At 64.3% G+C, this 57,671-nt stretch carries 47 protein-coding genes, 1 other RNA gene and 1 pseudogene (1 of these 49 running past the window's edge); 34 read left to right on the top strand and 15 right to left on the bottom strand.

What is annotated here, in order from left to right:
• The 3 genes from asd to JQ611_RS00230 form a co-directional block, all read left to right on the top strand.
• Window positions 1-473: the 3' portion of an archaetidylserine decarboxylase gene (asd, locus tag JQ611_RS00240; RefSeq protein ID WP_212464154.1), read on the top strand. 397 nt of this gene lie to the left of the window's left edge; the window shows 473 of its 870 coding nt (coding positions 398-870); its start codon lies off the left edge, out of view; it ends in the stop codon at window positions 471-473.
• A gap of 118 nt (window positions 474-591) precedes the next feature.
• Window positions 592-762 carry a hypothetical protein gene (locus JQ611_RS00235; protein WP_212266709.1) on the top strand — a complete coding sequence of 57 codons (171 nt, stop codon included), beginning with the start codon at window positions 592-594 and terminating at the stop codon, window positions 760-762.
• Between the two features lie 247 nt (window positions 763-1,009).
• Window positions 1,010-1,546, top strand: coding sequence for an NUDIX hydrolase (locus tag JQ611_RS00230; protein ID WP_212464153.1), 537 nt, complete (start codon window positions 1,010-1,012; stop codon window positions 1,544-1,546).
• A gap of 165 nt (window positions 1,547-1,711) precedes the next feature.
• Here the strand turns inward: JQ611_RS00230 and JQ611_RS00225 are convergent, their stop codons facing one another.
• From JQ611_RS00225 to JQ611_RS00215, 3 genes are all read right to left on the bottom strand, one after another.
• Complete coding sequence (locus tag JQ611_RS00225; protein ID WP_212464152.1) at window positions 1,712-3,067, bottom strand: FecR domain-containing protein; 1,356 nt, start codon at window positions 3,065-3,067, stop codon at window positions 1,712-1,714.
• A 179-nt stretch (window positions 3,068-3,246) separates the two neighbouring features.
• Window positions 3,247-3,567 (bottom strand): hypothetical protein, encoded by a 321-nt coding sequence (locus JQ611_RS00220; protein WP_249132818.1) that lies wholly within the window; start codon window positions 3,565-3,567, stop codon window positions 3,247-3,249.
• A gap of 244 nt (window positions 3,568-3,811) precedes the next feature.
• Window positions 3,812-4,633 carry a DUF2147 domain-containing protein gene (locus JQ611_RS00215; protein ID WP_212464150.1) on the bottom strand — a complete coding sequence of 274 codons (822 nt, stop codon included), beginning with the start codon at window positions 4,631-4,633 and terminating at the stop codon, window positions 3,812-3,814.
• 168 nt (window positions 4,634-4,801) lie between these two features.
• Between JQ611_RS00215 and JQ611_RS00210 the strand changes: the two genes are divergently transcribed.
• Window positions 4,802-5,704 (top strand): DUF2147 domain-containing protein, encoded by a 903-nt coding sequence (locus JQ611_RS00210; protein WP_212464149.1) that lies wholly within the window; start codon window positions 4,802-4,804, stop codon window positions 5,702-5,704.
• Window positions 5,705-6,055: 351 nt separating this feature from the next.
• On the top strand, window positions 6,056-7,273 hold the full coding sequence (locus JQ611_RS00205) for an extensin family protein (protein ID WP_212464148.1): 1,218 nt from the start codon (window positions 6,056-6,058) through the stop codon (window positions 7,271-7,273).
• 150 nt (window positions 7,274-7,423) lie between these two features.
• On the opposite strand, the gene JQ611_RS00200 is transcribed toward JQ611_RS00205, so the two are convergent.
• From JQ611_RS00200 to JQ611_RS00175, 6 genes are all read right to left on the bottom strand, one after another.
• The gene (locus tag JQ611_RS00200) at window positions 7,424-8,332 is read right to left on the bottom strand and encodes a xanthine dehydrogenase family protein subunit M (protein ID WP_212464147.1); all 909 of its coding nucleotides are present in this window, start codon (window positions 8,330-8,332) and stop codon (window positions 7,424-7,426) included.
• Window positions 8,329-11,019 carry a molybdopterin-dependent oxidoreductase gene (locus JQ611_RS00195; RefSeq protein ID WP_212464145.1) on the bottom strand — a complete coding sequence of 897 codons (2,691 nt, stop codon included), beginning with the start codon at window positions 11,017-11,019 and terminating at the stop codon, window positions 8,329-8,331. The genes JQ611_RS00200 and JQ611_RS00195 overlap by 4 nt, the downstream gene beginning before the upstream one ends.
• Window positions 11,016-11,693 carry a TetR/AcrR family transcriptional regulator gene (locus tag JQ611_RS00190; RefSeq protein ID WP_212464144.1) on the bottom strand — a complete coding sequence of 226 codons (678 nt, stop codon included), beginning with the start codon at window positions 11,691-11,693 and terminating at the stop codon, window positions 11,016-11,018. The genes JQ611_RS00195 and JQ611_RS00190 overlap by 4 nt, the downstream gene beginning before the upstream one ends.
• A 118-nt stretch (window positions 11,694-11,811) precedes the next feature.
• On the bottom strand, window positions 11,812-12,300 hold the full coding sequence (locus JQ611_RS00185; RefSeq protein ID WP_212464142.1) for a peptidoglycan-binding domain-containing protein: 489 nt from the start codon (window positions 12,298-12,300) through the stop codon (window positions 11,812-11,814).
• 318 nt (window positions 12,301-12,618) lie between these two features.
• On the bottom strand, window positions 12,619-12,819 hold the full coding sequence (locus tag JQ611_RS00180; protein ID WP_212464140.1) for a PilZ domain-containing protein: 201 nt from the start codon (window positions 12,817-12,819) through the stop codon (window positions 12,619-12,621).
• A gap of 341 nt (window positions 12,820-13,160) precedes the next feature.
• On the bottom strand, window positions 13,161-13,796 hold the full coding sequence (locus JQ611_RS00175; RefSeq protein WP_212269922.1) for a TetR/AcrR family transcriptional regulator: 636 nt from the start codon (window positions 13,794-13,796) through the stop codon (window positions 13,161-13,163).
• A 188-nt stretch (window positions 13,797-13,984) separates the two neighbouring features.
• On the opposite strand from JQ611_RS00175, the gene JQ611_RS00170 reads away from it, so the two are divergent.
• The 4 genes from JQ611_RS00170 to JQ611_RS00155 all read left to right on the top strand — a co-directional run bounded on the left by JQ611_RS00170 (window position 13,985) and on the right by JQ611_RS00155 (window position 20,641).
• A complete protein-coding gene (locus JQ611_RS00170; RefSeq protein WP_212464137.1) occupies window positions 13,985-15,316 on the top strand; it encodes an HlyD family secretion protein in 1,332 nt (443 codons plus the stop codon).
• 44 nt (window positions 15,317-15,360) lie between these two features.
• Complete coding sequence (locus JQ611_RS00165) at window positions 15,361-16,953, top strand: DHA2 family efflux MFS transporter permease subunit (RefSeq protein WP_212269920.1); 1,593 nt, start codon at window positions 15,361-15,363, stop codon at window positions 16,951-16,953.
• Between the two features lie 339 nt (window positions 16,954-17,292).
• Window positions 17,293-19,095, top strand: coding sequence for an ABC transporter ATP-binding protein (locus JQ611_RS00160; protein ID WP_212464136.1), 1,803 nt, complete (start codon window positions 17,293-17,295; stop codon window positions 19,093-19,095).
• Between the two features lie 184 nt (window positions 19,096-19,279).
• On the top strand, window positions 19,280-20,641 hold the full coding sequence (locus JQ611_RS00155) for an MATE family efflux transporter (RefSeq protein ID WP_212464128.1): 1,362 nt from the start codon (window positions 19,280-19,282) through the stop codon (window positions 20,639-20,641).
• Here the strand turns inward: JQ611_RS00155 and JQ611_RS00150 are convergent.
• A complete protein-coding gene (locus JQ611_RS00150) occupies window positions 20,616-21,560 on the bottom strand; it encodes a DMT family transporter (protein WP_212464125.1) in 945 nt (314 codons plus the stop codon). The two genes, JQ611_RS00155 and JQ611_RS00150, sit on opposite strands and share 26 nt — an antisense overlap.
• 72 nt (window positions 21,561-21,632) lie before the next feature.
• Entirely contained in the window at window positions 21,633-22,376 is a 744-nt protein-coding gene (locus JQ611_RS00145) for a sulfite exporter TauE/SafE family protein (protein ID WP_212464123.1), read from the bottom strand.
• Window positions 22,377-22,564: 188 nt separating this feature from the next.
• On the opposite strand from JQ611_RS00145, the gene JQ611_RS00140 reads away from it, so the two are divergent.
• From JQ611_RS00140 to JQ611_RS00130, 3 genes are all read left to right on the top strand, one after another.
• Window positions 22,565-23,296 (top strand): alpha/beta fold hydrolase, encoded by a 732-nt coding sequence (locus JQ611_RS00140; protein WP_212269915.1) that lies wholly within the window; start codon window positions 22,565-22,567, stop codon window positions 23,294-23,296.
• 20 nt (window positions 23,297-23,316) lie between these two features.
• Window positions 23,317-24,282: an AraC family transcriptional regulator gene (locus tag JQ611_RS00135; protein WP_212464121.1), complete on the top strand. Its 966-nt coding sequence runs from the start codon at window positions 23,317-23,319 to the stop codon at window positions 24,280-24,282.
• A 113-nt stretch (window positions 24,283-24,395) separates the two neighbouring features.
• Entirely contained in the window at window positions 24,396-25,124 is a 729-nt protein-coding gene (locus JQ611_RS00130; protein ID WP_212389773.1) for an alpha/beta fold hydrolase, read from the top strand.
• Between the two features lie 78 nt (window positions 25,125-25,202).
• On the opposite strand, the gene rnpB is transcribed toward JQ611_RS00130, so the two are convergent.
• Window positions 25,203-25,620: RNase P RNA component class A (gene rnpB / locus JQ611_RS00125), an RNA gene on the bottom strand.
• Window positions 25,621-25,757: 137 nt separating this feature from the next.
• Here rnpB and JQ611_RS00120 point away from each other — a divergent pair.
• Window positions 25,758-26,108: a YciI family protein gene (locus tag JQ611_RS00120; RefSeq protein ID WP_212269912.1), complete on the top strand. Its 351-nt coding sequence runs from the start codon at window positions 25,758-25,760 to the stop codon at window positions 26,106-26,108.
• A 116-nt stretch (window positions 26,109-26,224) separates the two neighbouring features.
• The gene (locus tag JQ611_RS00115; RefSeq protein WP_212464119.1) at window positions 26,225-27,466 is read left to right on the top strand and encodes an RNA polymerase sigma factor; all 1,242 of its coding nucleotides are present in this window, start codon (window positions 26,225-26,227) and stop codon (window positions 27,464-27,466) included.
• A gap of 129 nt (window positions 27,467-27,595) precedes the next feature.
• Here JQ611_RS00115 and JQ611_RS00110 read toward each other — a convergent pair whose 3' ends face one another.
• Entirely contained in the window at window positions 27,596-28,465 is an 870-nt protein-coding gene (locus JQ611_RS00110) for an N-acetylmuramoyl-L-alanine amidase (RefSeq protein WP_212464117.1), read from the bottom strand.
• A gap of 548 nt (window positions 28,466-29,013) precedes the next feature.
• On the opposite strand from JQ611_RS00110, the gene rsmH reads away from it, so the two are divergent.
• The 7 genes from rsmH to murD all read left to right on the top strand — a co-directional run bounded on the left by rsmH (window position 29,014) and on the right by murD (window position 37,838).
• The gene (gene rsmH / locus JQ611_RS00105) at window positions 29,014-30,009 is read left to right on the top strand and encodes a 16S rRNA (cytosine(1402)-N(4))-methyltransferase RsmH (protein ID WP_212464115.1); all 996 of its coding nucleotides are present in this window, start codon (window positions 29,014-29,016) and stop codon (window positions 30,007-30,009) included.
• Between the two features lie 2 nt (window positions 30,010-30,011).
• Window positions 30,012-30,404, top strand: a complete 393-nt coding sequence (locus tag JQ611_RS00100) for a hypothetical protein (protein ID WP_212269908.1) — start codon at window positions 30,012-30,014, stop codon at window positions 30,402-30,404.
• Window positions 30,401-32,158, top strand: a complete 1,758-nt coding sequence (locus JQ611_RS00095; RefSeq protein WP_212464113.1) for a penicillin-binding protein 2 — start codon at window positions 30,401-30,403, stop codon at window positions 32,156-32,158. Before JQ611_RS00100 ends, JQ611_RS00095 begins: the two co-directional genes overlap by 4 nt.
• 47 nt (window positions 32,159-32,205) lie before the next feature.
• Window positions 32,206-33,660 carry a UDP-N-acetylmuramoyl-L-alanyl-D-glutamate--2,6-diaminopimelate ligase gene (locus JQ611_RS00090; RefSeq protein ID WP_212464112.1) on the top strand — a complete coding sequence of 485 codons (1,455 nt, stop codon included), beginning with the start codon at window positions 32,206-32,208 and terminating at the stop codon, window positions 33,658-33,660.
• Entirely contained in the window at window positions 33,657-35,039 is a 1,383-nt protein-coding gene (murF, locus tag JQ611_RS00085) for a UDP-N-acetylmuramoyl-tripeptide--D-alanyl-D-alanine ligase (protein WP_212464110.1), read from the top strand. The genes JQ611_RS00090 and murF overlap by 4 nt, the downstream gene beginning before the upstream one ends.
• Before the next feature lie 163 nt (window positions 35,040-35,202).
• Window positions 35,203-36,309 carry a phospho-N-acetylmuramoyl-pentapeptide-transferase gene (gene mraY / locus JQ611_RS00080; RefSeq protein WP_192738075.1) on the top strand — a complete coding sequence of 369 codons (1,107 nt, stop codon included), beginning with the start codon at window positions 35,203-35,205 and terminating at the stop codon, window positions 36,307-36,309.
• A gap of 128 nt (window positions 36,310-36,437) precedes the next feature.
• Window positions 36,438-37,838 (top strand): UDP-N-acetylmuramoyl-L-alanine--D-glutamate ligase, encoded by a 1,401-nt coding sequence (murD, locus tag JQ611_RS00075; RefSeq protein ID WP_212464108.1) that lies wholly within the window; start codon window positions 36,438-36,440, stop codon window positions 37,836-37,838.
• 129 nt (window positions 37,839-37,967) lie between these two features.
• Here the strand turns inward: murD and JQ611_RS00070 are convergent, their stop codons facing one another.
• Window positions 37,968-39,311, bottom strand: a complete 1,344-nt coding sequence (locus JQ611_RS00070; RefSeq protein ID WP_212464106.1) for a GDSL-type esterase/lipase family protein — start codon at window positions 39,309-39,311, stop codon at window positions 37,968-37,970.
• A gap of 139 nt (window positions 39,312-39,450) precedes the next feature.
• Here JQ611_RS00070 and ftsW point away from each other — a divergent pair, with 139 nt between their 5' ends.
• The 3 genes from ftsW to murC all read left to right on the top strand — a co-directional run bounded on the left by ftsW (window position 39,451) and on the right by murC (window position 43,454).
• Window positions 39,451-40,602, top strand: a complete 1,152-nt coding sequence (gene ftsW / locus JQ611_RS00065) for a putative lipid II flippase FtsW (protein WP_212269901.1) — start codon at window positions 39,451-39,453, stop codon at window positions 40,600-40,602.
• Window positions 40,603-40,775: 173 nt separating this feature from the next.
• A complete protein-coding gene (gene murG / locus JQ611_RS00060) occupies window positions 40,776-41,885 on the top strand; it encodes an undecaprenyldiphospho-muramoylpentapeptide beta-N-acetylglucosaminyltransferase (protein ID WP_212269900.1) in 1,110 nt (369 codons plus the stop codon).
• Between the two features lie 165 nt (window positions 41,886-42,050).
• Window positions 42,051-43,454, top strand: coding sequence for a UDP-N-acetylmuramate--L-alanine ligase (murC, locus tag JQ611_RS00055; RefSeq protein WP_212269899.1), 1,404 nt, complete (start codon window positions 42,051-42,053; stop codon window positions 43,452-43,454).
• A gap of 56 nt (window positions 43,455-43,510) precedes the next feature.
• On the opposite strand, the gene JQ611_RS00050 is transcribed toward murC, so the two are convergent.
• Entirely contained in the window at window positions 43,511-43,801 is a 291-nt protein-coding gene (locus tag JQ611_RS00050; RefSeq protein WP_212464104.1) for a GIY-YIG nuclease family protein, read from the bottom strand.
• A 101-nt stretch (window positions 43,802-43,902) separates the two neighbouring features.
• Here JQ611_RS00050 and murB point away from each other — a divergent pair, with 101 nt between their 5' ends.
• The 10 genes and pseudogenes from murB (at window position 43,903) to ligA (ending at window position 57,109) form a co-directional block, all read left to right on the top strand.
• Window positions 43,903-44,823 carry a UDP-N-acetylmuramate dehydrogenase gene (gene murB, locus JQ611_RS00045; protein ID WP_212464102.1) on the top strand — a complete coding sequence of 307 codons (921 nt, stop codon included), beginning with the start codon at window positions 43,903-43,905 and terminating at the stop codon, window positions 44,821-44,823.
• Between the two features lie 121 nt (window positions 44,824-44,944).
• Window positions 44,945-45,937, top strand: a complete 993-nt coding sequence (locus JQ611_RS00040; RefSeq protein ID WP_212269896.1) for a D-alanine--D-alanine ligase — start codon at window positions 44,945-44,947, stop codon at window positions 45,935-45,937.
• A 77-nt stretch (window positions 45,938-46,014) separates the two neighbouring features.
• Window positions 46,015-46,349, top strand: a pseudogene (locus JQ611_RS41505) (D-alanine--D-alanine ligase); the annotation flags it as partial.
• Window positions 46,289-47,278, top strand: coding sequence for a cell division protein FtsQ/DivIB (locus tag JQ611_RS00035; RefSeq protein ID WP_212464101.1), 990 nt, complete (start codon window positions 46,289-46,291; stop codon window positions 47,276-47,278). The pseudogene JQ611_RS41505 and the gene JQ611_RS00035, both read left to right, overlap by 61 nt.
• Window positions 47,275-48,597 (top strand): cell division protein FtsA, encoded by a 1,323-nt coding sequence (gene ftsA / locus JQ611_RS00030; protein ID WP_212269894.1) that lies wholly within the window; start codon window positions 47,275-47,277, stop codon window positions 48,595-48,597. The genes JQ611_RS00035 and ftsA overlap by 4 nt, the downstream gene beginning before the upstream one ends.
• A gap of 114 nt (window positions 48,598-48,711) precedes the next feature.
• Window positions 48,712-50,514 carry a cell division protein FtsZ gene (gene ftsZ, locus JQ611_RS00025; RefSeq protein ID WP_212269893.1) on the top strand — a complete coding sequence of 601 codons (1,803 nt, stop codon included), beginning with the start codon at window positions 48,712-48,714 and terminating at the stop codon, window positions 50,512-50,514.
• Window positions 50,515-50,867: 353 nt separating this feature from the next.
• Window positions 50,868-51,821 (top strand): UDP-3-O-acyl-N-acetylglucosamine deacetylase, encoded by a 954-nt coding sequence (lpxC, locus tag JQ611_RS00020; protein ID WP_212269892.1) that lies wholly within the window; start codon window positions 50,868-50,870, stop codon window positions 51,819-51,821.
• A gap of 334 nt (window positions 51,822-52,155) precedes the next feature.
• A complete protein-coding gene (locus JQ611_RS00015; protein WP_212269891.1) occupies window positions 52,156-53,055 on the top strand; it encodes an outer membrane protein assembly factor BamD in 900 nt (299 codons plus the stop codon).
• 13 nt (window positions 53,056-53,068) lie between these two features.
• Window positions 53,069-54,742 carry a DNA repair protein RecN gene (gene recN / locus JQ611_RS00010; protein WP_212464100.1) on the top strand — a complete coding sequence of 558 codons (1,674 nt, stop codon included), beginning with the start codon at window positions 53,069-53,071 and terminating at the stop codon, window positions 54,740-54,742.
• A gap of 210 nt (window positions 54,743-54,952) precedes the next feature.
• Complete coding sequence (ligA, locus tag JQ611_RS00005; protein WP_212464099.1) at window positions 54,953-57,109, top strand: NAD-dependent DNA ligase LigA; 2,157 nt, start codon at window positions 54,953-54,955, stop codon at window positions 57,107-57,109.
• Window positions 57,110-57,671: the final 562 nt, after the last annotated feature.

The raw sequence follows: 57,671 nt of genomic DNA, 5'->3' as shown, positions 1-57,671 counted from the left end.
AGCGTCACCGCAACGGCCGTTACCTCACGCTGCGGCTGACCTCGAGCATGTACCATCGTTTTCACGCGCCCTATGACGCCACGATCGAGCGGGTGAGGTTCATCCATGGCGACGTCTGGAACGTCAATCCCATTGCGTTGAAAAGGGTGGAGCGGCTGTTCTGCAAGAACGAGCGCGCGGTGCTGGAGACGCGGCTTGCCTCCGGCGAAGCGCTGACGCTGGTGCCGGTCGCCGCGATCCTGGTCGCCAGCATCCGCCTGCACTTCCTCGATGTGACTCTCAACGCGCAGAGCAGGGGGCCGGTGGATTTCCCGTGCGCCGCCAGCATGCGCAAGGGCGATGAGCTTGGCTGGTTCGAGCACGGCTCGACCATCATCGTGCTGGCGCCGGAGCATTTTGAGTTCGCCGACAATGTCGCTGAGGGTGCGCGCGTTCGTGCCGGTGAGGCGTTGCTGCGGAAGCCAAAGGGATGATTGTGGTGTTCCGCAAGGCACTGCCGCGACTGTGAGCTGGATCACCGAGGCACCGCTACACCTCGTGCGATTATCTTGGCTCCGCTAACACCTCCGCACCAAACAAGGGAGCAGTGCCATGACGCAGACCAGCAAGTCGATCAATGGAAACCAGCGCACATTGGACGAGCGGGTCTTGAAAGATGGTGAGCTTGAGGCCGTTTCCGGTGGCGCCATGTTCGGCAGCGCGTTTTCCGAAGCCCTGAAGTCAATCGGGGAAGGGCTTACAACAATGGCACGTAAGGGCTGACTGCGTTGTCAGCGCCGAAGCGACTCAGCGGCGGTGCTCAATAAATCAAAATCACAGAAGCCGCCGTGAGGCGGCTTTTCTTTTGCTGCGTGCCGGCCGTCAGATGCGGGCGATTCCTGTTATGGATTGCATGCGGCGTCTCGAGACCACTGGAACTGCATCGTGCGTTGACGAACCGAGACGGTAGCATCGCCGTACGAAATTCTCTATGTGTGGAGCATTCCAACGACGATCGGAGAGGATGGCGATGGCGCGAGCGCCTGTGCTGGCGGCGGGAGGCATTGTTTTGCGGCGGGCGGCGACGCCGCTGGTCGCGATCGTGCGCCTGCGCAAGCGCAACGAATGGGTCCTGCCGAAGGGCAAGCTCGATCGCGGCGAGACGCCGAGGGCTGCGGCCGAGCGCGAAGTCAATGAAGAGACCGGGCACGATGTCGCCGTGCACGAGTTTCTCGGTACGCTGGTCTACGAATCCCGCGGCGGCTCCAAGGTCGTGCACTTCTGGCGGATGGAGGCAGGCGCCGAGCCGGTCCGTAAACTGATGCGCGACGTGAAGGCGGTGGAGTGGCTGCCGCTGGCGGATGCGGTCGAGCGGCTGTCGCGCGGCTATGAGCGGGCGTTTCTGGAAAATGTCGGGCCGATCGCGATGGCTGCGGGGAGGGTCGCGCCGCCCGGGATGTCGGTTGCTCGTACCCCGGAGCCAATCCAAATTGAAGCGATCAGCGAAGTGCGGGATCGACGCAGCCTCGTGCAGAAAATGCGGGACTGGTTTCGACGCGCAGCGTGATCCTTGGACTCCCTCGCCCCACGCTTGCGGGGTCGAGACGAGCGAAGCTCGCTCTTAGAGGGTTGGGGTGAGGGGCCTCTCTCCCAGCAATGACTGTTGAGAGACCGGTACGGATTGCTTCGCAATCCGACCTCTCCCCGCAAGCGGGGCAAGGTTAGGCCTCACCTACCGCACGTCCTTCGGCGGCTTGCTTCCTCTTGGCGGCGGCGCGCGCCCCGGCACTGGCCGAGCTGGCTGACTTTGCCGCAGCACACCGGGCGCAGCCTGCAAACCGCCGGGCCGTGAGCCTTGCCGGAAGCCCGGTTGCTGAACGCCCTGTTGTTGACCGCCGGGCTGCTGGAAGCGCTGCGGCCCACCAGCTTGCGAGGGCGCGCCTTGTTGGACGCCCGGTCGTCCCGCCGTCACCGGTTGTTGCGGCTGACCGGGTCGCGGCGGCAAGCCGGTCTCCCGTGGCGTACCCGGCTGCGTCGATCCCGGCCGCTGCAACGACCGACCCTGCCGGTTAGGCGAGCCTGGTTGCTGCAGCTGTTGCGGCTGGCCCGGCCGGTTCTGCAATCGTTGTTGCCTGGGACGATTCTGTAAGCCCGGTTGCTGACCGTTGCGGTTCTGTCCCGGCAATCCGTTTTGCTGCGGTCCGCGGCGCGGTGCGTTGCCACGATTGAAGCCGGGGTTGGCGCGGCGGAAATCGCGCTGCTCGTTGAAGACGCGGCGGCCGAGATTTTGCGTCGAGTGCACCTGCCGCACAAAGCCCTGATCGCGTTGCATTTGTTGCGGCGAAATCGTCAGCGGCACCGCGGCAAAGCGCATGCCGCCCGCGCCGGGACTTATCGTAAAGCCGCTGGAACCCTGGTTGAGGAAACCCAGCCGCGCGCCGGCGCGGTCGTTGACCTCGATGCGTCCAACCCTGCCGTCGGCGTCGGGATAGAGTTTGATGGCGACGTTGTTCGGGCTGTTGGCGGCCGCACCTTCCGGCACCTCGACGAGGCCGGTGGTGCCGCGAATGCCCAGCGTCGCGGTCGGCGTGGTGATTTTCATGTCGCCGGTCTTGGCGACGGCGGCGGCGACGAAGGCAACCGTGCCCTTGGCGACGTCGAATACGCCGGCATTTTGCTTGCCGCCATCCTCATAGACATAGCTGTCGATGGTGATCTGCGAATTCGCCTTGAGGTTAAAGGTGGTGGCGTCGCTGAAGGTGATGCCGAGCGAGGACTTTGCGCCGGTCTGCACGACGTCGTTCAAATAGATGTCGTCCTTGACCTTGAGCGGTGTGGTCTCGTTGTTGCGGATAACGCTGGCGCTGCCGGTCACGGTCGCGACATTGCCGATCGGCTCTTCCGCGGCCTGTTGTGCGTCGGCCGCGGGAGCCGCCGGATCGGGCGCAGCCTGCGCCGGCGCCGCAGGCTGCGCGGGTGCGGCTTGCGCCGATCTTGCTGTGACGGAGGGGCCAGCGAAACCGTTCGTCGCGCCAAACAGCGTGCCGCAAACCAACAGCAGAAGCGCGAATCGCAACCGGCGCGGCATCAAGGGGAGTTCCGGGAACAGGGAGAGACGAGGGCGAGGAGCGGCGCCGCGATTTCAGCGCTGCCGGGCTGAATGCGGGATGAACGTTTCCGCCTTGTTGTCATGGTCAGGCAAAACGGACAAGCGCCACGTCCGGCATCCCCGGGCATGGCGCTTTCTTATCTTACATAGAGTGTTGATCAGCCGCGCTTGTGCGGGGTCAGGTTCAGCGGCTTCGACGGCTTGGCCGACGGCGCGTAGCTGACGGGTGTCGCGGCCGGGGGCTCGTAACGGAACACGGCCTTGCAACCGTCGCTCAGCGACGCGCGCTGCCGGATCATGCAGGCGGTGACGCGATCAACATCGGGAATTTCCGCTCCGCACAGCCGCATCGCGTCGCCGGCGCACATCTGCTCCTGCTCTGGCGTATGCGCCACGGAAACGGTGGTCAGCATCCCGAATGCAAGCGTGGTCGCGATCAGCAATTGGCAGTTACGGATGGTGGAGCGTGCGAAAGCCATGGAGTGTCCCTCTTGCATGTTTGGTGAGTGGTGCGCCCGAGTTGCGCGCCGGGTGGCGCCTCGTTGGGCAAGAGAACTACGCGGGCTTGGTTTCGGGATTTCTTCGTCGCGGGACCAAAACGGTTTCGTCGCGCGGAGAATTGTTTCGTCGTCTATCGCGAGTAAGGAGTCGTTAACGAATGGAAACCCGAAAAGGGCCCCGTGACGTGTCACGAGGCCCTTGCACGTCCAGCTCGAAGAAATATCAGCTCACGCGCTTCCAGGTCTGGCCGCCGCAGAACATGCCGCCGAAGGCGCAGCCCTGCACGCGGAGGGAGCCGTTGCTCTTCATCGACATCGTCGAGTCGTACTTGCGGCCGCTGTCGGGATCGTTGATCCGGCCGGCCCACTTCGAGCCCTGCGGTTTCATGTTGATCAGGATCTTTTCGCCGGTCTTGACGGCATAGCCGCAGAGATTGTCGCCGCACTGCTCGATGCGGACATTGCCCTTGTTCTCTTCGGTGGCCCAGACGCCGATCGGCGAGTTCGGATCGGACGCGGGGCCAGCGTCAACCGGAGCCGGAGCCGGAGCAGGCGCTGAGTACCTGGCTGGAGCCGGCTCGGCAGCCGGCGCGGGTGCCGGTGGTGCGACGTCGGTTTGCGGAGGCGCGGCGGCGTAGGTGGTCGGAGCCGGGGCAGGGGCAGGGGCCGCCGCCTGGTCAGGAGCCGGGGCCGGAGGGCGGTCCTGCCTTGGAGGCGCTGCCGCGTAGTCATCGTCGTTGTAGCGCTTGGGCTGGTAGCCGTTGTAACGGGGCTTCCCGGCCGCCGGCGCGTAATCATCATTGTAGCGCTTGGAGCCGCTGTATTCAGGTCGTGCCGGCGCCGGCGCGACATCGTCATCGTCGTCGTAGCGGTTGGACTTGAGGCCCTTGAAGCCGGGCGCCGTGATGTTGATGCAGGACAGCGAGGCACAACCGCGCGGCGCTTCGATGCGGACGCGCTGGCCTTCGATCTGGAACGAGATGCCTCCGGCATGGGCCGAGGTGGTGGCCAACAGCAGGGCTGCGAGGATGTAGAGCTTCTTCATGAGAGCCTCCTGGGCGGCTTGAATTGGTTGGCGATGAACTTGCGCAGACCCTATGCCCGGCCGGGTTCGCCTTCTGTGACGTAGGTCACGGGGAACCCAGGTGACTCAAATCACATCCAGGGGAACCGGCCGCGGCCTAGCTTGTGCGCTCAACCCGGGGAGGGTCCGATGAAGCGCCTTTGTTTTCTCGCCGCGCTGATGCTGCTCAGTCCGTCCGCGTATGCGGGTGACTCGATTTCATTCGTGGTCGGTGGCCATCGCATCCAGATCGACGCGTCCAGATATTGCCGTTCGACCTCCTGCGCCTCGGTTTCGATTTCGGGCACCTCGCGTAACCGAAGTCGTTATGACCGAGGTCGTTATGACGACCGAGGTCGTTATGACGACCGTGATCGTTACAACGACGATGATCGCTATCGCGATGATCGCAGGATCAGCGAGTCAACGAGGACATTACCAACCGCACCGGCGGTAGCTCCGCCCCCGGTTCAATCCGTTGCCGCTCCGCCGCCGGCCGTGTACAGGCCGGCCGCCGCCGCGACGCAAATCGTGCCTGCGCCGCAGTCGCCCGCTCCGCCGGCAACACTCGCTGTTCCGCCCGCGCCACCGCCGCAGCCACCGCCTGCACCACCGGTTGCGAAGCCGGCCGAGCCGGTGCGCCCGGCGCCGGTGGCCGTGCCGCAGATTTCGCGTGTCTCGAATGATTTCGCCGACGATGCCGACACGCCTGTTGGAGACTGGCAGACCGAAGGCAAGGGATCGGTTCGTATCGCCAAATGCGGCAACGCGCTGTGCGGCTACGTGCTCAATTCGTCCTCCAACGACAAGGGCGAGGCCGTCCTGATCAACATGAAGCCGAAGAGCGAGAAGCAGTGGACCGGCAGCGTCTACAGCCAAGCCAGCGGCGACACCTATTACGGCACCATGGATATGAAAGGCCAGAACACGCTGCGCGTCGAAGCCTGCGCGCTCGGCCGCTTCTACTGCTCGGGCAACAACTGGCGCCGGATTACGACAGGGAACGAAAGCCTGATGTCGTCGCGGCAGACTTTTGTGGAGCCGCGGTCGTAGTCATCACGCATGAAAATGCCCGGTGGAGCGACCACCGGGCGAACAGTTTTCGATTGGCTTCAAGAAGCGGAAGCCTAGAACACGCCGATCACAATGGCGCCGACGAAGGCGAATGCGAGATACGCGGTTACAACGCTCAGTCTGCTAACCATGGTCATGGGAATACTCCCTTGGTTCACGTCGTGCCCGCTCATAACGCTTCAGGCTAACAAAGCGTTCCCGGCCCAAACAAGTCAGCGTTGCTGTCCATCCCGGCCCTGTCCACAGCCGGTGGTTCCAGCAAGCATGGTAAATGATTCATGAAATCAACGTGTTGAAGACTTCTTAAATAAATTCGCCGAACGTGCGCGGATGACGCGCGGAGTTCGTTTGTATCTCGTCGGCTCCTTCGTCCTTGTCTCCTTGGCGGGTTGCGGCCGCGGACTGTTTCAGTCCGCCGAGCGTGAACCGTGGCGGGCCGAGGCCGAGGTCGCATGCCTGAAATCCGGTGCGGTCAAGGAGACCCCCGAACTGGTCCGGATTGACCCGATTTCCGGTCCCGGCGCCTGTGGCGCGCAATTTCCGCTGAAAGTCGCAGCCCTCGGCGAGGGCAGCCCGAGTTTCGGTTTTGCCGACGAGTTGCGGCCGCCCCGCGCTATCGGCAACCAGCCGCGCTGGCCGGTCCGGCCGGCGCCTGCCGCCGCACCGTCGCAGACCTATTCCGATACGGCACTGCGCCAGCCGAGCTATGGCGCGCCGTCCAACGGGCCGGTCTCGCTGACCGCGCCGGGCGTGGCCCAGCAGGACGACGAAATCGATCTGCCGGCCGAAGGCGCGCCGCAATCGCGCGACCCGCGCGGCGGCGGCTCTTATATGGCCGCGCCTTCTTATCCGCCGCGCGACCGCTACCCGTCATCCCCGAATTATTCGCCGGCACCCTATTCGCAGGCGCCAGCCGCCGCGCCGCCGCGGCTCGGGCCGACGCTGGGCGATCCCGTCAACACGGTGGGGCCGGTCGCGATCAAACCGACCGCGACGCTGGCCTGTCCGATCGTCTCGGTGCTCGACCGCTGGCTCGCCGATTCGGTGCAGCCGGCCGCTCAGCGCTGGTTCGGCGTGCGCGTGGTCGAGATCAGGCAGATCTCCGCCTATTCCTGCCGCGGCATGAACGGCAATCCGAATTCGCATATTTCCGAACACGCTTTTGGCAACGCGCTCGATATCGCCTCCTTTACGCTGGCCGATGGCCGGCGCGTGACGGTGAAGGGCGGCTGGCGCGGCATGCCGGAAGAGCAGGGCTTTCTGCGCGACGTGCAGGCGAGCGCCTGCCAGCAGTTCAACACCGTGCTGGCGCCAGGCTCCAACCGTCACCACGAGGACCACATCCATGTCGATCTGATGCGCCGCTCCAGCGGGCGGGTGATCTGCCAGCCGGCTGCGGTGTCCGGCGACCAAGTCGCGGGTAGGGCCGGAGGGCGCAGTCCCTACGCTTCATCGCGCGAGCCCTGGACGACGGGTTCGCTCGGCGGCAAGAGGGCGCACCGGCACTCCAGCAAGGTCAACGAGGAAGACGAGTTCGACGGCCATTAGGCCCACTGTCATCGCCCGCCTTGTGCGCAATTGCGCACTGGAGCGGGCGATCCAGTATTCCAGAGACGTCAGCGATAGAACCGAATGGCCGCGGCGTACTGGATACCCGCATGCGCGGGTATGACACCGTTTGTTGAAGGCTCAGCCTGCTTACGCCCCCAACTTCTCCAGCACATCGCGCACCACGCCTTCCAGCAGATCGAGCTTGTAGCCCGTCATCGGCAACGGCTTTGCGCCTGAGGTCGCAAGCTTGGCGGCCACTTCAATGTTCAACGCATTGGCCGCCTTGCCTTGCACGGCGCCTTCCGCCGCCTTTAGCCGCAGCGGCACCGGCGCGATGCCGCCGGCGGTGAGGCGGATGAACTGGAACGCGCCGTCCTTGATGACCGCGCGGGCGCAGACTTCGACCAGCGGCCATTCCGCATAGGAGCGGCTGATCGCGCGCTTGTAGAACGCGCGCTCGCCTTCCAAGGGCTTGGGCAGTTCAATTCCCCGGATCATCTCGCCCGGCTGCAGCAAATTGTCGACGGTGCCGTTGGAGCCGTCGCCCAGCACGTCCGGGATCGACAGGCCGCTTCGCGTGTAGGTGATGATGGTCGCGTCATAAGCGAGCAGTGTGGCCGCCATCGTGGAAGGATGCGGTGCGACGCAGGGGCCGAGATCGAAGGCGACATGATAGAGGTGATTGCCGTTGCGGGCGGGACAATCGGTGCCGCCCTTCTTCAGGCAGGCGATATGCGGATTTCGAAAATACCAGCAGCGTGAACGCTGCGCGATATTGCCGCCGAGCGTCGCGAGGTGACGGATCTGCGGCGTCGCGAGGCCCTGCGCCGACGCCGCAATGCCGGGATAGGCCGCGGCGATGCTTCGATCGGCGGCGATCGCAGCGATGGTTGTGTAGGCGCCGATGCGCAGCGTGCCGTCGGCGCCCCAGTTCATGCCCGAGATGTCAGACGCGGGCACGATATCCATCAGCGGGCCCTTCGAGACGCCGCTGCGGCGGCGTTCGGAAAGGTCGGTGCCGGCGGCGCGGAATTCGGTCGTCATGGCTGATGTCATGCGGCGGCCCTCCCTTTCAGGGCTGATATCAGGCGATCAGGCCGGATCGGCAACTCCATCGGCCGGATGCCGGTGGCGTTGTAGATCGCGTTGGCGACCGCAGGTGACGTCGGCACGGTGGCGACCTCGCCGATGCCGACGCTACCGCCGAGCACGTGATCGAAACCGGCTTCGTCGAAATGCACGTCGATCACGGGCGTGTCGGCTATCCCTGGAATCCGGTAATCCTCCAGCCCGCCACTCAGCGTATCGCCGGTGCGCCCGTCGATCTCGCGCGCTTCGTAAAGCGCGTAGCCGATGCCTTGAATGACCGAGCCCGCCGCCTGGCTTCGCGCCAGCGCGGGTGCCGCGATCTTGCCGACCGCAATGCCGGTGTGGACGTTGAGGACGCGGACATGCCCGAGCCAGGTATCGACTTCGACCTCGATCACCTGCACTGAACTTGGCACGCCGGCGCCGATCACCATGTTGGACATCCAGCGCATCATCTTGCCGAAGATCCAGCCCAGAATCCCCACCTGCTTCAGCGGCGACTCAACGCCCGGCGCCATCTGCCTGCTGTCCTCCGGCCGCACGCCTGATGCGGTGAGGTCGGGCGACGCCGCCAGCAATTCGCGCCACGGCGCATTCGAGCCCGGCGCCGGCTTTCGTTTTGCATTCTTCTCGATCGCGGCCTTGAGCTTTTGAATCGCGAGCAATGTCGGCGGCACCACCGAGGCCGTGGTGCGGCTGCCACCCGAGCCCGGGCCTACCGGCAGCTTGGAATCGCCGATGTGAACCTCGACCTCATGCGGTTCGAGGCCGAATTCGCGCGCCACCGTATTGGCGATCACGGTGCGGCTGCCGGTCCCGATATCCTGGATCGCCGTACTCGCGATCAGGCGGCCGCCCTTGACCGATACTTCGACCTTCGAGCCGGGCTGCCAGAGATAAAGCCAGTATCCGGCGGCGACGCCGACGCCGCGGCGATAGCGGCCGGTCTGCTCGGCCGGTGACTTCCGGTTGCGCCAGACGTCGAGCCCTTGCGCCCATTCATAAAGCCGCCGGCGGTTGGGATCGGTATCCCAACGTTTGCGCAGCTCGATTGGATCGACCTTCATCCGCAGCGCGGCTTCGTCGATCGCCTGCTCCACCGCGAACGCCATCGGCGGTCCGCCGGGGCCGCGAAACGCCGCCCCCGGCGGCAAATTGCTGATGACGTCGAAATCGGCGAGCTCCTTGCCATCAGCCGGATAGATCAGCCGTGCCAGGGTGGCGATGGTGGAATTGATCGCGGCGCCAGTGTCGGCGTAGGCCGTGAGCGACAGCGCTTTCAGGCCGCCTTGCTCGGACGGCAGCAGCGCGAGCTTGACCTCCGACGCCGGCCGATAGCCGGTCACCGAAAGCTCTTCGTGGCGATCGAAGGCGACGCGGACCGGCGCGTTGGCGGCGCGCGCCAGATCGATCGCGATCGTCGTCTCCGCGCCGAGGCTGGCCTTGGACCCAAAACCGCCGCCGACGTGATCGGCGATGACGCGGACCTTGTCGTGGTCGAGCTTGTAGCGCTTGGCGATCAGCTCCATCAGATGGAACACGCTTTGCGTCGAAGCGTGCACGGTGAGCCGGTCGCCTTCGAAATGCGCGACTGTGGCGTGCGGCTCCAGACAGGTATGCGATTGCGTGCCGGTCCGGAACACGCCTTCGACCAGCAACGGATTTTTCTCCTGCCGCGCGCGTTCGACCCAGCTTCGGACTTGCTTCGGCTTGAGCGAGAACGCAGCTGACGGTCCGCGGATGTTCGCCTTCCACGGCGCCGGCGCACCGGCGCCTTCGGAGACGTTGCCGGCTTTCTTGCGGTCGGCCTTTTCGAACACCACAGGCGCATTGGGCTTGCGGGCTTCATCGAGCCCGATCACCGAGGGCAGCTTTTCGCTGGATATTTTGATCGCGGCAATCGCTGCCAGCGCGGTCTTGCGATCCCTGGCCGCGACGGCGGCGATGGGCTGGCCGACAAAGCGGACGATACGGTCTTCAGCGAGCAGCGAGATCGCGGCGCCGACACCCGGCAGCGCCAGCGCGGGCGCGAGGTCGAGCTCTGCGATTTTGCCATGCGCGATCTCTGAGCGCAGGATGACGCCTTCGAGCTGGCCTTCATGACGGATGTCGACGGTGTATTTCGCCGCACCCGTCACCTTGTCGCGCGCCTCGACGCGCGGCGAGACGATGTCGCCGCCGTCGAACTGGCCGCTGCAGGCCGCGGCCACCGCGCTGAAGATGCCGTCATAGGCGCCGCAGCGGCACAGATGCCCCGACAGGACAGCGCCGATTTCATCGCGCGAAGGTGTTGCCGTTCCTCGTGTTGCGCGCCAGTGGTCGTGAAACGCCGCGGCCTCGACGATGAAGCCCGGCGTGCAGAAACCGCATTGCAGCGCGTCGTGCACCATGAACGCCTTCTGCACCGGGTGCAGCTTTTCGGCGCCGATGCCCTCGACCGTGGTGACTGTCTTGCCGGCGGCGGCGCGGGCCGGCATCAGGCAACTCGCCACCGGCGCGCCATCCACCAGCACGGTGCAGGCGCCGCAAACGCCGGCGCCGCAGACGAGCTTGGTGCCGGTGAGATCGAGATCACTTCTAACCACATCGATCAGCATGGCGTCGACGTCGTCGGGCAGGGGTGCGACACGGCCGTTGATCGTCATCGTACTCATCTGCGATCTCCTGATTTGCGGGCGGTTTTGCTTGCGACAGGTTTTGTTGCAGGTTTTCTTGCAGTTTCTCTTGAACGCGGCTTCGGCGACGGGCTCACGGCGCCGGCAACCAGCGTGCGCACCATGATGCCGAAATCCCGCAGGAAGGCGTCGGCCGGCTGCATCGCCGGATAGGCGGACTTGGTGCCGTTGAACGCCATTTCGACGCACCTCGCGAGGTCGGACGCGGTCATGCCCTTGATCGCAAGCCGTTGCTTGCGGCAGACGCGTTCGATCGTGGACGTCAGCTGCGCGGCATAATGCGCGGCATATTTCTGGTAGATGTCGCGGGCCTGCAGCAGGTGCTCGGAGAACAGCTCTTCGATATGGGGCGAACCCTCGAGTGGCGCGATCAACTGCCCGATCCGCGCGGTGATCTCGGCGATCAGGATGTCGGCGAGACCGCCGCCGGCCTTTTCGGTGGCCTCGCGCCCCGCGATCTCGGCGGCCAGCGCGTTCTCATGCAGCCGCTCGATCACGGCGCGGAACAGCTCTTCCTTGGACTTGAAATGATGGTAGAGCGCCTGACGTGTCAGGCCGGCGGCCTCCGCCGCCTGCTCGATCGACGAGCGCCGAAACCCCTGCCGGCGGAACACCAGCATGGCGGCATCGAGGATGCGGTCGCGGGGCTTCATTTGACGAATTTGACAAAATTAGACGAAGTGTCAAATGACGGATTTGTGTTGGGGCGCGGCTAACTGCCCCACGTCTCGCTGCCGGTCGCGGCGGCCGGGTTCAAGGACCATTTACGGATCACCGGCGTCCGAAAATTCCGCCGACCACGCCGCCCACGACGCCGCCGATCACACCAACCGGACCGCCGCCGCCCCCGCCGCGACGACGGGCGCGGCGCTCGTTGCCGGACTTGTTGTCGCGGATGCTGGCGTTCGCCGTCGAGACGGAATCGTTCAGGAGTGCCTGATGCTGCAACGTGTTGAGGAAACCGGTCTTGGGATAGTCGCGCGCGGCCTGCCAGCGCGTGATGACGGCGCGGGTCCGCGCGTCGAACTTTCCGTTCGCCCTGGTGTCGAAGCCGAGACGGGTCAGACGGCGCTGCAGGTCGCGGCGCCTGGGCTTGTCGAGGCCGATCCGATCCTCGGTTTCCTGCGTTGCTTCGTCGGTAAAGACCGCCTCATCCACGGATGCGGCCTGATCGCGCGTGGTCGTGCTTGGCCCGGCCTTGGCAGCATCCGAGCAGACAAGAATTCCCAGGATCGACAAGGCTAGGATCAAGACACGCATGGCCTATTGTTCCCCGAGTCTCTCAAATGATTTCGCTTTGAGAGCCTGCGTCGGTGCAAATACGAACCCGGCTTTTGAATCAAAGGTCGATTTTGGTTTCGTCGCTGGCAACTGCTGGCGGGAACACTTGTTCCATAGCGGGCGTCGATTGTTGCACCGCATGACACTCAATGATGGCGGTCGCCGCAGCTGTAGCCCGCATGAGCCACCGGGTTGCGCGAATGCGCGCCCGATGACAGGCTCCACGACATGCGGGATCAGGGGCCGGACACCCGGATGTCGCTTCGCTCATCCGGGCTACATTGTTGCTTTGCCCAATTAAACGAACTTGATCCCGATCAGGTCGCCCTTCTTCCAGGCGAGCTTGCAGGCCCTGCCCGGGGAGGCCCGGTCAAATTTCAGATGAAAATGCGGCTTGACGAATTGCGGGTCTTCAACCCGCAATCGCGCACCCCCTTCCGAAATGTCGATGACCGTGCATTGACGCGCGGCAAAACTGCCGTCGATGGTCACATCCATGCGGGCTGGTTGGTTCGCCGGCGAGAGGGCCGGGACTTTCGACCGAAAATTGCCATGGCGGATACCTCCCGCCGATCAAACGCGCTGAGGGGACGCTGGTTGCAGTTGCGGACAATTTGAACGAACGGGAAGGCGCGGGGGCGGAGTTATTGTGTTTGCAGTTTTCCAAAACTCAATTCGGAAGAAACTGTCGTCCCGGCCTTGAGCCGGGACCCATAACCACCGAATCCTGATGTTGCACCAAGCTGGAGCTCCAATCACTTTCGCCACTGAAACATGTGGCTATGGGTCCCGGCCTTCGCCGGGACGACGGATTGGAGCGAATGCCGGTTACCTGCGATCTACTTCGCCCGATACGCTGTCAGAAATACCCGCGTCGCGCTGTCGACGACGGTTGCGATCTGCTCTGGCGACGGCGACGGCTTGGCCTGGAAGATGAAAGCCTGAAACAGCGTCGCCTGGCACATCTGCATGAACTGCCAGGCCGCCAGTTCGTAATCGTCGATCAAGAGCTCGCCGAGCCGTCCCCGCGCCTCAAGATAGGCGGCGAAGCGATTGACGGTGCGGGCCAGCACATTGTCATAAAATCTGCGGCCGACTTCCGGCATCCGCTCCGCAATCGACATCACGGTGCGGATCGCCGAGCCGCCGCCGGGACGACAAAGCACCTGGATGTAGGCCCGGCCGAATTCCGGCAGCGTGATGTCTACGTCGCGGTCGGGATCGAAATTGAATGCGGTTTTGCCCTGTTCGATCGATTCTTCCTCGACGATGGCTTCGAACAGGCGGTGCTTGTCGGCGAAATAGACGTAGAGCGTTCCCTTGGAGACGCCGGCGGAGCGCGCGATCTCGCCCATGCTGGCGCCGTCGAAACCGAGATCCAGGAACACTTTCCGCGCGCCATCGAGGATCTGGCGGCGCTTCGAGGAATCCTCGTCGGCGATGACATCTAGCGTATGCGACGTGTCTGCAACCATTGGTTTATCTTCTCGGGAAAGATTTCAACCGGACATATGCACGGGAAGGTGCTTTCGATCTATGGTCCCTTCACGCAAATGTATCTTGACCGAACCGTTCGGTCAATGTTAATTCTGGAAATGACGATGCCTTCACGGCCGGGGTTCGGCTGCGTCTGCACCGTGCATGAGTAATGGGGAGGCCGGGTATGGCCGCAGCGAGAGACCAGGCCGCACGCGTCGTTCGGCAACAGCCGGAGGCGTCGTCTCGTCAGGAGCCGGAGGCGGCAACGGCCGAAGACGAAGCCGCGCGCGACCCCGCCCAGTTGGCGGACCAGCTTCGAGCTCACGTTGCGGAAGAAACCAGGCGCCAGCCGGCAGTTGCTCCAGGCGCGCCGGCAACCGACAGGCCGGCCGCACCGCCCGCCAATGCCGCACAACCCGCGCCGAAATCCGGCAAGCGCAAATTCGTGATGATGGGCGTGTTCGCGTTGCTGGCACTCGCGGCCGTCAGCTACGGCGTCTACTACACATTCATCGGGCGCTTTTACATCTCGACCGACGACGCCTATGTGCGTGCCAACAATACCACGCTGGGTGCGCGGGTCGCGGGCCATATCGCGGCGATCATTCCCGTCGATAATACAATCGTTCGCGCCGGCGACGTGATCTACAAGATCGATGACGGCGATTACCGGATCGCCGTGGAGGCCGCGCGCACTAAGATCGCGACCCAGCAGGCCACCATCGACCGCATCGGCCGTCAGGTGGCGGCGATGGAAAGCGCGGTCGAGCAGGCCAAGGCGCAACTCGTCTCGGCGGAAGCGGCGCTGAAGCGCGCAGGTCTCGACTTCGACCGCCAGCAGGCGCTGAGCACCAAGGGCTTTGCCTCGCGCGCCACGTTCGAGGTTTCCGAAGCCGGCCGCGATCAGGGTGTGGCGCAGGTGAAATCGGCGCAGGCGGCCTTTGATGCCGCGCGCGACAATGTCGAGGTGACCAGGGCGCAGCAGAACGAGGCCCGCGCCCAGCTGGCGGAGTTGCAGACCACGCTGGCAAAGGCCGAGCGCGATCTCGCCTTCACCGCGGTGCGTGCGCCGGTCGACGGCACCTTCTCCAACCGCATCGTCAACACCGGCGATTACATCCAGGCCGGCCAGCGGCTCGGCAACGTGGTGCCGCTCAACGACGTCTTCATCGACGCCAACTATAAAGAAACCCAGCTCAAGCGCATCCGTCCGGGCCAGCCCGTGATGATTTCCGTGGATGCCTACGGCCATCGCAAGTTCGCCGCCGTGGTCGACAGCATTTCGCCGGCAGCGGGCTCGGTGTTCACGCTGCTGCCGCCGGATAATGCCACCGGCAATTTCACCAAGATCGTGCAGCGGCTGCCGGTGCGTATCCGCGTGCCGAAGGATGTCGCGAAGCAAAACCTGCTGCGCGCGGGCATGTCGGTCTACACCACCGTCAACACCCGTGACGGCGCGGCCGATGCGGACAACGAGGCCGACCTCGACGCGTCGCCGATGCTTCATCCGAAGTAATTTTTTCAGCGCAGGGGGAGCCCGGCGCGCGTCCTGAGCAGATCATGGCAGACGCCACCACCGCATCGCCGTCGATGATACCAGCCGCAAGCGTGCCGGACGAGCGCATCCCGCCGCGGCGGCTGTTTGCGTTCCTCATCATGGTGTTCGGGATGTTCATGTCGATCCTGGACATCCAGATCGTCTCGGCATCGCTGTCGGAGATCCAGGCCGGGCTTTCGGCAAGCTCGAGCGAAGTGTCGTGGGTGCAGACCTCGTATCTGATCGCCGAGGTGATCGCGATTCCGTTGTCCGGGTTCCTGTCGCGCGCGTTCGGCACCCGCCTGCTGTTTGCGATCTCCGCCTCCGGCTTCACCATCGCGAGTTTCTTCTGCGGTTTCGCCTCGACGATCGAGCAGATGATCGTATGGCGCGCGCTGCAGGGATTTCTCGGCGCCGGCATGATCCCGACCGTGTTCGCCTCCGCCTATACGGTGTTTCCGCGCTCGAAATTCTACATCGTCGGTCCGATCATTGGCCTCGTCGCGACGCTGGCGCCGACGATTGGTCCCACTGTCGGTGGCTACATCACCGACCTGATGTCGTGGCACTGGCTGTTCTTCATCAACATCATTCCGGGCATCGGCATCACCATCGGCGTGCTGATCCTGGTCGATTTCGACGAGCCGAACTTCAAGCTGCTCGAACATTTCGACTGGTGGGGCCTGCTGTTCATGGCGGGCTTCCTCGGCTCGCTCGAATATGTGCTCGAGGAAGGCCCGCAATATCAATGGCTGCAGGATACGTCGGTCGCGATCTGCGCCGCCGTCTGTCTGGTGTCGGCGATCGCGTTTTTCTGGCGTGTGCTGACAGCGCATGAGCCGATCGTCGACATCAGGACGTTCGGCGACCGCAATTTTGCCATCGGCTGCCTGATTTCGTTCTGCGTCGGCATCGGGCTGTACGGCCTGACCTACGTTTATCCGCGTTATCTCGCCGAAGTGCGCGGTTACAGCGCGCTGATGATCGGCGAGACCATGTTCGTCTCCGGGATCGCCATGTTCCTCACCGCGCCGATCGTCGGACGGCTGATGACTAAGGTCGACATGCGTTACCTCATCGCCTTCGGGCTTTGCAGCTTCGCGCTCGGCTCCTATTTGATGACCTGGATCACCCGCGAATATGATTTCTATGAACTGCTGGTCCCGCAAATCCTGCGCGGCGTCGGCATGATGTTCGCGATGGTGCCGACCAACACCATCGCGCTCGGCACGCTGGCGCCGGAGCGGGTCAAGAACGCCTCCGGCCTGTTCAACCTGACGCGCAATCTCGGCGGCGCGGTGGGGCTCGCGCTGATCAACCAGGTGCTGAACGAGCGCACCGATCTGCACATCTCGCGGCTGCACGAACGCGTCAATTGGGGCAACGCCACCGCGGTAGAGACGCTCAACATGTTTACCCAGCGCATGCAGGGCATGGGCGACGCCGCGCGGATGGCGATGAAGCAATTATCGCAGATCGTCCACCGCCAGGCTGTCGTGATGGGGTTCGGCGACGCCTTCTTCATGCTCGCCGTGTTCTATGTCGGCCTCAGCCTTCTGGTCGTGCTGCTGAACAAGCCGCCGGCGTGGCAGGCGGGCGGCGGCCCAGGGCACTGAACTTAGCGTTGATTGATTTCGCGCGCTCACGCGGTTGTCATATTGCAAATCACCCGTGATGCATTTATAAGCGTGCGCATTGTCGCTCGAACCGGGGAGGATTTGCATGATTTCGTCTTATTCGCAGACCGCCCGCTCGCGTTCGATGCCTCTGCTGGGCGCCGTACCGGGCCTTTGAGGCCCAATTCCGCCAGCGCTGACCGGGCCTGACGTCCCGATCATCCCAAGCTTCCCAACGAGTTACCGATTTTTTCAACGACGCTTGCGTTCGGTCCTGTGCCGTTCCTTGCGTCCTTCAAATGGAGCCGGCGTGCGCAGAACGCGGTGCCGGATGAGGCCATGACCGTTCAAACCAGCAAGCGTCCCGCGGCGATACGCGTGGTGATCCCGTTCGTGTTCCGGCACTGGCTCGAACAGCCCGCCCGCGCCAGCGTTGTTGCCGGCGGTTTGCTGGGCGCGACCGCAGCCGACCTGTTCATGCCGCTGTTCTCCGGCCATCTGGTCGATGCGCTGACCCAAGGCGCGTCTGATCCGGCTGCGCGCCGCGCGGCGATGATCGCCTTTGGCGGCATCGTGGCGCTGGGCGCGCTGTCGATGGTGCTGCGGCTGATCGGCCTGCAGGCGATCGTGCCGTTCACGCTGAAGATCATGTCCGACGTGTCGCGCGACGCCTTCATGCGGGTGCAGCGCTTCTCGACCGATTGGCACGCCAACTCATTTGCCGGCTCGACCGTGCGCAAGATCACGCGCGGCATGTGGGCGCTCGACCTGCTCAACGACACCATCCTGATGGCGCTGGCGCCGTCGCTGACGGTGCTGTTGGGCTCGATGATCCTGCTCGGGCTGCACTGGCCCTCGCTCGGGGCGGTCATCGCGGTCGGCACGGTGATCTATGTCGCGATGACGATCGCATTCTCGATGAATTACATCGCCCCTGCCGCGCGCGTCTCCAACGCCTGGGACACCAAGGTCGGCGGCACGCTGGCGGATGCCCTGACCTGCAACGCGGTGGTGAAATCCTTTGGCGCGGAAGCGCGCGAGGACGGGCGGCTGGCCGGCGTGATCGGCCGCTGGCGCACGCGGGTGCGGCGGACCTGGATACGCTACAACTACACCTCGACGGCGCAGCTCGCGGTGCTGCTGTGCTTTCGCACGTCCGTGATCGGCGGCGCGATCCTGCTGTGGATCGCGGGCCGCGCCACGCCGGGCGACGTCACCTATGTCTTGACCAGCTACTACATCATCCATGCCTACCTGCGTGATGTCGGCATGCACATCAACAATCTGCAGCGTTCGGTGAACGACATGGAGGAGCTGGTCGCGATCCACGCCGAGCCGATCGGCATAGCGGATGCGCCCGACGCCAGGCCGATCGACATCCAGGGCGGCCGCATCGTGTTCGACGCCGTGACGTTCCATTACGGCGGACATCGCGATCCCTTGTATGACGGCCTGTCGTTGGACATCCGCGCCGGCGAGCGTGTCGGTCTGGTCGGCCGTTCCGGCTCGGGCAAGACGACATTCGTCAAGCTGGTGCAGCGGCTCCACGACATCGGCGGCGGCAGGATCCTGATCGACGGTCAGGACATCGCCAAGGCGACGCAGCATTCGCTGCGAAGCCAGATCGCGATCGTGCAGCAGGAGCCGATCCTGTTTCATCGATCATTGGCCGAGAACATCGCCTATGGCAGGCCCGGCGCCAGCATGGCGGCGGTCGAGCAGGCGGCGCGGCTGGCGAACGCGCATGAGTTCATCCTGCGGCTGCCGAAGGGTTACGGCACGCTGGTCGGTGAACGCGGCGTCAAGCTGTCGGGCGGCGAACGGCAGCGCGTCGCGCTGGCGCGGGCGTTCCTGGCGGATGCGCCGGTGCTGATCCTGGACGAGGCGACTTCCAGCCTCGACTCGGAGTCCGAAGGCCTGATCCAGCAGGCGATGGAGCGGCTGATGAAAGGCCGCACCTCGATTGTGATCGCGCACCGGCTGTCGACGGTGCGCAGCCTCGACCGGATCCTGGTGTTCGATCGCGGCGAGATCGTCGAGCAGGGCACCCACGCGATGCTGACGGCGCGCGCGGGGGGCATCTATCGCGGGCTGTTCGAGCGGCAGGCGACGGAGTTCGGCCGCATTACGGCGGCGGAGTAAAATGGCATTGCGGCGCGCGGCCTTCGGATGTTCGAAAGCCGCGCGCGAGAGCGTTTTCAAGCGAAGCATGCCCCCGGACTTGATCCGGGGGTAGTTACCGGTTCGCGTAAAGAAACCGCGTCAATACAAAAAGATGGAGCCCCGTTCCGGTTCAATCGGAACAGGCTCCAGGGGCGGATTTGAAATGAAAGACCTTACGCAAGGCTCGATCGTGAGCCACATCCTGAGCATGGCGCCGCCGATCGTCGCCGGCATGATCACGATCATGATCTGCCAGCTCGTCGACCTCTACTTCGTCGCCGGGGTGGGCGAGGCCGCCGTCGCGGGCGTGTCGGCGGCGGGCAATCTGGCATTCCTCATCAACGGGCTGATGCAGGTGCTCGGCGTCGGCACCGGCGCGCTCATTTCGCAGGCCGTCGGCCGCAAGGACCGGGCCGACGCCAATCTGGTGTACAATCAGTCGCTCGGCCTGGCGGTCGTGTGCGGATTGCTGACCTGGGTTGCAGTATCTGTGTTCGCCGGCGGTTACATGCGGACGGTGGCCGCCGACGAGGCCACCGTCGCTGCGGGCACGACATATCTGCTCTGGTTCGTTCCGGCGTTGGTGCTGCAGTTCGTCACGCAGGTGATGGGGGCCGCGCTGCGCGGCACGGGCATCGTGCGGCCGATCATGATCGTGCAAATATCAGTGGTGATGATCAATATCGCGCTGGCGCCGGTCCTCATCTCGGGCTGGGGAACCGGCCGCCCGTTTGGCGTCGCGGGCGCCGGACTTGCGAGCTCGATTGCGATGCTGTTCGCCGTGTTGATGCTGTGGATGTATTTCCGCAGGCTGGAGCGCTATGTCGGCGTCGATCGCGCGCAGCTGCGGCCGCAGGCCCGGCACTGGCAGCGCATCCTCAATGTCGGCCTGCCGGCCGGCGGCGAGTTCGCGATCATCTTCATCTGGATGGGCGTCATCTATTACGCCTTGCGCGATTTCGGGGCGGCGGCGCAGGCCGGCTTCGGCATCGGCACGCGCGTGCTCGGCCTGATCCAGATGCCGGCGCTGGCCATAGCGCTCGCCGCCGGACCGATCGCCGGGCAGAATTTTGGCGCCGGCAACGCCGCACGCGTGAAGGAAACCTTCGCCAAGGCGGCGGTGATCGCCACGGTCGTGATGATCGTTTTCACGATCCTGGCGCAATGCTGGCCCGGGCTGCTGCTCGGTGGGTTCGCGAGCGACGCGCAGACGATCGCGGTCGCCGTCGTGTTCCTGCAATTGGTCTCGCTCAATCTCGTCGCACAGGGATTGAACTTCGTGTGCTCCAGCATGTTCCAGGGACTGGGCAACACCAAGCCGGTCCTGCTGAGTTCCGGCGTACGTCTGGTCACCTACGCCTTGCCGGTACTCTGGCTGTCTGCAAGGCCGGGGTTTCGCATTGAGTACGCGTGGTACATATCGAACCTGACAACGACGCTGCAAGCCGCATTGAGTTTGTGGTTGCTGCATCTGGAGTTCAGGAAACGCCTGACGCCGCTCAAGTCCGCGTTGCCGGCGGAGTGATCCCCGGAACTGACGTCAGCTCCGAACGATCGGGCGCTTTGCGCCCGCGCGTGCGTGTCGAGATCGCGACGGTTGCGACCACGCCGGCCGCGAACAGCACGATCTGCGGCGTGATGGTCTCGTCGTTGAAAATCGCCGCGAGTGCAAACACGACGAAGGGCTGCAGCAATTGCACCTGCGACACCCGCGCGATGCCGCCCATCGCCATGCCGGCGTTCCAGGCAAAGAAGCCGATCCATTGCGAGAACAGGGCGACGTAGAGCAGCCCGAGCCACGGTTTTAGGGGAATGTGGGTGATGTCAGCCGGCATCGTCAGCGCGGCGGCCGGGATCGAGAGCGGCAGTGCGATCACCAGCACCCAGCTGATGACTTCCCAGCCCGGCATCTGCGCGGTGAGCCGGCCGGAGAAGGCGTAGCCGATGCCGGACACGACGACCGCCGCAAGCAGGAACAGGTCGCCGCTCGACAGTTCACCGCCGCCTTGCCGCAGCGCAAAGGCAATCACCAATGCGGCGCCCGCGAACGAGGCGATCCAGAACAGTGGCCGCGGCCGCTCATGGGTGATCATGACCGCGACCAGGGCGGTCGCGATCGGCATGATCCCGAACACCACGCCGCCATGCGAGGCGTCGACGGTCTGCACCCCCACCGACATCAGGAACGGAAACAGGATGGCGACGCAGATCATCGTGATGACGAGTTGCGGCCACAGCGCGCGCGGCGGTAGCGGGCGGCGCAGCACGACCAGCAGGATCAGCGAGCACAGGCCGGCGATCAGGGTGCGCAGCGAGGTCAGTGCAATCGGATCAATTGCCGACACTGCGATCCGCGTCGCCGGCAGCGTGCCGCCGAAGATCAGCACGCCGATAAAACCCAGCAACAGACCGAGACGTGTGCGTGAAAAAGTTGGAGGGGTCATGATGCGACTGGATAACTGTTTTACAGATCAGCGTACAGCAATCTACTCGGAGCACATGGCCGCCATGCGCTGCTAACTCGGAGCAATGCCGCTCCACACCAGTGCGAGTCCGGACACAAACAGCAGGCCGAGTACGATGTCGTAGAAATTGCGATCGCTGAGCGCCTGATAAACGCGCGCGCCGATCCGTGCGCCGATCAGCGTGCCCGGCAGCGCCAGCAGCGCGAGCCAGAACACTTCCGTCTTGACGAAGCCATTGGCGATCTGCAGCAGCAAGGCGGCGCCGAGCACGGTGCCGTTGAAGATCTGGAATACGCCGCGGCGCTGATCCTTAGTCCAGCCGCGCACGCTGGCCCACAGGGTCGGCAGCGGGCCGGACAGCCCGGCGAGGCCGCCCAGGATGCCCCCGGCAAATCCAACGGCCGCGTCCGCCGGCTTGCCGCCGAAGGCGAACGCCATCGGCTTGCGAACGAAAAACAGCGCGGCCGGAAACACCAGCAGCATCACGCCCACGCTCAATTTGAATATTTGCGGCTCGGCCTGCGCGACCAGCAGCGCACCGATCGGCATGCCGGCGAGCCCGCCGATGACGAACGGCGCGGCCAGTTTGAAGTCGAGAACCTTCCACATCGTCGGCAGCGTCGAGATCTGCGAGCTGACCGAGCAGATCAGCACCAAGGGGACGGCCAGCGACGGCGGCAGCACATAGAGCCAGATCCCCAGCGCCATCAGCGCCGTTCCGAAACCGGCAAGGCCGGAGACGAAGCCGCCGGCAAGCGCGCCAAAAAGCAACAGCGCGTAGGTGAACGTTTCCAACTATTCATTCCTTCGTCATTCCCCGATGCGCAATAGCGCATCTGAGGGCGCGAAGCGAACCCGGAATCTCGAGATTCCGGGGTTGGTGCTAACGCACCATCCCGGAATGACGTCGTTGAATTGAGCGCGACATTTACACGACGCCGCCAGCGGGTACTATCGCAATTCAAGCCTTCAACAATAACTTCATGGAAACGCCCCCGATGAGCTCAACCTCCGCAAAGACCTTCCTTGTCTGTCACGGCGCGTGGTCGGCGGGCTGGGCGTGGAAGAAGATGCACCCGCTGATGCGCGCCGCCGGGCATCGGCTGGTGACGCCGAGCTATACCGGGCTTGGCGAACGCGCGCATCTGGCAAACCCCTCGATCGATCTCGAAACCCATATCGAGGACATGCTCAACGTCATCAAATATGAGGATCTGCGCGACATCGTTCTGGTCGGCCACAGCTATGGCGGCATGGTCGCGACCGGCGTGGCCGATCGCGCCAGGGATCGCGTTACGCAGCTGATCTACGTCGACGCCTTCGTGCCGGAGGATGGACAGTCGCTGTTCGACATCAACGAACCGGGCCGGCAGCCGATGCTGGATGGCGCGAAGAAGGGGGATGGCTGGCGCATTCCACCGATGACGTCGCCGCCGGACACCGCGGCTGAAGACGTCGAATGGCTGGCTGCGCGCCGCGTTCCAATGCCGGTCAAATGCTTCGAGACCAGGCTCAAGCTGCAAGGTGGCACACTGACGCTGCCACGCAGTTACATCTACGCCACCCGCTTCCCGCCGGCCGACACGTTCGGTCCGTTTGCGAGGCGAACCAGGAACGAGGCGGGCTGGCGCTATTTCGAGATCGATGCCAGCCACGCGCCGAACGTCACCGCGCCGGAAGCGCTGATGGCGCTGCTGGAGAAGATCGTGGCGTGAAATAACGGGAGGTCAGAGCCATGGCAGCCAGGGCGACGGCAGTCATCGAGAAGTGGTCGACCAGTGTGGTCGAACCGGAGCGGCGGCTGGACTACTGGATCGGCGCCGTCTGCGAATGCTTTCTCGAGATGGACGTCACGACGCCGGTCAGGTCGAGCTTCGACTGCTCGGTTCAGCGCGGGCAACTCGACACCATCGGCGTCAATCGCGTCGAGGGCTCGGCGCAGCACGTTTACCGCAGGAAAGCCAGCCTCGCGCGCAGCGCGTCGAACTACTACTACCTTCTATGCAAGACCGACAACGACTGGACGGTCATGCAAAACGGCCATCGGTCGATCTTGCAGCCGTACGATCTCGTGCTGCTGGACTCCCGGCGCTGCTATGAATTCAACTTTCCGGTGACTTCCAATACGCTGTCGCTGGAACTGCCGATCCCCTGGGTTGAATCGTGGCTCGTCGATCCCGAACGGCGGGCCGGGCAGCGCATCGACGGGCGCACCGGCTGGGGCGCCGTGCTCAGCGCCTTTGCATGCCAGCTGTCGCCGCATCTGGCGGTCAGTCTGCCGCTGCCCGCGCAGGTTCTCACCGACCAGCTCGGCGGGCTGCTGGCGCTGGCGGCGGGCAGCGAGATTCCAGCCACGCCGTCGGAGCGGCGCGAGGCGGGCAACCTGCTGGATCAGATCGGCCGTGCCATCCGGTTGCTCTACGCCGAACCGGGGTTGACGGCCGCTTCCGTCGCGGAGCATCTGCGTGTTTCGGAGCGGACGGTGCATCGCTGCCTCAACAAGTCAGGCCTGACGTTTAGCGGCATGCTGAACGACTGCAGGATGGCGGTCGCGCGCAGGATGCTGAGTGAAGCGCGGTTCGATCACATCGGTGTCGGCGGGATAGGAATGCGCGTCGGCCTGTCCGATCCGTCTCATTTCATTCGCCAATGCCGCAGATATTTCGGCATGACACCGGCCGCATTCAGGCGACAGCGCTGACCCGTTCTGGCAAAGTCCCTGGCGTAAATCGGCGATGATGGTGGCTTAGTCCGGCCATCCGGCATAATCTGTCGGGCCTATCAAATCCACTTCCATAAACGGGGGAGACAGAAATGGCAGGCCTTTACGTTCTTGTGCACGGCGCGTGGCACACCGGTGCCGAAATGGATGCCGTCGCCGGACACTTGCGCAAGTACGGCCATGCCGTGCATTGCCCGACGGTTGCCGGCAACAACGCGGGCGACGATCGCGACAAGATCGGGCTGGAACAGGCGATCGCGTCGGTTGCCGCCTACATCGAAAAGAACGATCTGCGGGATATCTGGCTGGTGGGCCACAGCTATGGGGGAATGCTGATTTCAGGCGTTGCCGATCGGCTGACGGATCGCATCAAGCGTCTCGTCTATGTCAATGCCTTCGTCCCGCTGGACGGGCAGTGTCTCAACGACATGGTGCCGCCGCATTATGTCGGGCTGTTCGATGCGGTGGCCGCCGCCAACAAGAACGCCGTCATGCTGCCGTTTGAAATTTGGCGCGATGCCTTCATCAACGACGCCGACCTCGATCTGGCAAAGTCTGCGTTCGCCAAACTCAACCCGCATCCCTACAAGACATTCACCGATAAGATCGCGCTGAAGCGTCCGCTGGCGGAGCTGCCGGTCGGCAAATCCTACGTCAACTGCCGCCAGGATATCGCCTTGCCGCACAGCCTGCCGTGGCATCCACGGTTGTCGGAGCGCCTCGGCCTGTTTCGCCTCGTCGAGTGCGACGGCAGCCATGAGATGTTCTTCAGCAATCCGGCGCGGCTCGCGCAGGCGATCGAGGAGGCGGCGCGCGACTGAACTTCCCGAGCACGCGCGCGCATCGGTGCGAAAAATGGCGAGGGGTCCGGCGCGTTACGCCGAACCCCTCATTTTAGAAACATCAGCCAGCCTGTAAGCCGGGTTTTGTAGGGCACCACTCACTTTCGCGAGTGATACGTGACGGCCATTCCTCTGGGACCATGTTTGCACATGGCCTCGAGCAACCTACCCGGACGGCGAGCCTGACATCGCCCTGCGGCGTTTTCGCTTTCGCGAACTGCCCGCGTTGCCGTCCCTATTCGGTTTTGCTCCCGGTGTGGTTTGCCATGCCGGTTCCGTTGCCGGACCCGCGGTGCGCTCTTACCGCACCTTTTCACCCTTGCCCTCTCCCAAGGAGAAGGCGGTTCGTTCTCTGTGGCACTTTCCCTGGGGTCGCCCCCGCCGGACGTTATCCGGCACCGTATGTCGATGGAGCCCGGACTTTCCTCTCCCGCAGCCTTTCGGCCGTAGCGGGAGCGGCCGTCCGGCCGACTGACCCCTTACGCATGGGGGCTGGGCGGCGTGGCGTCAAGCCACGAAACGGAGCAAAATAAACTATCCTGAAGATGTCGTTTCGCGTCCGGCCCGTTCGACTGGGTGTCGGCGATCCAGCCGATCAAGAGGAGTAGAGCGATGCAGTATCTGTTGATGATCTATCGGAGCGAAGCCGAGCTTGGCAAAATGGACGCCGCGGGGCGCCAGCAAATGATGACGGACTACGGCGCGTTCACCCAGTCCATCGTTCAGAGCGGCCATTTCAAGGCCGGCGACGGCCTGCAGCCGTCGACGACCGCAACCACCGTGCGCGTTCGCGACGGCAAGACCCTGACGACCGACGGTCCGTTCGCGGAAACGCGCGAGCAGCTCGGCGGCTATTATCTGGTCGAGGCCAAGGATCTCGACACCGCGCTGGCCATCGCCGCGCGCATTCCCGGCGCCAAGACAGGTTCGATCGAGGTGCGGCCGGTCATGGTTTATGATTGACGGCGAAGCCGTCATTCCGGGGCGCGAAGCGAACTACGATGTGCAATTGCACATCGGAGAATCTCGAGATTCCGGGTTCGTCCTTCGGACGCCCCGGAATGACGATGTAGGGCGCCATGACCCCGGTTGAGACCGAAAAAATCTTCCGCGACGAGGCGGGCAGGGCGCTGGCGACCCTGATCCGCCTCGTCGGCGATTTTGATCTCGCCGAGGATGCCCTGCAGGACGCGTTCGCGGTGGCGCTGGAGCGCTGGTCCACCGCCAATCTGCCATCCAATCCGCGCGCATGGCTGGTCAATGTCGGGCGCAACAAGGCGATCGATCGCGTCCGCCGCAACGTCGCGTTTCGCGGCAAGCAGCAGGAGCTGACGCGCGAAATCCTGCTCAATGCGTCGGCGCCTGACGAGGCTGCCGACAACGTGCTCGACGACGACATGCTGCGGCTGATCTTCACCTGCTGCCATCCGTCCTTTGCGGCGGAAGTGCAGGTGGCGCTGACGCTGCGCACCGTGTGCGGACTCTCGACAGCGCAGGTGGCGCGGGCGTTCCTCGCGAGCGAAGACGCGATGGCGCAGCGGCTGGTGCGCGCGAAACAAAAAATCCGCCTCGCCGGCATCGCCTACGAAGTACCGGAACGCGAAGCACTGGAGCCGCGCCTGCGCGGCGTGCTCGCGGTGATCTATCTGGTCTTCACCGAAGGCTATGCCGCGACCTCGGGCGACGATCTGATGCGACCTGATCTGGCGCGCGAAGCGATCCGGCTGGCGCGGCTGCTCGACGCGCTGATGCCCGGCCGCGGCGAGATCAAGGGATTGCTGGCGCTGATGTTGCTGCATGATTCCCGCCGCGCCGGCCGCGAGACCGCCGGCGGCGACATCGTGCTGCTGGAAGAGCAGGACCGTTCACTGTGGGATCAGGCCCAGATCGCGGAAGGCTTGAAGCTGGTGGAAGAGGCGTTGCGGGTGCCGGGGCGGCCGCAATCCTATGCGGTGCAGGCCGCGATCGCAGCGCTGCACGCGCGTGCGCCGAACTATAACGACACCGACTGGCCGCAGATCGCCGGCCTCTATGAGGTGCTGCTGCGGATCAGCCCATCGCCGGTGATCGAACTCAATCACGCCGCCGCGGTGTCGATGGTCGATGGGCCGGCGCGGGCGCTCGACCTGATCGATGCGCTGGAGGCGCGTGGCGGGTTGAAAGGGTATGAGTTGCTGCCGGCCGTCCGCGCCGATCTCTTGCGCCGCCTTGGCCGGCGTGACGCCGCGCGCGAAGCCTATCAGGCAGCCACATCAGCGACGCAACTGGAGCCGCTGCGGCGGCTTTATGCACGGCGGATGGCAGAGCTCGACGAACTCTAGCCGTCATTGCGAGCGCAGCGAAGCAATCCATAGCTCGCCCCGAAGCATGGATTGCTTCGTCGCTTCGCTCCTTTGCGCAAACGCTTCGCGTTTGTCGCAGGCAATGACGGTCGAATGCTCTCGCTTAATCTACTTCGCCGCGACGGCGGTCGGCGTCGCATCGGCCGGCAAAGTGGCCAGCAGCGCGTGCAGCGTGCTCATGGTCGAATGATCGGCGATGCCGTCGACGCGGGCCGGGCGGAAGTGGCGCTGGAACGCGGTGACCACTTCCATGGTCGGGCCGTCGTACTTGCCGTGGTTCGGCACTTGGTAGCCGTAGCGCGCCAGGGCAGTCTGCAGGCCAGCGACATCGTCGCTGATGCTGCCGAGCTTGAGCGATTCGCCGCGCACGATCGGCGCCGGCTGCACCCAATGGCCGACGCCGGAATTGGCCAGCGAATGCCACGGGAATTTCTCGCCGGGATCCTTTTTGCGCGCAGGCGCGACGTCGGAATGCGCGAGCACGCGATGCGGCGGCACGTTGCGGCGGAGCATGATGCCGCGGCACAGCGCGATCACGGCGGCAATCTGGCGCAGCGGGAAATCCGGATAGCCCCAGTCGTGGCCGCGATTGATGATCTCGACCCCGATCGAACAGGAGTTGATGTCTTCTTCGCCGGCCCAGAACGACACGCCGGCATGCCAGGCGCGCTTGCTCTCGGGCACGGATTGCACGATGCGGCCGTCTTCCAGCACGATGTAATGTGCCGAGACGTCGGTTCCGGCCGTGCAGAGCTGGGCGATCGCGCCTTCTACATCCGGCATGCCGGTGTAGTGCAGCAGGATCATGTCGGGCAGGCGGCCCTTGTTGCGGTCGCCATAGTTCGCCGACGGAATCACGTCGGAGGCAATCGAGGAATCCGGGGTAAAAGTCTTCATGTCCGCGTTAGCCCTGGGAACGGGAAGGGCGCGTTGACGCTTCGAATCAATACCAGCGGACGTGAACGAACCAGCAGCCATTATATGAGCTCAAACCGGGCAGGAGAACGACAACCCGCAAATTTTACAAAATATCGATGTTTACTATTCCTTTACCAAGTCATCCGCGCAATCCGGCAGCCGCGCCCGGTTTCGTATTTTGATCGAGTGTGTGCGGCGGGCATCACTGGCTTCGCCAGGTGAGCCGGGCATCACTGCCTTCACGAGGTGAGCCGTTACTGGCTGGGCCAGTGAGCCGGGACATCACCGGCCTGCAGTAGTAAAAAAGCGCGTAAAAGCTGCGGCCGATCATCAACGCTTTCTTAACGCTAAGTGCCGTTACTAAGTGATGAAGAGCCGAACCGGTTTTGGGGACGGCCGAGGCCCTCTTTCACGCTCGAAAAGCCATGGCAGCCCAGCAAATTCCGTCCGGAAAACAGGGGTTGCGGGCTGGGGTTGATGACAGCAGTCGCGCCTCGCAGCGGGTTTTTGGCCGGAACAGCCCGGCAAAGCGCAGGGATTTGAGGCGCAATGGGCCGGTTGGCGTCCAGTTTCAGTTGTGCACGTTGGAATACGCTGAAGGCCGGCGAATGACCCCGGCTGCCTCCCGCCATATCTCCGTTCTCGGCCGCGAGGCGGTCGAGATGCTTGGCCCCCGCGACGGCGGCATCTATGTCGATGCCACCTTCGGCGGCGGCGGCTACAGCCGCATGATCCTGCAAACCGCTGGAACCCGGGTGATCGGTATCGACCGCGACCGGTCGGCGATTACTGGCGGGTTCGATCTGGTCGACCAGGCCGATGGCGCCCTGACGCTGGTCGAGGACCGGTTTTCCAATCTCGCCGAGGTTTGTACCGCGCAGGGCGTTGATGCCGTCGATGGCGTCGTGATGGACGTCGGGGTCTCCTCGATGCAGCTCGACCAGGCCGAGCGCGGCTTCTCGTTCCGGCTCGGTGGCCCGCTCGACATGCGGATGGGCCATGACGGCCCGACCGCGGCGGACGTGGTCGCGAAAGCCTCCGAAGCCGATCTCGCCAACATCATCTACATCTTCGGCGAGGAGCGTCACTCCCGCGGCGTCGCGCGCGCCATCGTCGCCGCCCGCAAGGAAGCGCCGATCACGACCACGAAGGCGCTCGCCGACATCGTCGGCAAGGTGGTCCGCTCCAAGCCGAACGAAATTCATCCGGCGACGCGGACGTTCCAGGGCTTACGGATTTTCGTCAACGCGGAACTGGACGAGCTGCATCTGGCGCTGTCGGCGGCGGAACGCGTGTTGAAGCCGGGCGGCCGGCTGGTCGTGGTGTCGTTTCATTCGCTGGAAGACCGCATCGTCAAGGATTTCCTTAACCAGCGCGGCAAGTCCGGCGGCGGATCGCGGCATTTGCCTGAGGTCGCGCAGGCCGTTCCGAGTTTCCAGATTCTGACCAAGCGTCCGGTCACGCCGAATGAGGCGGAGATATCGGCCAATCCGCGTGCACGGTCCGCCAAACTGCGCGCCGCCGAGCGGACCGCGGCGCCGGCGCATGCCGCAGACGCACTGCCGGCGTGGCCGACCATCGACAGCGTCATGAGGGGAGGCTGATCATGCGGATCATCCACCTCCTCGTGATCGGCATGCTGGTGTTCGCCGCCTCCTATGTTTACCGGATCAAGATGGAATCGACCTCGCGCACCGAGCGCGTGCTGCGGCTGAACGCGGAAATCCGCGAGCAGCGCGACGCCATTGCTGGGCTCCGCGCCGAATGGGCCAAGCTCGACGCGCCGCTGCGGCTGCAGGGCCTTGCCGACCGCCACCTTCCGCTGAAGTCGCTGGTCGCGACGCAATATGACCAGTTGAAGAACCTGCCGGAACGGCCGCCCAGCTTTGCGAAGCCGGGCGCGCCCGATCCGATCGGCGCGATGATCAATACCATCGAGGCTGCCACCGATGCGCCGACCGTGACCGGCTCGGTGCCCGCGCCGGGAGATCAGCGATGACCGATCAGGCGCTTGCCACCACCCGACCTGCAAAGCCTGCCGAGCCCTGGCGGCAGCGGTTGATCCGCAGCCTGCTCTACGGGCGCAATGTCGATCGCGCGGCGAAGGCGCGGGCCCGCGTCGGATTTGCGGTGCTGGCGTTCGCATTGGTGTACGCCATCATTGCCGGACGCCTCGTCATGTTTGCGATCGGCGCCGACAGCCACAGCTCGGCCCGCACCGGCTCGCGGGACGCGATCGCGACCGCGCGGCCCGACATCGTCGATCGCAACGGCGAGATATTGGCGACCGACGTCAAGTCGCCGAGCCTGTTCGGCGAACCGCGCCGCATCATCGACAAGGACGAGGCGATCGAGCTTCTGACCGCGACATTGCCCGATCTCGACACGACCGAGGTGCGCGAGCGGTTGTCGTCGCGCAAGGGCTTTGTGTGGCTGAAGCGCGAGATCACGTCGAAGCAGCAGCAGGCGATTCATCGCCTCGGCATTCCCGGCATCGGCTTCCTGCGCGAGAACAAGCGCGTCTATCCGACCGGTGCGTCGGTCGCCCATCTGATCGGCCTGGTCAACATCGACAACCAGGGCATCGCCGGGATGGAGAAGTGGCTCGACAATAACGGATTGGCCGATCTGCATCGCGCCGGCTTTGCCACCGATCGGCTGCAGCGGCCGGTGGAGCTGTCGATCGATCTGCGCGTCGAGCACGCGCTGCGCGACGAACTGATGAAAGCGAAAGAGAAGTACAAGGCCAAGGCCGCCTCCGGCCTCGTCTCCAACGTCAGGACCGGCGAGATCGTCGCGCTGGTGTCGTTGCCGGATTTCGACCCGAACAACCCGAAAGAGGCGCACGACCCCGACCGCATCAACCGCCTGACCACCGGCGTGTTCGAGATGGGCTCGACCTTCAAGGCGCTGACGCTGGCGATGGCGCTGGATTCCGGCAAGGCCAACCTCAACACGCTGTACGACGGGCGGGGTGCGATGAAATACGGCAAGTTCACCATCCACGATACGCATCCCGTCGGCCGCTCGATCACGCTGTCGGAAGTATTCACGTTTTCCTCGAACGTCGGCGCGGCCAAGATCGCGCTGGGACAGGGCGTCGAGGCGCACAAGGCGTTCCTGAAAAAGCTCGGCCAGTTGGACCGGCTGCGCACCGAACTGCCGGAAAGCACGTCGCCGATCGTGCCGAAGCGCTGGGGTGAACTCAACACCATCACCATTGCCTTCGGCCACGGCATGGCGGTGGCGCCGCTGCAGGCCGTGATGGGCATCAACGCGGTCGTCAACGGCGGCTATCTTATCCCGCCGACCTTCCTCAAGCGTTCGGAGGAAGAAGCCAAGGCGATCGGCAAGAAGGTGCTCAAGACCGAAACGTCGGACAAGATGCGGTATCTGATGCGGCTGAACGCCGAGATCGGAACCGCGAAGAAAGCCGACGTGAAGGGCTATTACATCGGCGGCAAGACCGGCACTTCGGAAAAAGTGGTCAATGGCCGCTATTCCAAGAAGCAGGTGCTCAATTCCTTCACCGCAATCTTCCCGGCCGACAACCCGCAATATCAGCTGCTGATCATGCTGGACGAGCCCAAGGCGCTGCCGGAAACCCATGGTTTCATCACCTCGGGCTGGAACACGGTGCCGACCGGCGGCAAGGTGATCGCCCGAATCGGACCGCTTTTGGGCGTCGAACCGCGCTTCGATCTGCCGACGGCAGATCGCCTCATTCTTGCGACATCGAGGACAACCCAGTAAGGCGTAGGACGACGCGCCAAGCTGCGCCCGGGCCGGACTGGACGACCATGAAACTTCGCGACCTCTTCAGCAATGATGCCGCGATCGAGCCGCAGGCCGAATCTGTCGACGTGACGGGCCTGGCGGTGGACAGCCGCGCGGTGAAGCCGGGCGATTTGTTTTTCGCGCTCGCCGGCAGCAAGACCGATGGTTCGCGCTTTGTTGATTCAGCCATCGCCGCAGGCGCGGTCGCGATCGCGGGCGATCACGCTACCAGCGATCGCGTCCCGTTTGTCACCACGCCAAATCCGCGCCGCGCGCTGGCGCTGGCGGCGGCGAAATTTTATCCCAGGCAACCGCAGACGATTGCAGCCGTCACCGGCACGAGTGGAAAAACCTCGGTGGCGGCGTTCACGCGCCAGATCTGGCAACGGCTCGGCCATGCCTCCGCCAGCATAGGTACCATTGGTCTCGTTTCGCCGAAGCGCACCGTCTACGGCTCGCTGACGACGCCGGACCCGATCGCGCTGCATCGCCAGCTCGACGAGATCGCCGGCGACGGCGTCACCCATCTTGCCTTTGAAGCCTCGTCGCACGGGCTCGACCAATACAGGCTCGATGGCGTGCGCATCGCCGCCGGCGGCTTTACGAATCTTACGCGCGACCACATGGATTATCATCCCGACGTCGCGCATTACCTTAACGCCAAGCTGCGGCTGTTCCGCGATCTCGTCGTGGCTGATGGCGCCGCCGTGATCTCGGCCGATCATGATTGTTCGCGTGAGGTAATCGACGCCGCGCGGCAACGGAAACTGCGGATCATCGCCATCGGCCGCAACGCTGTTGGTATGGGCGAGGGCATCCGTCTGGTCGATGCAACCGTCGATGGCTTTGCGCAGAAGCTGACGCTCGAGCATTGCGGGCGCAGGCATATGATCAAGCTGCCGCTGGTCGGCGAATTCCAGATCGAGAATGCGCTGGTCGCGGCGGGGCTGGCGATCAGTACCGGCAGCGAGGCCGCGGCGGTGCTCGCCGGCCTCGAACATCTCGAAGGCGCCAAGGGCCGCCTCGAACAGGTCGGCGAACATAATGGCGCGCCTGTATTCGTCGACTACGCGCACAAGCCGGACGCACTGGCGAAAGCGCTGCAGGCGCTGCGGCCTTATGCGAAGCGCAAGCTGGTCGTGGTGTTCGGCTGCGGCGGCGACCGCGACGCCGGCAAACGTCCGTTGATGGGCGCGATCGCGGCCGAGAACGCCGACGGCGTCATCGTCACCGACGACAATCCGCGCAGCGAGAATCCGGAAAAGATCCGCGCCGCCATTCTGGAAGCCGCCAGGGGCGCCCGGGACATTGGCGACCGGGCGGAAGCCATCAAGGCCGGGATTGCGGCGTTGCAGCCGGGCGACGCGCTGTTGATCGCGGGCAAGGGTCACGAGACCGGCCAGATCGTCGGCGACAAGACGCTACCATTCAGTGATCACGACGCGGTGGCAGCCGCGCTGGCGGAGAGGAATGCATGAGCGCTGCGCCATTGTGGACGATTGCCGGGATTGCAAAGGCGCTGGGCCTTGCGGGTACATTTCCCGACACCGCGATCGATTTCGTCACGCAGGACAGCCGGCTGGTAAAACCCGGATGCCTGTTCGTGGCGCTCAGCGGCACGCCGAGCGGCGGCTTCATTTCGAGTTTCGCCAGCGCGCGCGACGGCTGGGAATTCGCCGACAAGGCGGAAGCCGCCGGCGCGGTGGCGATGATCGTGCCGCACAGGATCGAAGGCGTCAGTGTTCCGCAGCTGATCGTCAAGGATACGCTGATCGACGGTCTCTGGGGTTTGGCGCGCGCGGCGCGGGCGCGGTTCAAGGGCCCAGTGATCGGCCTAACCGGCAGCGCCGGCAAGACCAGCACCAAGGAATATCTCGCCGCCTATCCGAACGCCTATGCCAGCCCGAGCAGTTTCAATAATTTCTGGGGCGTGCCGCTGACGCTGTGCAATGCCAGCCCGAGCGCCTCGCTGTGGGTGGTGGAAATGGGCATGAACCAGACCGGCGAAATCGCACGGCTCAGCGAGCTGACGCAGCCGACCGTGGCGCTGGTGGTCAACGTCCAGCCGGTGCATCTGGAAAAGCTCGGCAGCCTGGAGGCGATCCGGCGCGAGAAGGTGAGCATCGCGCAGGGCCTCCCGCAAAATGGCGTGCTGGTGCTGCCGACCGACGTCGAAGCGCCGGAATGGAACGGCAAGCTTGTCCGCTTCGGCAATGGTTCGGAAGTGCATGAGTTGAAACACAGCCCCCATGGCGAAAGCTGGGACGTGTCAGCGCAAGTTGGCGGCAAACAGGTCGCGTTCGAACTGACGCCGGGTGCGCCGCATCGTCTGCAGAACGCGCTGGCCGCGCTGGCATCGATCCATGCCGCCAGCCTCGATGCAGCGGCGCTGGCCAAAGAGCTCGGCAAGGTCGGCATCATGACCGGGCGCGGGGTGGAGCAGACCGCCGCCGGCGTCACCGTGATCGACGACAGTTTCAACGGCAATCCGGCCAGCATGGTCGCGGCGCTCGACAGCCTGAAGGCGCGGCCAGTCAAGTTAGGCCGGCGTATCGCCATCATGGGTGACATGCTGGAACTCGGCCCCGACGCACCCGCCTATCATGTCAAGCTGGCCAGGGATCTGCCCGGCATCGACGGCGTCTATTGTGTCGGCCCGCTGATGCGCCATCTGTACGACCTGCTGCCGGCCAACAGCGCCCTCGGCTGGCACGACGACCCGGCCACGCTGGAGCCGCAGAAAATCGCCGCATTGTTGCAAAGCGGTGACGTCGTGGTGGTCAAGGGCAGCAAAAAGATGTTCTGGGTCAACAAGTTTGTGCCCAAGCTGCTGGCCGCCTTACAGGCAAAAGCGTAAACTGACCGGGCTGACCCACCCGTGATTTCCGTGGTGATTCGCTGACGCGCCGCCGCGATCGTGACCAGGATTTGCTTGGTTTCTAGGATGAAAACGATTGTCAACGCGCTTGCAATGCGCTTACCCGGCAAGACGGCGCAAGCCGCGCAATAGGGCATATTGAATGTTTTACTGGCTGATCGAGCTTTCCAACACCGTCCCCGCTTTCTCCTTTTTGCGCGGCCTCCTCAACGTATTCCGCTACATCACCTTCCGCACCGGCGGGGCGATGGTGACGGGCGCGCTGTTCGTGTTCCTGTTCGGCCCCTGGATCATCGATCACTTAAGGCTGCGGCAGGGCAAGGGCCAGCCGATCCGCACCGATGGTCCGGCCTCGCACATCATCGCCAAGAAGGGCACGCCGACGATGGGCGGGCTGATGATCCTGTCCGGCCTCGTCGTCTCGACGCTGCTGTGGGCCAACCCGCTCAATCCCTATGTCTGGATCGTGCTGGCGGTGACGCTCGGCTTCGGCTTCGTCGGCTTCTATGACGATTATCTGAAGGTGACGAAACAGACCCATAGCGGTTTTGCCGGCAAGTTTCGTCTCGCCATCGAAGGCGTGATCGCGCTGATCGCCTGTTACGCGCTGGTGCGCCTCGGGCGCGACGTGACCTCGACCTCGCTGGCGATTCCTTTCCTGAAGGACATGGTGTTCAATTTCGGCTGGTTCTTCGTGATCTTCGGCGCCTTCGTCATCGTCGGCGCCGGCAACGCGGTCAATCTGACCGACGGTCTCGACGGTCTTGCGATCGTCCCCGTGATGATCGCGGCCGCCAGCTTCGGCATGATCGCCTATCTGACCGGCAACGCGGTGTTCTCCGACTATCTGCAGATCAGATACGTCGCCGGCACTGGTGAGCTTGCGGTGCTGTGCGGCGCGGTGCTCGGCGCCGGATTGGGATTCCTGTGGTTCAACGCGCCGCCGGCCTCGATCTTCATGGGCGACACCGGCTCGCTCGCGCTTGGCGGCATGCTGGGGGCGACCGCGGTTGCGGTCAAACACGAGATCGTGCTGGCCGTGATCGGCGGCCTGTTCGTGCTGGAAGCGGTTTCCGTGATCGTGCAGGTGGTGTCGTTCAAGCTGACCGGCAAACGCGTATTCCGGATGGCGCCGCTGCATCATCATTTCGAGCAGAAAGGCTGGACCGAACCGCAGATCGTGATCCGGTTCTGGATCATCTCGGTGATGCTGGCGCTGGCCGGCCTCTCCACGCTGAAGCTGCGGTGATGGTCTTGCAATCCCACCACTGTCGTTCCGGGGCGCGCGAAGCGCGAACTATGATGCGCAATTGCGCATCTGAGAACCTCGAGATTCCGGATAACCGCTGCGCGGTTTCCGGAATGACGGGCTAACCCATGATCCCCGTCACTTCCTTCGCGGGCAAGACGGTCGCCGTGTTCGGGCTCGGCGGCTCCGGACTCGCGAGCTGCCACGCGCTGAAGGCGGGCGGCGCGGAGGTGATTGCCGGTGACGACAGCGCCGACAATGTCGCCAAGGCGGCGCAGGAAGGTTTCATCACCGCTGACTTGCGCAAGGTCCCCTGGGATAATTTCGCCGCGCTGATATTGACCCCCGGCGCGCCGCTGACCCATCCGGCGCCGCATTGGTCCGTGCTGATGGCCCGGCAGGCCGGCGTCGAGGTGATCGGCGATATCGAATTGTTCTGCAGGGAACGAAGGCGTCACGCACCCGATGCGCCGTTCGTCGCCATCACCGGGACCAACGGAAAATCCACCACCACGGCGCTGATCGCGCATCTGATGAAGGTTGCCGGTTACGATACCCAGATGGGCGGCAATATCGGCACCGCGATCCTGTCGCTGGAGCCGCCGCGGATGGGGCGGGTGCATGTGATCGAGATGTCATCGTATCAGATCGATCTGGCACCCTCGCTCGATCCGTCGGTCGGCATTCTGCTCAATGTCAGCGAAGACCATATCGATCGCCACGGCACGCTGGAGCACTACGCGGCGGTGAAGGCGCGGCTGGTTGCCGGCGTGCAGCCGCAGGGCAGCTCCATCGTCGGCGTCGACGACGGCTGGTGCCGCAACATTGCCGACCGGCTCGATCAGGCCGGCAAGCGCGTGGTGCGCATCTCCGTGAAAAACCCGCTGCCCGACGGCGTCTATGTCGAGCGCGAAACCATCGTTCGTGCTTCCGGCGGCGCGCGGAGCGAAATCGCAAAGCTCGGCGGCATCGGTTCATTGCGCGGCCTGCACAACGCCCAGAATGCGGCGTGCGCCGCGGCCTGCGCGCTGGCGATGGGGATCTCGACCGACATCCTGCAGAACGGCCTGCGCAGCTTTCCCGGGCTCGCCCACCGCATGGAGCAGGTCGGTCGCCGCGGCAATGTGCTGTTCGTCAACGATTCCAAGGGCACCAATGCGGACGCGGCGGCGCATGCGCTGTCGTCCTTTGGCGACATCTTCTGGATCGCCGGCGGCAAGCCGAAACTCGGCGGCATTACCAGCCTCACCGAATATTTCCAGCGCATCCGCAAAGCCTATTTGATCGGCGAGGCGGCGCAGGAGTTTTCCGGCACGCTCGGGACCCGCGTGCCGCACGAGATTTCGCAGACGCTCGATGTTGCCGTCGCCAGCGCCGCGCGCGACGCCGAAGCCTCAGGCCTCACTGACCCCGTAGTCCTGCTGTCGCCGGCCTGCGCCTCATTCGACCAGTACCGCAACTTCGAAATCCGCGGCGCGAAGTTTCGCGATCTCGTCACGGCGATGCCGGGTGTGAAGCCGGTGGTGTGACGGATGTGTCGTCATGGCCGGGCTTGTCCCGGCCATCCACGTCTTGCTTTCTTGCCGGAGGTGCCAAAGACGTGGATGCCCGGGACGAGCCCGGGCATGACGAGGAGAGAGTCTCCTAACCTCACTGCGCTATTGCTTCTTCGCACTTCGACCGGTTCGCGCTGGCTTGAACAGATCGAGGTCGATCGCCTGGCCCATCGCCAGATAACCCGTGCGATTGGGATGCAGCTTGTCGCCGGCGCCTCCCGTCGTGCTGTCGGGCACGAACTCCGGCTTGAGGCCACCCGATTGCGGATCGAGCGTCGCCTTGTCGAAATCGATCACGCCGTCGAATGTGCCTGATGCACGGATGAAGTCGTTCAGCGCCTTTCGCTTGGTGTCCTGTTCGGCGAAACCATGCGCCGCGCTGGAACTTCCCAATGCCGTGGTCACGGTGGCGCCGATCACGCGGACATTCGGCCATTTCGCGCGCAGCCGGGCGACGCCTTCCTTCATCGCCGCGATGACCTTGTCGCTTTCGGCGTTGCCGTTCTTGCTGAAGTCGTTGATGCCTTCCAGCCAGATCAGGCTGGAGATGCCGGAGAGCGTCAGCACGTCGCGGTCGAGCCGCTGGCCCGAGGCGGGGCCGCCGGCGAATGGTTTGCTTGCGCCGTACTCGGCAGGTCCGGCGATCTGGTTGCCGCCGATGCCGCCATTCACCACCGCGACCTTGTTGCCATGGATTGCCTTGAGGCGGCGCGAGAGCACGTTGGGCCAGCGGTCGTCGCCGTTCATGGTGGACGCGGTGCCGTCGGTAATGGAATCGCCGAACGCCATGATGGCGAACGCATCCGTGGGCGCGGTCATCTCGATCGCATCGAGGAAAAACCAGGATGCGGTCGTGTAGGGGAAGGCCGCCTCGTCCTCCAAGGTGCCTTTGGATCCGGCGCCGGGCGCGGTGACGTAAGAGGTCGTCAGCGCCTTGGCGTGCCAGGTCATCGGACCGCTCTCACCGGCGATGTGAAAGCTCACCGCGAGCTTGCGGCCGGCGAGGTTGTCGGGCTGCCCTGCGAACGGCAGCGTGACCGCGTCGCTCCAGACCGAGGTGCCGGGTGGGACGGTGATGGACATCTTGCCGCCAAACGTCACCAGGCGATTGGAGCCGCGGAGCAGCGCCGCACTGCCCAATTGCAGGCCGGCACAAACGCCGTCGAACGTCACGGGCTTGGTGCCGAAGGCGTTGCTGAAACGGAGGCGCGCCTGGCGGCCCCACAAATCGGGCCGCACGATCAGGCGAAAGGTCTGGTCCCGCGCGCCCGCCGCAGGATCGGGGAAGGCGAATTTCTGGTCGGGCTGGGCGGAGGGGTTACCGACGGGATAGGGGCCCTGGACCGAACCCGTCCAGGAAACCACCCAGTTCTCGTCCTTGGCGGATGCGCCCTGAAGCGATGCGACGAGCAGCGATGCTGCGACGAGACAGGTGAGCGACTGCATGGTTTCCCCTTTGATTTTGGGGCCCACCCTATAGCCGCGGGCGCAAATCTTGAAACCGAAAATTTGACGGACCCTATTAACCCCTTGGAAACCATCCTCCGCCACCAATGGACGTTACCTCTGCCATTTGGGGACGCCCATGCTCGCCCGTGACCAACGCACCCCGTTCTCGGAATGGTGGTGGACCGTGGATAGACTGCTGCTCGCGGCGATTATCGCGCTGGTCGTGGGCGGCGTCATCCTGTCGCTGGCGGCGAGCCCGCCGGTGGCGACAAGGATCGGGCTCGATCCCTTCCACTTCTTCAACCGGCACGTGATGTTCCTGCTGCCGTCCTTCATCGTGCTGATCGGGGTATCCTTCATGTCCCCGAAACACATCCGCCGCGGGGCGCTCTTGGTATTTGCGGTCTCGATCGTGCTGATCGTGGCGACGCTGGTGTTCGGCGCCGAGGTCAAGGGTTCGCGGCGCTGGATCACGCTGCTCGGCGTCAACATCCAGGCCTCGGAATCCGCCAAGCCCGCTTTCGTCGTGATCGCTGCGTGGCTGTTTGCGGAATCGACCAAGCGTCCGGAGATGCCGGCGACCTCGATGGCGATGGTGCTGTTGTTGATGCTGGTGTCGCTCTTGGTGATGGAGCCGGATTTCGGCCAGACCATGCTGATCCTGATGGTGTGGGGCGCGCTGTTCTTCATCGCGGGCATGCGGATGATCTGGGTGGCCGGTCTTGCCGGCGCCGCCGCAGCCGGATTGTTCGGCGCGTATCTGTTGGTGCCGCACGTCGCGCACCGCATCAAACGCTTCATGAATCCCGGCTCGGGCGATACGTTCCAGCTCGACATGGCGATGGATGCATTCTGGAACGGCGGCTGGTTCGGGCTCGGGCCCGGCGAAGGCATCGCCAAGCGCAGCCTGCCGGACAGCCACACCGACTTCGTGTTCGCGGTGGCGGCGGAAGAGTTCGGCATCATTCTGTGCCTGGCGCTGGTGGCATTGTTCGCCTTTGTCGTGATCCGCACATTGCTGCGCGCCTATGCCAGCGAGGACATGTTCTCCCGGTTTGCCGCTTCCGGCCTCGCCATCCTGTTCGGCGTGCAGGCCGCCATCAACATGGCGGTCAATTTGCAGCTGATCCCCGCCAAGGGCATGACCCTGCCGTTCATCTCCTATGGCGGCTCCTCGTTCCTCTCGCTGGCTTACGGCGTCGGCATGATGCTGGCGCTGACGCGGCAGCGGCCGCGCACCGAGATCGAGTCGCAGAACAATGCCAACTCGGTGCGGAGTTACGCCTAGGCGCTCGTGTCCCGGACAAGCGAAGCGCAGATCCCCCAGGATGTCGCGCCAATGGGCCCCGGTTCAGCAGCGCACCACGCCGCGAAAGGCGGCGCGCTGCGCTGCGCCCGGGGCAAGAGAACCGCATTCGTCGCCGCTCGCAATGACGGCTTGTTGTCTATAAAAGACCTCCCATGGAAAAAAACGCACGCCTGATTTTACTCGCGGCCGGCGGCACCGGCGGCCATTTGTTTCCGGCCGAAGCGCTCGGCGTCGAGCTGATCAAACGCGGTTTTCGCGTGCGGCTCGCGACCGACGCCCGCGCGCTGCGCTACAGCGGCTTGTTCTCCAGGGCCAATGACAATATCGACGTGGTGCCGAGTGAGACTGTGCGTGGCCGCAATCCGATCTCGCTGGCGCGCACCGCTGTCATGCTCGGCTACGGCGGCCTCATAGCGCTGAACCTGGTGCGGCGGCTGAAGCCATCAGCCGTGATCGGCTTCGGCGGCTATCCGACGCTGCCGCCGCTGATGGCGGCCAGATGGCTCGGCGTGCCCAGCCTCATTCACGACGCCAACGCGGTGCTCGGCCGCGCCAACCGGTTTCTCTCAAGCCGCGTCAACGCGATCGCGACCTCGCTGCCGGGCGTGCTCGACCGCGATCCGGCGCTGGCAAGCAAGGCAACGACGGTGGGCACGCCGATGCGTCCGGCGATCCTGGCCGCCGCCGCTATACCCTTTGCTTCGCCGGAGGCGAACGGACCGCTTCGCCTGCTGGTGGTCGGCGGCAGCCAGGGCGCGCGCGTGATGAGCGACATCGTGCCACCGGCGATCGAACGGCTGGAGCCGGTGCTGTGGAGCCGGCTGATCCTGACGCAACAGGTGCGGGAAGAAGACATGGCGCGGGTGCGCGCGATCTATGACCGGCTCAAGATCAACGCCGAGCTGGCGCCGTTCTTCACGGATTTGCCGGCGCGGCTGGCCTCCAGCCATCTGGTGGTCTCGCGCTCCGGCGCCGGCACGGTGGCCGAGCTCGCCGCGATCGGCCGGCCCTCGATCCTGGTGCCGCTGCCCGGCGCGATCGATCAGGACCAGTTCGCCAATGCCGGCGTGCTGGCCAAGGTCGGCGGCGCGCTGCGCATCGCGCAGGCGGAGTTCACGCCGGACCGCCTGGCTTCCGAAATTTCCGCATTCGCCGCCGAGCCGGCGAAGCTTACCGAGATGGCCGCCGCCTCCCGCACTGTGGGCAGGCTGGACGCTGCCGAGCGGCTGGCCGATCTGGTGCAGAAAGTTGCCGGAATCTAGGCGGAAAAAGCTCTTGTCATGCCCCGCGAAAGCGGGGCATCCAGTACATCGCGCCGCTGATTGGACACACTGGCGGCGCGGAGTACTGGATCGCCCGCTGGAGCCTGTCATCGGGCGGCCATTCGGCCGACCCGTTGGCGGGCGATGACAGCCAAGGATTGACGCATGAGACTGCCGCGCGAGATCGGACCCATCCACTTCGTCGGAATCGGCGGCATTGGCATGAGCGGCATCGCCGAGGTTTTGTGCAATCTCGGCTATACCGTGCAGGGTTCGGACGCCTCTGAAAGCGGCAACGTCACGCGGCTGCGCGACAAGGGCATATCAGTCTCGGTCGGCCACAAGGCCGAGAATGTCGACGGCGCCGACGTGGTGGTGGTCTCGACCGCGATCAAGCGCGACAATCCCGAATTGATGGCGGCGCGCGCCCAGCGCATTCCCGTGGTGCGCCGCGCCGAAATGCTGGCCGAACTGATGCGGCTGAAAAGCTGCGTCGCGATCGCCGGCACCCATGGCAAGACCACGACGACGACGATGGTCGCAACGCTGCTCGACGCCGGCGACCTCGATCCGACCGTGATCAATGGCGGCATCATCAATGCCTATGGCTCCAACGCGCGATTGGGCGCGGGCGACTGGATGGTGGTGGAGGCCGACGAGAGCGACGGCACGTTCCTGAAGCTGCCGTCCGATGTCGTGATCGTCACCAACATCGATCCCGAGCATCTCGATCACTTCAACACTTTCGAGGCGATCCAGGATGCATTCCGCAATTTCGTCGAGAACGTGCCGTTCTACGGCTTTGCCGTGATGTGCACCGATCATCCTGTGGTGCAGACCCTCGTCGGCAAGATCGAGGATCGCCGCATCATCACCTATGGCGAGAACCCGCAGGCCGATGTGCGGCTGTTTGACCTTACGCCGATGGGCGGCGGCTCGAAATTCAAGGTCGTGTTCCGCAACCGCAAGACCGGCGCGACGCACGAGATACCCGACATCATGCTGCCGATGCCGGGACGCCACAACGCATCGAATGCGACGGCGGCGATCGCGGTGGCGCATGAACTCGGCATTTCCGACGAGGTGATCCGCAAGGCGATGGCGGGTTTTGGCGGCGTCAAGCGGCGCTTTACCAAGACCGGCGAATGGAACGGCGTCACCATCATCGACGATTACGGCCATCACCCGGTCGAGATCGCAGCGGTGCTGAAGGCGGCGCGCGAATCCACCAACGGCAAGATCGTCGCCGTGGTGCAGCCGCATCGCTTCACCCGGCTGCAATCGCTGTTCGAGGAGTTTTGTACCTGCTTCAACGACGCCGATGCGGTCGTCGTCGCCGAAGTCTATCCGGCCGGCGAGGCGCCGATCGAGGGAATCGATCGCGACCATTTCGTGCTCGGCCTGCGCGCGCACGGCCATCGCGAGGTGATTCCGCTGCAAAATTCTTCCGAACTGGCCAAGGTGATCAGCGGCATCGCGGACAATGGCGATTACGTGGTCTGCCTCGGCGCCGGCAACATCACGCAATGGGCCTACGCGCTGCCCGGCGAATTGAAGGCGCTGGGGTGATGGGCCAGATGACTTTAGAGCCGTCATGGCCGGGCTTGTCCCGGCCATCCACGTCTTTACTGCGTGATCGTCGGATAGAGGTCGTCCCAATCTGGATTTGCCGCGACGATCGTCCGAACTTTCCAGGCACGCGACCAATGCTTGATGTTGTGTTCGCGCTGGATGGCATCTCGGATGTCGTCAAATTGCTCGAAATAGACCAGCCGCTTCAAGCCGTATCGCTTGGTAAAGCCGTCGACGAATCCCGAGCGATGCTCGAATATTCGGCGGACAAGATCGCTTGTCACGCCGACATAGAGGATACCATTCGGACGATTGGTCAGAATGTAAACATAGCCGCCTGCCATGCGGGTAGTCTGCAAGACGTGGATGGCCGGGCACAGGCGAGCGGAAGCGACGCCGTTCTTCGAACGGCTATGCCCGGCCATGACGAGTTGAGAGAGCTTTCGTGACCTTCCCCGACATCACCCCCGATCTCAAAACCGCGATGCCCGACCTGCGCGGGCGGCTGCTGGCGAACCAGTCGCTGGCGGAGCTGACCTGGTTTCGCGTCGGCGGTCCGGCGCAGGTGCTGTTCACGCCGTCGGATGAAGATGATCTCGCGTACTTCCTGAAAAAACTGCCGAACGAATTGCCGGCCTATGTCGTCGGCGTCGGCTCCAATCTGATCGTGCGCGATGGCGGCATTCCCGGCGTCGTGATCCGCTTGTCGCCGCGTGCGTTCGGCGAGACCCGGGCCGATGGCGACGTCGTGATCGCAGGCACGGCCGCGCTCGACAAGCGGGTGGCGGAAACCGCGGCATCCGCCACTATCGGCGGCATGGAATTCTTGTTCGGCATTCCCGGCACGATCGGCGGCGCGCTGCGCATGAATGCCGGCGCCAATGGCAGCGAGACCAAGGACGTCCTGATCGAGGCCACCGGCGTCGGCCGCGACGGCACGAAACATGTCTTCAGCAATGCCGACATGAAGTTCGTCTATCGCAACAGCGGCGTTGATCCTTCCATCATCTTCACCTCCGCGCGTTTCCGCGGCGCCATTGCGGCGCCCGAAACCATCCGGGCGCGGATGGAGGAAGTGCAGAACCATCGCGAGACCGCGCAGCCTATCCGCGAAAAGACCGGCGGGTCGACCTTCAAGAACCCGCCCGGCAACAGCGCCTGGAAGCTGATCGACGCCGCCGGCTGCCGCGGCCTGCGCGTCGGCGGCGCCCAGGTGTCGGAAATGCACTGCAACTTCCTGATCAATACTGGCAACGCGACCGGGCATGACATTGAAACGCTGGGTGAAACGGTGCGTGCGCGGGTTAAGGAAAACTCCGGAATCGAGTTACACTGGGAAATCAAGCGGATCGGAATTCCAACATAGTCGTCATTCCGGGGCGCGCGAAGCGCGAACCCGGAATCTCGAAATGATATAGGCAAGAGAGATTTCGGGTCTGCTCCTTCGGAGCATCCCGGAATGACGAAGCAGCGAGAAAGCAAGGCTGATGCGGATTACCATTCTCTTCGGCGGCACCAACAAGGAGCGGCTGGTTTCAGTGGCGAGCGCGCAGGCGCTGCATCGTGCCTTGCCGGAGGCGGATCTGTGGTTCTGGCACGTCGCCGACACCGTGCACGACGTGAAGTCGGAAACCCTGCTCAATCACCAGCGTCCGTTCGAGGACGAGTTCGACCCCGGCAATCGCGGCATCGCATTTGAAGCGGCGCTCGATAAAGCGAAAGCCGAAGATCGCGTGCTGGTGCTCGGCCTGCACGGCGGCCGGGCGGAGAACGGCGAACTGCAGGCGATGTGCGAGCTGCGCGGCATTCCCTTCACCGGGTCCGGCTCGGCGTCCTCAAATCTGGCCTTCGACAAGACCGCGGCCAAGCGCTTTGCGGCGATTGCGGGCGTGGAGACGCCGGTAGGCATCGCGCTTGATGATATCGATGCCGCGTTCGCCGAATACGGCAAGCTGATTGCGAAACCGGCGCGGGACGGATCGAGCTACGGCCTGATCTTCGTCAACGCCAAGCAGGACCTCGTCGCGGTCCGCAACGCCGCCAAGACAGAGGACTATCTGATCGAGGCATTCGTTTCCGGCACCGAAGCCACCTGTGGCGTGTTGGAGCGATCCGACGGCACCATCATGGCGCTGCCGCCGGTCGAAATCATCCCGGGCGAGGGCGCGTTCGACTACACGGCAAAATACCTGCTCAAATCGACCCAGGAGATCTGCCCTGGCCGGTTTTCGCCCGAGATCACCGCTGCCCTGATGGATCAGGCGCACCGGGCGCACCGGGCACTGTCATGCAGCGGCTATTCGCGGAGCGATTTCATCGTCTCGGCCAAGGGGCTGGTCTATCTCGAGACCAACACCTTGCCGGGGCTGACCGCCGCCTCGCTCTATCCGAAGGCGCTGAAGGCCCAGGGAATCGATTTTTCCGATTTCCTGCGCGACCAGATCGTACTGGCCGAAAAGCGTGTCGACAGGCGGGGGTGATTCGCCGAGTTAATGCGTCAGGTGAGGGAACCCACCCGGCCCAGATGAAATATTACTAAAATCCTAACCAATGCCCGGCAAACTACTCACAAGGCTGCTCAAAACACGCCGCTGACCGGTCAGATTTACCCTTTGTTTACCAGGAAGTCCGAAGGTTAACGCTGGCGGCGCATGTGGCGCTTGGCTGCCGGGGCGTAAGCTGTTGCGGATTTCCGCTTCGACGATCGCATCGAGGGAAAAATGGCCTCCTCACAACCGAGGTCTTGAGCCCAACCCGGCATCACCGAGACATCACGTGCGCCAGAGCCCGCAAGCCTTTTTGCGGGAACAACTTTTTGACGAGCTCGTGCAATGGATGGTGCAGGACGCCTCGCTCGATCGCTGCGATCGCTGGGGCCCCAAGCTGACCTGAAAGCCGCCGCTATCGGAGCGGTCGTGCTGTTGCGCGAGCGGCTGGGCCTGCGCGCCCGCGTGCGGGCGAAGCGGGTAATCGACCGCGAGCCGCCGCATCGCCTGATCCTGTGGCTCGAACGTTACCTCCCCAATCGTGCCGGCGTCGCCCTGACCGTGCTGATGCTGCTCGGCAGCGCCTTGCTCGGTGTCGTCAAGGGCGGCCATGTCGACGAGTTCGTCGGTGCGCTCAGCGATACCCGCAACGCGCTGGCGAATTCGGCCGGTTTCCGCATCACCGAGGTGGCCATCAACGGCCGCAAGCAGTTGAGCCAGGATGAAGTGCTCGCGATCGGCGGCGTCAACGGCCGCTCATCGCTGCTGTTCCTCGATGCCGCCACCGTGCGCGACAAGCTCAAGACCAATCCCTGGATATCGGACGCCGCGATCCTGAAGCTTTATCCCGGCCGGTTGCAGATCGACATCGTCGAGCGTACCGCGTTCGCGCTGTGGCAGCAGGACGGCCGGCTGTCCGTCATCGCCGAGGATGGCGCGGTGCTCGAACCCTATATGTCGCGGCGCTTCATCTCGTTGCCGCTGGTGGTGGGCAAGGGCGCCGCCGACAAGGCGCGGGACTTCCTGACGCTGCTGGATCGCTATCCGCAGGTCCGCAGCGTGACCAAGGCTGCGATCTATGTCGGCGAACGGCGCTGGAACCTGCGCCTCAAGGACGGTCTCGATATCCGCCTGCCGGAACACGATGTCGGCAATGCGCTGGCGCTGCTGAGCAAGCTCGACAAGGAGGACAGGCTGTTCTCCCGCGACATCGTCGTGGTCGACATGCGCCTGCCGGACCGGCTGACGGTGCTGTTGTCCGAAGACGCGGCGAAGGCCCGCGAGGAACTGTTCAAGGACAAGAAGACCAAGAAAAAAGCCGGTGACGCAGCATGACCGGCCTCGATCGCAACCAGACCCCGAAGACGCGGCCGATGGCGCAGAAGCGCACCGCGCTGGTGGCCTCGCTCGACATCGGCACCAGCAAGATCGCCTGCATGATCGCGCGGCTGAAGCCGTCGCCGCCGAACGAGGCACTGCGCGGCCGCAGCCACGCGGTCGAGCTGATCGGTTACAGCCAGATCCAGTCGCGCGGCGTCAAGGCCGGCGCCGTGGTCGATCTTGCCGAATGCGAACAGGCCGTGCGCCAGGCGGTGGCGCTGGCCGAACGCATGGCCAAGGTCCGCGTCGAATCCGTCTTGCTGTCGGTCTCCGGCGGCCGGCTGCAGGGCCAGCTGGTCGAAGCCGCCGCCGATATCAGAGGCGGCTCGGTCACCTCGGAAGATGTCACCCGCGTGACGTCCACCGGCATGCGCCACGCCACCGGCGAAGGCCGCACTGTGCTGCATGCGCTGCCGGTCGGCTACACGCTGGATGGCGTCAAGGGCATCCGCGATCCCCGCGGCATGGTGGCGCGGCAGTTCGGCGTCGACATGAACGTCGTGACGGCGGATGCGACGGTGGCCAAGAACCTGATGCTGGTGGTCGAGCGCTGCCACCTCAACGTCGAGGCCATGGCCGCAAGTCCTTATGTGGCCGGCCTTTCGGTCCTCACCGACGACGAAGCCGACATCGGCGCCGCCGTGGTCGAGATGGGCGCGGGATCGACCACGATCGCGACCTATTCGGCCGGACGCTTCGTGCACGCCTCGGGGTTTGCGGTCGGCGGGCAACACATGACGATGGATCTTGCACGCGGCGTCGGCGCATGCATTGCGGATGCCGAGCGAATCAAGACCTTATACGGCACCGTGCTGACCGGCGGGTCAGACGCGCGCGAGTTGATGTCCGTACCCACCGCAGGCGATGACGCGCGCGATGCGCCGCAGATCGTCTCGCGCGCCACGATCGCGAACATCGTCCGGCATCGCGCCGAGGAGATCTTTGAAATGGTCCGGGACCGGCTCGCGGATTCCCCCTTTGCGGCAGAGCCGCGGGCGCGGGTTGTCCTGAGCGGCGGCGCGTCCCAGCTCACCGGCACCGTCGAGCTTGCCACCCGCATTCTCAACCGGCCGGTCCGGATCGGCCGTCCGCTCGGCTTCGGCCGGCTGCCCAATGAGGCCAAGAGCGCTTCGTTCGCGGTGCCTGCGGGCCTTCTGGTCTATCCGCAATACGCACACCTTGAACACGTCGAACCGCGGCATACGCGGCAGCTCAGGACAGGGACTGACGGCTATTTCGGAAGGGTCGGACGATGGCTGCGAGAGGGCTTCTGATGACCGGTTTTCATACCAAACGACATTCACAAACTCCTGCACCAACTCCTGCACCCACTCCTGCGGCCGTCGGCCGGGGCGAACCAACGCGCGCGTATTAATCGAGAGGCAACCATGGCACTCAATCTGACACCCCCTGACATCAGCGAGCTGAAACCGCGGATCACCGTCTTCGGCGTCGGTGGAGCAGGCGGCAATGCCGTCAACAACATGATCACTGCCGGGTTGCAGGGCGTCGATTTCGTCGTCGCCAATACCGACGCGCAGGCGCTGACCATGTCCAAGGCTCAGCGCATCGTGCAGATGGGCACGCAAGTGACCCAGGGCTTAGGTGCCGGATCGCAGCCCGATGTCGGTGCGGCCGCGGCCCAGGAGGTCATCGACGAGCTCCGCGATCATCTCACCGGCGCCAACATGGTGTTCGTCACCGCCGGCATGGGCGGCGGCACCGGCACCGGTGCAGCCCCCGTGATCGCCAAGACCGCGCGCGAGATGGGCATCCTCACCGTCGGCGTGGTGACAAAGCCGTTCCACTTCGAAGGCCAGCGCCGCATGCGCACCGCCGAATCAGGCATTGCCGAACTGCACAAGGTGGTCGACACGCTCCTGATCATCCCGAACCAGAACCTGTTCCGGGTCGCCAACGAAAAGACCACCTTCGCCGACGCCTTTGCGATGGCCGACCAGGTGCTCTACTCGGGCGTCGCCTGCATCACCGACCTGATGGTCAAGGAAGGCCTCATCAACCTCGACTTCGCCGACGTCCGCGCCGTGATGCGTGAGATGGGCAAGGCGATGATGGGCACCGGCGAAGCCACCGGCGAGAAGCGCGCGCTGACCGCGGCCGAAGCCGCGATCGCCAACCCGCTGATCGACGATAGCTCGATGAAGGGGGCGCGCGGCCTGTTGATCTCGATCACCGGCGGCAAGGACCTGACCCTGTTCGAAGTCGACGAAGCCGCAACCCGCATCCGCGAGGAAGTCGACCAGGACGCCAACATCATCGTCGGCGCGACCTTCGACGAAAACCTCGACGGCGTGATCCGCGTCTCCGTCGTGGCCACCGGCATCGAACAGGCGCTGATCGCGCGCAACGCGGCAGCGCCTGCCGCTGTCGTGACCAACGCGCCCGCCTCGACGCCGGACACCCGTCTGGCCGATCTGACCGCACGGCTGCGTGCTGACAACCAGCGCCTTGCCGACCGCGCCCAGAAGCTCGAGGCGCCCGTGCAGCAGGCCTCGCCGCCCCCGGTTCCCGCCGCCGCCCCGCAGCAACGCGCGTCCAGCAGCGTCGAGCGTGCCGCGCTCGCCGCCATTGCCGCGGCGGTCGCTCCGGAAGTGCCGCAAGCCCAGGCGCCGTTGCAGCCCGGTTCCTATGGCGACGTCACGGTTCGCCCGATTGCCCAGAAGCCCACGCTGTTCCCGGATCACAACGAGGCAGCCCGCGCCGAGCCGGAACCGCAGGCAGCGTTGCCGGAGACCTTCATCCCGCAGGCGGCCGAACGTCCGCCCGCCCGCAGCCCGCGGATGCCGAAGTTCGAGGACCTTCCGATGACGGCCCAGGCCGAGATCCGGCAGGCTCGCGGCGAGCAGGAAGAAGAGCATCCGCAGAAGGCCCGGCTGTCGCTGCTGCAGCGCCTGGCCAATGTCGGCCTCGGCCGCCGCGACGAAGAGAGCGAGCCGCCGATCGCGGCCCGCGCTTCCGGTCCGGCGATGGCGCCGCTGCCGCCGCTCCCCGAGCGCAAACCGCAGCGTTCCGTCGCCCAGCAGATGGGCAACGAGCCGGTATCGGAGTATGCCCGCCGTCCGGCGCCGCAGGGTCTGGATGTCCATGGCCGCCCCGCACCTGTTGCCGCGCAGCCACAGGGCGACGACCATCTTGATATCCCGGCCTTCCTCCGGCGGCAGTCCAACTGAGGTTTTGTTACAATTCAGGCAACCCAAAAGGCCCCGGCGGTTTCAGTCGGGGCCTTTTTCTTGGGCACGAGAGGCTTCACAGCTTCGTAATCAAGTCACTGATATTAAATGATTAATTATGAGTTCCGTGATCTGATGCGGCGGCTGGGACGAGGCCGGACCGCGCCGGAATTTGGTTAAGCCTTGGCGCGAATGCGGCAGAGATAGGGTAACAATCGGTAAAAAAGCGTGAGTTGTGCGCTTGAGGGCAGTGACTATGGTCTGCCGTGACTTGGGGATACCGGAAGCAGATTCGACGCGAAAGCGGACCTTTTCTGTCTAAAGGTATAAGTCGGGTAGTGGGCGATTATCGAATGAAGTTCAGCCGTCAGACAACGCTTCGGTCGCAAGCCACCGTGACGGGTGTCGGCGTACATTCTGGTTTACCCGTTAATCTGACTATCGGACCTGCGCCTGTCGACGCAGGTTTTATTTTTGTCCGCACCGGTCTGGACGATGCCGACCGTGAAGTTCCCGCCATCGCTGATTCTGTGATTGCCACCGACTTTGCGACCGTACTGGGCGACCGCCAGGGCCCGCTCGTTTCCACCGCCGAGCACGTGCTTGCTGCGCTGCGGGGCATGGGTGTCGATAACGCCACCATCGAAGTCGATGGCCCGGAAGTTCCGATCATGGACGGCAGCGCGGCTGCCTTCGTTGCCGCCATCGATCAGGCAGGCATCGTGACCCAGTCCGCCGCGCGCCGCTTCATCCAGGTGCTGAAGCCGGTGCAGGTCTCGCTCGGTGATTCCTTTGGCGAACTGCGCCCTTATGCCAACGGTTTCCGCGCCGAGGTCGAGATCGACTTCGCGAATCCGGTGATCGGCCGCCAGAGCTATTCGCTCGATCTGAGCCCCGAAAGCTTCCGCCGCGAGATTTCCCGCGCCCGGACCTTCGGCTGCATGAATGACGTGGCGCGGCTCTGGAGCGCCGGTTTCGCGCTCGGCGCGTCCTTTGAGAATTCGGTGGTGTTCGACGAGACCCGTCTGCTCAACACCGAAGGCCTGCGCTACAGCGACGAATGCGCCCGCCACAAGGTGCTGGACGTGATCGGTGATCTCGCGCTGGCCGGCCTGCCGCTGCTCGGCGCCTACCGGTCGTCGCGTGGCGGCCACAAGCTAAACCACGCGGTGCTGACGGCCCTGATGGCCGATCGCAGCGCCTGGCGGGTGGTCGAGGCCGAACCGGCACGCCGCCCCCGCGTCGAAGCCGGCGCCGGAATGGTCGGCGGTATGGTTGCCCCGGCCTATGGCCCGGACGTGTCCTGACTTTCGATTTCGAAATGTCCTGAAGCCGGCTTTCCGGCCGCCCATTCCAATTTCCGTAGTAACCACAATTAGTAACGATGGTGTCTTGCCGCCTTAATCCGGGCGAAATGCCTGCGTATTCGGTTGGTTAAGGACCATTTTTCGGCTAGATAGGCCCGCGGTTGCAAGACAGGGCGCCACGAATACTGAGCGCTTGGGAATATGGGGCCGGGGAATATTGGGCTTGGGGAATATTGCGTTCATGACCGCGGTTCATGGATGGACGGGCTCACCAACCGCACCGCTACCAACTGCGTAGCTACAACTGCGTAAAAGGCGTCAGGTCTCACATTTCATGTCGGCACAGCGTATGACGCTCGAACCATGCAAATCATCCGGCCTTTATCGGGTCGGCCGGTCGCTCCGGCTGGCGGCGGGCCTGATCGCGCTGGCCGTCCCCTTGAGCGGATGCGGCACCGGTTCGCTGTGGGACAAGTTCACCGCCAAGGACGACACCTTCATCGAGGAGCCCGCGGACAAGCTCTACAATGAGGGCTTGTACCTGATGAACCAGCGCAAGGATGCGAAGGCGGCGACGAAGAAATTCGAAGAGGTCGACCGGCAGCATCCTTATTCCGACTATGCGCGCAAATCGCTGCTGATGTCGGCGTACTCGTTCTACTCAGCCGGCGACTATGATGGCTGCATTGGCGCGGCGACCCGTTACGTCACGCTGCATCCGGGCAGCCCCGACGCCGCCTACGCGCAATATCTGATCGCGGCTTCCCATTATGACCAGATCCCCGATATTTCGCGCGATCAGGGGCGCACCGAAAAGGCGATCGCCGCGCTCGAAGAGGTGATTCGCAAATATCCGACCTCGGAATACGCCACCAGCGCCAAGGCCAAGCTCGAAGGCGGGCGTGACCAGCTTGCCGGCAAGGAAATGGATGTCGGCCGCTATTACATGAAAAAGCGCGACTACACCGCGGCGATCAACCGCTTCAAGACCGTGGTCACCCGCTACCAGACCACGCGCCATGTCGAGGAGGCGCTGTTCCGCCTCACCGAGGGCTATATTGCGATCGGCATCGTCGGCGAAGCGCAAACCGCCGCCGCCGTCCTTGGGCACAATTTTCCTGACAGTCGCTGGTACAAGGACGCCTATAATCTAGTAAAGTCCGGCGGTCTCGAGCCGAGCGAGAATCAGGGTTCCTATATTTCCAGGGCCTTCAAGAAGATGGGTCTCGGCTAGGAATTTAGTTCGCATGCTGGCCCGTCTGTCGATCCGTGACATCGTCCTGATCGAACGGCTCGATATCGAGTTTTCCCGTGGCCTCGCGGTGCTGACCGGGGAGACCGGCGCGGGCAAATCCATCCTGCTCGATGCCTTCGCGCTGGCGCTCGGCGGCCGCGGCGACGCCGGGCTGGTCCGCCATGGCGTGGAGCAGGGACAGGTCACCGCCACCTTCGACGTGCCCAAGGGCCATCCGGCCGCAAAGATCCTTTCCGAAAACGGCCTCGACGATACCGGTGAAATGATCCTGCGCCGCGTGCAGCTTGCCGACGGCCGCACCCGCGCCTTCGTCAACGATCAGTCGATCAGCGTGCAGACGCTCAAGGCCGTCGGTGCTGCGCTGGTCGAGATCCACGGCCAGCACGACGAGCGTGCGCTGGTCGATGCCTCGACCCACCGGCAACTGCTAGACGCCTTCGCCGGGCTGGAAAAAGACGTGGCTGCGCTGGAAACGCTGTGGGATATCCGGCGCACCGCCAACGCCGCGCTCGACGCCCACCGCGCCGGCATGGAGCGCGCCGCCCGTGAAGCCGACTACCTCCGCCACGCCTCCGACGAATTGAAAGCGCTGCGGCCCAGGGAAGGCGAGGAGACCCTGCTCGCCGAACGCCGCACCACGATGATGCAGGGCGAAAAGATCGCCAGCGATCTGCGCGAGGCGCAGGAGGCCGTCGGCGGCAACCATTCGCCGGTGCCGGCGCTGGCGGCCGCGGTGCGGCGGCTGGAACGCCGCGCCGCCAATTCGCCCGCGCTGGTCGAGCCCGCGGTGAAGGCGATCGATATCGCGATCAACGCGCTGGAGGAGGCCGATCAGCATCTGAGCGCCGCGCTGATTGCCGCCGATTTCGATCCGGCCGAGCTGGAGCGGATCGAGGAGCGGCTGTTTGCGCTGCGCGCCGCCTCGCGCAAATATTCGACGCCGGTCGAGGGGCTGGCGGCGCTGGCCGCGAAATACGCCTCCGACGTCGCGCTGATCGATGCCGGCGCGGACCAATTGAAGAAGCTGGAATCCGCCGCTGATGAAGCCGACAAGCGCTATGCTGCCGCAGCAACCAAACTCTCCGCCGCCCGCACCAAAGCTTCGGAAAAGCTCAACAAGGCCGTCAACGCCGAACTGGCGCCGCTGAAGCTCGAGCGCGCAAAATTCATGGTGCAGGTCGAGACCGACGCCGCATCGCCGGGCCCGCAGGGCATCGATCGCGTCGAGTTCTGGGTCCAGACCAATCCCGGCACCAAGCCGGGGCCGATGATGAAGGTCGCCTCCGGCGGCGAGCTGTCGCGCTTCTTGCTGGCGCTCAAGGTGGTGCTGTCCGACCGCGGCTCGGCGCCCACGCTGGTGTTCGACGAAATCGATACCGGCGTCGGCGGCGCGGTGGCGGATGCGATCGGCGCCCGGCTGGCGCGGCTTGCCGGCAAGGTCCAGGTCATGGCGGTGACGCACGCGCCGCAGGTCGCCGCCCGCGCCAACCATCATCTCCTGATTTCCAAGGACGCGATGGACAAGGGCAAACGCGTCGCCACCCGCGTCAACGCACTCGCCGCCGACCACCGCCGCGAGGAAATCGCCCGCATGCTGGCAGGGGCGGAGATTACTGCGGAAGCCCGCGCTGCGGCGGACCGGTTGCTCCGCGCGGCGACGGCGTAACGTTTCTCGTGTCCCGGACGCGGTGCAGCGCTCTTCGCGCTGCTCCCGCAGAGCCGGGACCGACAAAAGACTGTTGTTGTTGACCCCGGATCAGCAGCGCACCGTCCGAGTCGCGCGACGCGCGATCTTGAACGCGCTGCACAGCATCCGGAGAACGCCTGAGTTCCTTCCCATCTTTTCTCCAAACTATCTTCATCGTATTGATCGGTCATGGCCAAGACAGCAAAGACAAAGACCCTTACCGACGTCGCCAAGCTGACCAAGGCCCAGGCCAAGGTCGAGTTGATGCGACTGGCACTGGAGATCGAGGCGCATAACGAGCGCTACTACCAGAAGGATGCGCCGACCGTCTCGGATGCGGCTTACGACGCATTGCGTCAACGGCTGGAGGCGATCGAGGCAAAGTTTCCCGATCTGGTCACCACAGATTCGCCGACGCAAAAAGTCGGCGCGGCGCCGGCGCGCGGGTTCGCAAAAGTGCAGCACGCCGTTGCCATGCTGTCGCTCGGCAACGCCTTCAGCGACGAGGACGTCACCGAATTCGTCGATCGCGTCAGGCGCTTCCTCAAGCTCGATGCCGATCATATTCCGGCGCTGGTCGCGGAACCGAAGATCGACGGCCTGTCGCTGTCGCTGCGCTACGAGAACGGCGAACTGGTCCGCGCAGCTACCCGCGGCGACGGCTTTACCGGCGAGGACGTCACCGCCAATGTCCGCACCATCAAGGATATTCCGCACACGTTGAGGGGCCGCAGCATTCCGGCGGCCTGCGAAATGCGCGGCGAAGTTTACATGCTCAAGAAGGATTTTCTCGAGCTGAACAAGAAGCAGGCGGAAGCTGACGATACGGTGTTTGCCAATCCGCGCAATTCGGCGGCGGGCTCGCTGCGCCAGAAAGATGTTTCGATCACCGCGTCGCGGCCGCTGAAGTTCTTTGCCTATACCTGGGGTGAGATGAGCGAGCGGCCGGCCGATACGCAGCACGGCATGCTGGAGTGGATGGACAAAGCCGGCTTTGTCGTCAATCCGCGGACCGAGCTTTGCAAGAATGTCGATGACGTCTTGAAATTCTACGGCAAGATCGGCGAAGAGCGCGCCACGCTCGGTTACGACATCGACGGCGTGGTCTACAAGGTCGACCGGCTCGACTGGCAGGATCGCCTCGGCTTCGTGTCGCGCAACCCGCGCTGGGCGATTGCGCACAAATTCGCGGCCGAGCAGGCGACCACGATCCTCAACGGCATCGACATCCAGGTCGGCCGCACCGGCGCGCTGACGCCGGTGGCGCGGCTCGAGCCGGTCACGGTCGGCGGTGTCGTCGTTTCCAACGCGACGCTGCACAATGAGGATTACATCAAGGGCATCGGCAACGACGGCAATCCGATCCGCGACGGCGTCGACCTGCGCATTGGCGACACCGTCGTCGTTCAGCGCGCCGGCGACGTGATCCCGCAGGTCGTCAGCGTCGTCATGGACAAGCGGCCGAAAAACGCAAAACCGTACAAATTTCCGGAAACCTGTCCGGTGTGCGGCAGCCATGCGGTGCGCGAGGAAGACGAGGCGGTGCGGCGCTGCACCGGCGCTCTGATCTGCCCGGCGCAGGCGACAGAGCGGCTGAAGCATTTCGTCTCGCGGCTTGCGTTCGATATCGACGGCCTCGGCGACAAGCAGATCCAGGAGTTCTACGAGGAAGGCCTCGTGATGTCGCCGGTCGACATCTTCACGCTGCAGAAGCGTGACGCCCGCTCCACCAGCAAGCTGATGCAACGCGAGGGCTATGGCGAGACCTCGGTGCGCAACCTGTTCAACGCGATCGACGCCCGCCGCAGCATCGAGCTGCACCGTTTGATCTACGGGCTCGGTATCCGTCACGTCGGCGAGGGCAATGCCAAGTTGTTGGCGCGGCATTACCACACGATCGATAATTTTCGCGAGGCGATGCTGGCGGCCGCCAAGGGCACGAAGGATGACGAGAACACCACCGAGGCCTATCAGGACCTCAACAATATCGGCGGTATCGGCGAGATCGTGGCTGAAGCCGTTGTCGAGTTCTTTGCCGAACCGCGCAATGTGAAGGCGCTCGGCGAACTCCTGCGCGAGATCGAGGTGAAGGCGGCCGAACGGCCGCGCAAGAGCTCGCCGGTCTCGGACAAGACCGTGGTGTTCACGGGGTCGCTGACCAAATTCACCCGCGACGAAGCCAAGGCGGTGGCGGAACGTCTGGGCGCCAAGGTCGCGGGCTCGGTGTCGAAGAAGACGGACTATGTCGTTGCCGGCGAGGATGCCGGCTCCAAGCTCACAAAGGCGCGCGAGCTGGGGGTCGCCGTGCTGACCGAAGATGAGTGGCTGACGCTGATCGGGGAGTGATGGCTCTCTCTCGTCATTCCGGGGCGCGCGTAGCGCGAACCCGGAATCTCGAGATTCCGGGTTCGATGCTGTCGCATCACCCCGGAATGACGGAGAGAGATGCGACAAAACGACCCGACGGGCAAATCAGTTCCGATTATCGGAATTCGTGTCAAGTCCCAGAATAAAAAATATTTCTGTTTACCAGAATACAAATCAGGGGCATATATCTGCCCATCCCGTCCTACTCAGAAGGGCGTCGGCCGTCGTCACGGACGTTGGACGGGTTGCGGTGGACGCTGGTTTGCGCTGAGACGACGGCGTGGATAAGCGTACGGCAAAACCGTGTGGTCCTGGCGCCCGTTGCAGGCGTGAAGCTGTTGGAGAAGCGCAAGCGGAAACGGCAGCGACGGAGTCAACCAAGAACTCGTCTCCGGGGAGATCACGGCATAAGCCGTAAAGCCATTGCGCAGGGAAGGTCGGGTGTTCTCCGCTGCCCTGTATGCTCGTGTGCATTTTGTTTTGTGCTAACCGCACGCGAGACCGCGGGTGCAGCGCGCACCCGGTCTTCCCTGCGCCCTCT

This window comes from Bradyrhizobium sp. AUGA SZCCT0182 (assembly GCF_018130185.1).
In the GTDB taxonomy this organism is placed as follows: Bacteria; Pseudomonadota; Alphaproteobacteria; order Rhizobiales; family Xanthobacteraceae; genus Bradyrhizobium.
This window is presented reverse-complemented; position numbering and strand designations above follow the sequence as displayed.

Bases quoted from the DNA above. Each gene is read 5' to 3' on its own strand.
- lpxC (WP_212269892.1), top strand. From the start codon at position 50,868: ATGAAGTTCAGCCGTCAGACAACGCTTCGGTCGCAAGCCACCGTGACG.
- JQ611_RS00225 (WP_212464152.1), bottom strand. From the start codon at position 3,067: ATGCCGCGCCGGTTGCGATTCGCGCTTCTGCTGTTGGTTTGCGGCACG.
- JQ611_RS00090 (WP_212464112.1), top strand. From the start codon at position 32,206: ATGAAACTTCGCGACCTCTTCAGCAATGATGCCGCGATCGAGCCGCAG.
- ftsW (WP_212269901.1), top strand. From the start codon at position 39,451: ATGCTCGCCCGTGACCAACGCACCCCGTTCTCGGAATGGTGGTGGACC.
- ftsA (WP_212269894.1), top strand. From the start codon at position 47,275: ATGACCGGCCTCGATCGCAACCAGACCCCGAAGACGCGGCCGATGGCG.
- JQ611_RS00235 (WP_212266709.1), top strand. From the start codon at position 592: ATGACGCAGACCAGCAAGTCGATCAATGGAAACCAGCGCACATTGGAC.
- JQ611_RS00050 (WP_212464104.1), bottom strand. From the start codon at position 43,801: ATGGCAGGCGGCTATGTTTACATTCTGACCAATCGTCCGAATGGTATC.
- murF (WP_212464110.1), top strand. From the start codon at position 33,657: ATGAGCGCTGCGCCATTGTGGACGATTGCCGGGATTGCAAAGGCGCTG.
- JQ611_RS00185 (WP_212464142.1), bottom strand. From the start codon at position 12,300: ATGCGTGTCTTGATCCTAGCCTTGTCGATCCTGGGAATTCTTGTCTGC.
- JQ611_RS00110 (WP_212464117.1), bottom strand. From the start codon at position 28,465: ATGGCTGCTGGTTCGTTCACGTCCGCTGGTATTGATTCGAAGCGTCAA.
- JQ611_RS00215 (WP_212464150.1), bottom strand. From the start codon at position 4,633: ATGAAGAAGCTCTACATCCTCGCAGCCCTGCTGTTGGCCACCACCTCG.
- JQ611_RS00015 (WP_212269891.1), top strand. From the start codon at position 52,156: ATGTCGGCACAGCGTATGACGCTCGAACCATGCAAATCATCCGGCCTT.
- JQ611_RS00180 (WP_212464140.1), bottom strand. From the start codon at position 12,819: ATGGATGTGACCATCGACGGCAGTTTTGCCGCGCGTCAATGCACGGTC.
- JQ611_RS00220 (WP_249132818.1), bottom strand. From the start codon at position 3,567: ATGGCTTTCGCACGCTCCACCATCCGTAACTGCCAATTGCTGATCGCG.
- recN (WP_212464100.1), top strand. From the start codon at position 53,069: ATGCTGGCCCGTCTGTCGATCCGTGACATCGTCCTGATCGAACGGCTC.
- JQ611_RS00230 (WP_212464153.1), top strand. From the start codon at position 1,010: ATGGCGCGAGCGCCTGTGCTGGCGGCGGGAGGCATTGTTTTGCGGCGG.
- JQ611_RS00035 (WP_212464101.1), top strand. From the start codon at position 46,289: ATGGATGGTGCAGGACGCCTCGCTCGATCGCTGCGATCGCTGGGGCCC.
- murC (WP_212269899.1), top strand. From the start codon at position 42,051: ATGAGACTGCCGCGCGAGATCGGACCCATCCACTTCGTCGGAATCGGC.
- ftsZ (WP_212269893.1), top strand. From the start codon at position 48,712: ATGGCACTCAATCTGACACCCCCTGACATCAGCGAGCTGAAACCGCGG.
- rsmH (WP_212464115.1), top strand. From the start codon at position 29,014: ATGACCCCGGCTGCCTCCCGCCATATCTCCGTTCTCGGCCGCGAGGCG.
- JQ611_RS00095 (WP_212464113.1), top strand. From the start codon at position 30,401: ATGACCGATCAGGCGCTTGCCACCACCCGACCTGCAAAGCCTGCCGAG.
- JQ611_RS00140 (WP_212269915.1), top strand. From the start codon at position 22,565: ATGGAAACGCCCCCGATGAGCTCAACCTCCGCAAAGACCTTCCTTGTC.
- JQ611_RS00120 (WP_212269912.1), top strand. From the start codon at position 25,758: ATGCAGTATCTGTTGATGATCTATCGGAGCGAAGCCGAGCTTGGCAAA.
- JQ611_RS00070 (WP_212464106.1), bottom strand. From the start codon at position 39,311: ATGCAGTCGCTCACCTGTCTCGTCGCAGCATCGCTGCTCGTCGCATCG.
- JQ611_RS00195 (WP_212464145.1), bottom strand. From the start codon at position 11,019: ATGAGTACGATGACGATCAACGGCCGTGTCGCACCCCTGCCCGACGAC.
- JQ611_RS00150 (WP_212464125.1), bottom strand. From the start codon at position 21,560: ATGACCCCTCCAACTTTTTCACGCACACGTCTCGGTCTGTTGCTGGGT.
- JQ611_RS00155 (WP_212464128.1), top strand. From the start codon at position 19,280: ATGAAAGACCTTACGCAAGGCTCGATCGTGAGCCACATCCTGAGCATG.
- murD (WP_212464108.1), top strand. From the start codon at position 36,438: ATGATCCCCGTCACTTCCTTCGCGGGCAAGACGGTCGCCGTGTTCGGG.
- JQ611_RS00200 (WP_212464147.1), bottom strand. From the start codon at position 8,332: ATGACATCAGCCATGACGACCGAATTCCGCGCCGCCGGCACCGACCTT.
- JQ611_RS00190 (WP_212464144.1), bottom strand. From the start codon at position 11,693: ATGAAGCCCCGCGACCGCATCCTCGATGCCGCCATGCTGGTGTTCCGC.
- JQ611_RS00130 (WP_212389773.1), top strand. From the start codon at position 24,396: ATGGCAGGCCTTTACGTTCTTGTGCACGGCGCGTGGCACACCGGTGCC.
- ligA (WP_212464099.1), top strand. From the start codon at position 54,953: ATGGCCAAGACAGCAAAGACAAAGACCCTTACCGACGTCGCCAAGCTG.
- JQ611_RS00175 (WP_212269922.1), bottom strand. From the start codon at position 13,796: ATGGTTGCAGACACGTCGCATACGCTAGATGTCATCGCCGACGAGGAT.
- murG (WP_212269900.1), top strand. From the start codon at position 40,776: ATGGAAAAAAACGCACGCCTGATTTTACTCGCGGCCGGCGGCACCGGC.
- JQ611_RS00205 (WP_212464148.1), top strand. From the start codon at position 6,056: ATGACGCGCGGAGTTCGTTTGTATCTCGTCGGCTCCTTCGTCCTTGTC.
- JQ611_RS00170 (WP_212464137.1), top strand. From the start codon at position 13,985: ATGGCCGCAGCGAGAGACCAGGCCGCACGCGTCGTTCGGCAACAGCCG.
- JQ611_RS00210 (WP_212464149.1), top strand. From the start codon at position 4,802: ATGAAGCGCCTTTGTTTTCTCGCCGCGCTGATGCTGCTCAGTCCGTCC.
- mraY (WP_192738075.1), top strand. From the start codon at position 35,203: ATGTTTTACTGGCTGATCGAGCTTTCCAACACCGTCCCCGCTTTCTCC.
- JQ611_RS00040 (WP_212269896.1), top strand. From the start codon at position 44,945: ATGCGGATTACCATTCTCTTCGGCGGCACCAACAAGGAGCGGCTGGTT.
- JQ611_RS00115 (WP_212464119.1), top strand. From the start codon at position 26,225: ATGACCCCGGTTGAGACCGAAAAAATCTTCCGCGACGAGGCGGGCAGG.
- JQ611_RS00165 (WP_212269920.1), top strand. From the start codon at position 15,361: ATGGCAGACGCCACCACCGCATCGCCGTCGATGATACCAGCCGCAAGC.
- JQ611_RS00160 (WP_212464136.1), top strand. From the start codon at position 17,293: ATGACCGTTCAAACCAGCAAGCGTCCCGCGGCGATACGCGTGGTGATC.
- JQ611_RS00135 (WP_212464121.1), top strand. From the start codon at position 23,317: ATGGCAGCCAGGGCGACGGCAGTCATCGAGAAGTGGTCGACCAGTGTG.
- JQ611_RS00100 (WP_212269908.1), top strand. From the start codon at position 30,012: ATGCGGATCATCCACCTCCTCGTGATCGGCATGCTGGTGTTCGCCGCC.